59 protein-coding genes (1 of these 59 cut by a window edge) are annotated in these 54,363 nt (G+C 69.9%); 40 read left to right on the forward strand and 19 right to left on the reverse strand.

The annotated features are described in order from the left end of the window. The first annotated feature begins 107 nt into the window (after positions 1-107). Positions 108-944, forward strand: a complete 837-nt coding sequence (locus tag DAERI_RS02045; RefSeq protein ID WP_235610183.1) for an MFS transporter — start codon at positions 108-110, stop codon at positions 942-944. Then, on the forward strand, positions 944-1,375 hold the full coding sequence (locus DAERI_RS22675) for an MFS transporter (RefSeq protein ID WP_235610185.1): 432 nt from the start codon (positions 944-946) through the stop codon (positions 1,373-1,375). The genes DAERI_RS02045 and DAERI_RS22675 overlap by 1 nt, the downstream gene beginning before the upstream one ends. Positions 1,376-1,384: 9 nt before the next feature. Here DAERI_RS22675 and DAERI_RS02050 read toward each other — a convergent pair whose 3' ends face one another. Continuing rightward, positions 1,385-2,449: a lipid II:glycine glycyltransferase FemX gene (locus DAERI_RS02050; RefSeq protein ID WP_103127794.1), complete on the reverse strand. Its 1,065-nt coding sequence runs from the start codon at positions 2,447-2,449 to the stop codon at positions 1,385-1,387. Between the two features lie 120 nt (positions 2,450-2,569). Here DAERI_RS02050 and DAERI_RS02055 point away from each other — a divergent pair, with 120 nt between their 5' ends. Continuing rightward, the gene (locus DAERI_RS02055; protein WP_103127795.1) at positions 2,570-3,625 is read left to right on the forward strand and encodes a peptidylprolyl isomerase; all 1,056 of its coding nucleotides are present in this window, start codon (positions 2,570-2,572) and stop codon (positions 3,623-3,625) included. A 62-nt stretch (positions 3,626-3,687) separates the two neighbouring features. Here DAERI_RS02055 and DAERI_RS02060 read toward each other — a convergent pair whose 3' ends face one another. From DAERI_RS02060 to argJ, 3 genes are all read right to left on the reverse strand, one after another. Then, on the reverse strand, positions 3,688-4,467 hold the full coding sequence (locus DAERI_RS02060; RefSeq protein ID WP_103127796.1) for a hypothetical protein: 780 nt from the start codon (positions 4,465-4,467) through the stop codon (positions 3,688-3,690). Between the two features lie 13 nt (positions 4,468-4,480). After that, positions 4,481-5,233: a TspO-related membrane protein gene (locus DAERI_RS02065; RefSeq protein WP_103127797.1), complete on the reverse strand. Its 753-nt coding sequence runs from the start codon at positions 5,231-5,233 to the stop codon at positions 4,481-4,483. Positions 5,234-5,294: 61 nt separating this feature from the next. After that, positions 5,295-6,473 carry a bifunctional glutamate N-acetyltransferase/amino-acid acetyltransferase ArgJ gene (gene argJ / locus DAERI_RS02070; protein WP_165794034.1) on the reverse strand — a complete coding sequence of 393 codons (1,179 nt, stop codon included), beginning with the start codon at positions 6,471-6,473 and terminating at the stop codon, positions 5,295-5,297. A 111-nt stretch (positions 6,474-6,584) separates the two neighbouring features. On the opposite strand from argJ, the gene DAERI_RS02075 reads away from it, so the two are divergent. The 4 genes from DAERI_RS02075 (at position 6,585) to DAERI_RS02090 (ending at position 9,384) form a co-directional block, all read left to right on the forward strand. Then, positions 6,585-7,106, forward strand: a complete 522-nt coding sequence (locus tag DAERI_RS02075; protein WP_103127798.1) for a hypothetical protein — start codon at positions 6,585-6,587, stop codon at positions 7,104-7,106. 114 nt (positions 7,107-7,220) lie between these two features. Next, positions 7,221-8,015 carry a serine/threonine-protein kinase gene (locus DAERI_RS02080; protein ID WP_235610187.1) on the forward strand — a complete coding sequence of 265 codons (795 nt, stop codon included), beginning with the start codon at positions 7,221-7,223 and terminating at the stop codon, positions 8,013-8,015. Beyond that, entirely contained in the window at positions 8,006-8,908 is a 903-nt protein-coding gene (holA, locus tag DAERI_RS02085) for a DNA polymerase III subunit delta (RefSeq protein ID WP_103127799.1), read from the forward strand. Before DAERI_RS02080 ends, holA begins: the two co-directional genes overlap by 10 nt. 38 nt (positions 8,909-8,946) lie before the next feature. After that, positions 8,947-9,384 (forward strand): hypothetical protein, encoded by a 438-nt coding sequence (locus DAERI_RS02090; RefSeq protein WP_103127800.1) that lies wholly within the window; start codon positions 8,947-8,949, stop codon positions 9,382-9,384. 99 nt (positions 9,385-9,483) lie between these two features. Here the strand turns inward: DAERI_RS02090 and DAERI_RS02095 are convergent, their stop codons facing one another. Further along, complete coding sequence (locus tag DAERI_RS02095; protein ID WP_103127801.1) at positions 9,484-10,473, reverse strand: NADPH:quinone oxidoreductase family protein; 990 nt, start codon at positions 10,471-10,473, stop codon at positions 9,484-9,486. A 124-nt stretch (positions 10,474-10,597) separates the two neighbouring features. Between DAERI_RS02095 and DAERI_RS02100 the strand changes: the two genes are divergently transcribed. From DAERI_RS02100 to DAERI_RS23245, 8 genes are all read left to right on the forward strand, one after another. After that, positions 10,598-12,673, forward strand: a complete 2,076-nt coding sequence (locus DAERI_RS02100; protein WP_103127802.1) for a 3-hydroxyacyl-CoA dehydrogenase NAD-binding domain-containing protein — start codon at positions 10,598-10,600, stop codon at positions 12,671-12,673. 4 nt (positions 12,674-12,677) lie between these two features. Continuing rightward, positions 12,678-13,121 (forward strand): GNAT family N-acetyltransferase, encoded by a 444-nt coding sequence (locus tag DAERI_RS02105; RefSeq protein ID WP_103127803.1) that lies wholly within the window; start codon positions 12,678-12,680, stop codon positions 13,119-13,121. Between the two features lie 270 nt (positions 13,122-13,391). Next, positions 13,392-14,573 (forward strand): acetyl-CoA C-acyltransferase, encoded by a 1,182-nt coding sequence (locus tag DAERI_RS02115; protein ID WP_103127805.1) that lies wholly within the window; start codon positions 13,392-13,394, stop codon positions 14,571-14,573. 110 nt (positions 14,574-14,683) lie between these two features. Continuing rightward, positions 14,684-15,661, forward strand: a complete 978-nt coding sequence (locus DAERI_RS02120; RefSeq protein ID WP_103127806.1) for a ring-cleaving dioxygenase — start codon at positions 14,684-14,686, stop codon at positions 15,659-15,661. 299 nt (positions 15,662-15,960) lie between these two features. Continuing rightward, the gene (locus tag DAERI_RS02125; RefSeq protein ID WP_103127807.1) at positions 15,961-16,452 is read left to right on the forward strand and encodes a CAP domain-containing protein; all 492 of its coding nucleotides are present in this window, start codon (positions 15,961-15,963) and stop codon (positions 16,450-16,452) included. Positions 16,453-16,554: 102 nt separating this feature from the next. Continuing rightward, positions 16,555-17,091 carry a DUF5009 domain-containing protein gene (locus DAERI_RS22195; protein ID WP_165794008.1) on the forward strand — a complete coding sequence of 179 codons (537 nt, stop codon included), beginning with the start codon at positions 16,555-16,557 and terminating at the stop codon, positions 17,089-17,091. A 35-nt stretch (positions 17,092-17,126) separates the two neighbouring features. Beyond that, on the forward strand, positions 17,127-17,651 hold the full coding sequence (locus DAERI_RS23240; RefSeq protein ID WP_369689440.1) for a hypothetical protein: 525 nt from the start codon (positions 17,127-17,129) through the stop codon (positions 17,649-17,651). Beyond that, positions 17,588-18,106, forward strand: a complete 519-nt coding sequence (locus tag DAERI_RS23245) for a polysaccharide deacetylase family protein (protein WP_369689441.1) — start codon at positions 17,588-17,590, stop codon at positions 18,104-18,106. Before DAERI_RS23240 ends, DAERI_RS23245 begins: the two co-directional genes overlap by 64 nt. A gap of 123 nt (positions 18,107-18,229) precedes the next feature. Here the strand turns inward: DAERI_RS23245 and DAERI_RS02135 are convergent, their stop codons facing one another. Together DAERI_RS02135 and DAERI_RS02140 are read right to left on the reverse strand one after the other, a co-directional pair. Then, positions 18,230-18,745: a chromate transporter gene (locus tag DAERI_RS02135; protein ID WP_103127808.1), complete on the reverse strand. Its 516-nt coding sequence runs from the start codon at positions 18,743-18,745 to the stop codon at positions 18,230-18,232. Further along, complete coding sequence (locus DAERI_RS02140) at positions 18,742-19,338, reverse strand: chromate transporter (RefSeq protein ID WP_103127809.1); 597 nt, start codon at positions 19,336-19,338, stop codon at positions 18,742-18,744. The genes DAERI_RS02135 and DAERI_RS02140 overlap by 4 nt, the downstream gene beginning before the upstream one ends. A gap of 126 nt (positions 19,339-19,464) precedes the next feature. Between DAERI_RS02140 and DAERI_RS02145 the strand changes: the two genes are divergently transcribed. From DAERI_RS02145 to DAERI_RS02180, 8 genes are all read left to right on the forward strand, one after another. Continuing rightward, positions 19,465-19,668, forward strand: a complete 204-nt coding sequence (locus tag DAERI_RS02145) for a CopG family transcriptional regulator (RefSeq protein WP_103127810.1) — start codon at positions 19,465-19,467, stop codon at positions 19,666-19,668. Next, positions 19,665-20,018, forward strand: a complete 354-nt coding sequence (locus DAERI_RS02150) for a VOC family protein (protein ID WP_103127811.1) — start codon at positions 19,665-19,667, stop codon at positions 20,016-20,018. Before DAERI_RS02145 ends, DAERI_RS02150 begins: the two co-directional genes overlap by 4 nt. Then, positions 20,011-20,352 (forward strand): VOC family protein, encoded by a 342-nt coding sequence (locus DAERI_RS02155; protein WP_103127812.1) that lies wholly within the window; start codon positions 20,011-20,013, stop codon positions 20,350-20,352. Before DAERI_RS02150 ends, DAERI_RS02155 begins: the two co-directional genes overlap by 8 nt. Before the next feature lie 85 nt (positions 20,353-20,437). Further along, positions 20,438-21,445: an ABC transporter ATP-binding protein gene (locus DAERI_RS02160; RefSeq protein WP_103127813.1), complete on the forward strand. Its 1,008-nt coding sequence runs from the start codon at positions 20,438-20,440 to the stop codon at positions 21,443-21,445. Positions 21,446-21,526: 81 nt separating this feature from the next. Continuing rightward, complete coding sequence (locus DAERI_RS02165; RefSeq protein ID WP_103127814.1) at positions 21,527-22,330, forward strand: ABC transporter permease; 804 nt, start codon at positions 21,527-21,529, stop codon at positions 22,328-22,330. Between the two features lie 97 nt (positions 22,331-22,427). Continuing rightward, positions 22,428-23,216: an ABC transporter permease gene (locus DAERI_RS02170; RefSeq protein ID WP_103127815.1), complete on the forward strand. Its 789-nt coding sequence runs from the start codon at positions 22,428-22,430 to the stop codon at positions 23,214-23,216. A 481-nt stretch (positions 23,217-23,697) separates the two neighbouring features. Beyond that, a complete protein-coding gene (locus DAERI_RS02175) occupies positions 23,698-23,901 on the forward strand; it encodes a helix-turn-helix domain-containing protein (protein WP_019584866.1) in 204 nt (67 codons plus the stop codon). Positions 23,902-24,017: 116 nt separating this feature from the next. Further along, on the forward strand, positions 24,018-24,749 hold the full coding sequence (locus DAERI_RS02180) for a hypothetical protein (RefSeq protein WP_235610189.1): 732 nt from the start codon (positions 24,018-24,020) through the stop codon (positions 24,747-24,749). Here the strand turns inward: DAERI_RS02180 and DAERI_RS02185 are convergent. Genes DAERI_RS02185 through DAERI_RS02195 form a run of 3 tightly spaced genes read right to left on the reverse strand, consistent with a single transcriptional unit; the run spans position 24,707 to position 27,773 of the window. After that, the gene (locus tag DAERI_RS02185) at positions 24,707-25,540 is read right to left on the reverse strand and encodes an ion transporter (protein ID WP_103127816.1); all 834 of its coding nucleotides are present in this window, start codon (positions 25,538-25,540) and stop codon (positions 24,707-24,709) included. The genes DAERI_RS02180 and DAERI_RS02185 overlap by 43 nt on opposite strands. Positions 25,541-25,596: 56 nt before the next feature. Then, entirely contained in the window at positions 25,597-26,538 is a 942-nt protein-coding gene (locus DAERI_RS02190; RefSeq protein ID WP_103127817.1) for a phosphotransferase enzyme family protein, read from the reverse strand. Beyond that, positions 26,535-27,773 (reverse strand): cytochrome P450, encoded by a 1,239-nt coding sequence (locus DAERI_RS02195; protein WP_103127818.1) that lies wholly within the window; start codon positions 27,771-27,773, stop codon positions 26,535-26,537. Before DAERI_RS02195 ends, DAERI_RS02190 begins: the two co-directional genes overlap by 4 nt. An 82-nt stretch (positions 27,774-27,855) precedes the next feature. Here DAERI_RS02195 and DAERI_RS02200 point away from each other — a divergent pair, with 82 nt between their 5' ends. Then, a complete protein-coding gene (locus DAERI_RS02200) occupies positions 27,856-28,923 on the forward strand; it encodes a potassium channel family protein (protein WP_103127819.1) in 1,068 nt (355 codons plus the stop codon). Positions 28,924-28,931: 8 nt separating this feature from the next. Here the strand turns inward: DAERI_RS02200 and DAERI_RS02205 are convergent, their stop codons facing one another. Then, a complete protein-coding gene (locus DAERI_RS02205; RefSeq protein ID WP_103127820.1) occupies positions 28,932-29,711 on the reverse strand; it encodes a DivIVA domain-containing protein in 780 nt (259 codons plus the stop codon). Beyond that, positions 29,708-30,352, reverse strand: a complete 645-nt coding sequence (locus tag DAERI_RS02210; protein WP_103127821.1) for a YggS family pyridoxal phosphate enzyme — start codon at positions 30,350-30,352, stop codon at positions 29,708-29,710. Before DAERI_RS02210 ends, DAERI_RS02205 begins: the two co-directional genes overlap by 4 nt. A 207-nt stretch (positions 30,353-30,559) precedes the next feature. Between DAERI_RS02210 and bamA the strand changes: the two genes are divergently transcribed. From bamA to DAERI_RS02240, 6 genes are all read left to right on the forward strand, one after another. After that, positions 30,560-33,109, forward strand: coding sequence for an outer membrane protein assembly factor BamA (bamA, locus tag DAERI_RS02215; RefSeq protein ID WP_103127822.1), 2,550 nt, complete (start codon positions 30,560-30,562; stop codon positions 33,107-33,109). Between the two features lie 490 nt (positions 33,110-33,599). Then, the gene (locus DAERI_RS02220) at positions 33,600-35,150 is read left to right on the forward strand and encodes an Rqc2 family fibronectin-binding protein (RefSeq protein ID WP_103127823.1); all 1,551 of its coding nucleotides are present in this window, start codon (positions 33,600-33,602) and stop codon (positions 35,148-35,150) included. Between the two features lie 29 nt (positions 35,151-35,179). Next, positions 35,180-35,542, forward strand: a complete 363-nt coding sequence (gene panD, locus DAERI_RS02225; protein WP_103127824.1) for an aspartate 1-decarboxylase — start codon at positions 35,180-35,182, stop codon at positions 35,540-35,542. A gap of 234 nt (positions 35,543-35,776) precedes the next feature. Further along, the gene (locus tag DAERI_RS02230) at positions 35,777-36,127 is read left to right on the forward strand and encodes a roadblock/LC7 domain-containing protein (protein ID WP_103127825.1); all 351 of its coding nucleotides are present in this window, start codon (positions 35,777-35,779) and stop codon (positions 36,125-36,127) included. Continuing rightward, a complete protein-coding gene (locus DAERI_RS02235; RefSeq protein WP_103127826.1) occupies positions 36,124-36,465 on the forward strand; it encodes a roadblock/LC7 domain-containing protein in 342 nt (113 codons plus the stop codon). The genes DAERI_RS02230 and DAERI_RS02235 overlap by 4 nt, the downstream gene beginning before the upstream one ends. Further along, complete coding sequence (locus DAERI_RS02240; protein WP_103127827.1) at positions 36,462-36,761, forward strand: roadblock/LC7 domain-containing protein; 300 nt, start codon at positions 36,462-36,464, stop codon at positions 36,759-36,761. The genes DAERI_RS02235 and DAERI_RS02240 overlap by 4 nt, the downstream gene beginning before the upstream one ends. Before the next feature lie 335 nt (positions 36,762-37,096). On the opposite strand, the gene DAERI_RS02245 is transcribed toward DAERI_RS02240, so the two are convergent. After that, positions 37,097-38,065, reverse strand: a complete 969-nt coding sequence (locus DAERI_RS02245) for an ion channel (RefSeq protein ID WP_103127828.1) — start codon at positions 38,063-38,065, stop codon at positions 37,097-37,099. Between the two features lie 33 nt (positions 38,066-38,098). Further along, positions 38,099-38,926: a PIG-L deacetylase family protein gene (locus tag DAERI_RS02250; RefSeq protein ID WP_103127829.1), complete on the reverse strand. Its 828-nt coding sequence runs from the start codon at positions 38,924-38,926 to the stop codon at positions 38,099-38,101. A gap of 52 nt (positions 38,927-38,978) precedes the next feature. On the opposite strand from DAERI_RS02250, the gene DAERI_RS02255 reads away from it, so the two are divergent. Then, on the forward strand, positions 38,979-39,230 hold the full coding sequence (locus DAERI_RS02255; protein ID WP_133161944.1) for a hypothetical protein: 252 nt from the start codon (positions 38,979-38,981) through the stop codon (positions 39,228-39,230). On the opposite strand, the gene DAERI_RS02260 is transcribed toward DAERI_RS02255, so the two are convergent. Both DAERI_RS02260 and DAERI_RS02265 read right to left on the reverse strand, forming a co-directional pair. Continuing rightward, positions 39,182-39,403, reverse strand: a complete 222-nt coding sequence (locus tag DAERI_RS02260; RefSeq protein ID WP_103127831.1) for a hypothetical protein — start codon at positions 39,401-39,403, stop codon at positions 39,182-39,184. The two genes, DAERI_RS02255 and DAERI_RS02260, sit on opposite strands and share 49 nt — an antisense overlap. A gap of 44 nt (positions 39,404-39,447) precedes the next feature. Continuing rightward, positions 39,448-39,939, reverse strand: a complete 492-nt coding sequence (locus DAERI_RS02265; protein WP_103127832.1) for a cupin domain-containing protein — start codon at positions 39,937-39,939, stop codon at positions 39,448-39,450. A 102-nt stretch (positions 39,940-40,041) separates the two neighbouring features. On the opposite strand from DAERI_RS02265, the gene gluQRS reads away from it, so the two are divergent. Genes gluQRS through trpA form a run of 3 tightly spaced genes read left to right on the forward strand, consistent with a single transcriptional unit; the run spans position 40,042 to position 43,082 of the window. Further along, positions 40,042-40,950: a tRNA glutamyl-Q(34) synthetase GluQRS gene (gluQRS, locus tag DAERI_RS02270; protein WP_103127833.1), complete on the forward strand. Its 909-nt coding sequence runs from the start codon at positions 40,042-40,044 to the stop codon at positions 40,948-40,950. A gap of 57 nt (positions 40,951-41,007) precedes the next feature. Beyond that, positions 41,008-42,285, forward strand: a complete 1,278-nt coding sequence (trpB, locus tag DAERI_RS02275; protein WP_103127834.1) for a tryptophan synthase subunit beta — start codon at positions 41,008-41,010, stop codon at positions 42,283-42,285. Continuing rightward, a complete protein-coding gene (trpA, locus tag DAERI_RS02280) occupies positions 42,282-43,082 on the forward strand; it encodes a tryptophan synthase subunit alpha (RefSeq protein ID WP_103127835.1) in 801 nt (266 codons plus the stop codon). Before trpB ends, trpA begins: the two co-directional genes overlap by 4 nt. 60 nt (positions 43,083-43,142) lie before the next feature. Here the strand turns inward: trpA and DAERI_RS02285 are convergent, their stop codons facing one another. Then, entirely contained in the window at positions 43,143-43,625 is a 483-nt protein-coding gene (locus DAERI_RS02285) for a YciE/YciF ferroxidase family protein (protein WP_235610190.1), read from the reverse strand. Positions 43,626-43,754: 129 nt separating this feature from the next. Then, positions 43,755-44,993 carry a sugar efflux transporter gene (locus DAERI_RS02290; RefSeq protein WP_103127837.1) on the reverse strand — a complete coding sequence of 413 codons (1,239 nt, stop codon included), beginning with the start codon at positions 44,991-44,993 and terminating at the stop codon, positions 43,755-43,757. A 50-nt stretch (positions 44,994-45,043) separates the two neighbouring features. Here DAERI_RS02290 and DAERI_RS02295 point away from each other — a divergent pair, with 50 nt between their 5' ends. Further along, the gene (locus DAERI_RS02295) at positions 45,044-45,895 is read left to right on the forward strand and encodes an MBL fold metallo-hydrolase (protein WP_165794035.1); all 852 of its coding nucleotides are present in this window, start codon (positions 45,044-45,046) and stop codon (positions 45,893-45,895) included. Positions 45,896-45,943: 48 nt separating this feature from the next. Here DAERI_RS02295 and DAERI_RS02300 read toward each other — a convergent pair whose 3' ends face one another. After that, the gene (locus DAERI_RS02300) at positions 45,944-48,388 is read right to left on the reverse strand and encodes a hypothetical protein (RefSeq protein ID WP_103127838.1); all 2,445 of its coding nucleotides are present in this window, start codon (positions 48,386-48,388) and stop codon (positions 45,944-45,946) included. A gap of 331 nt (positions 48,389-48,719) precedes the next feature. Here DAERI_RS02300 and DAERI_RS02305 point away from each other — a divergent pair, with 331 nt between their 5' ends. The 5 genes from DAERI_RS02305 to DAERI_RS02325 all read left to right on the forward strand — a co-directional run. Continuing rightward, entirely contained in the window at positions 48,720-50,021 is a 1,302-nt protein-coding gene (locus DAERI_RS02305; RefSeq protein ID WP_103127839.1) for a 3-isopropylmalate dehydratase large subunit, read from the forward strand. Between the two features lie 52 nt (positions 50,022-50,073). Next, positions 50,074-51,333 (forward strand): hypothetical protein, encoded by a 1,260-nt coding sequence (locus DAERI_RS02310; RefSeq protein WP_165794036.1) that lies wholly within the window; start codon positions 50,074-50,076, stop codon positions 51,331-51,333. 28 nt (positions 51,334-51,361) lie between these two features. Then, entirely contained in the window at positions 51,362-51,871 is a 510-nt protein-coding gene (locus tag DAERI_RS02315) for a 3-isopropylmalate dehydratase small subunit (protein WP_103127840.1), read from the forward strand. Next, a complete protein-coding gene (leuB, locus tag DAERI_RS02320) occupies positions 51,864-52,919 on the forward strand; it encodes a 3-isopropylmalate dehydrogenase (protein WP_103127841.1) in 1,056 nt (351 codons plus the stop codon). The genes DAERI_RS02315 and leuB overlap by 8 nt, the downstream gene beginning before the upstream one ends. 118 nt (positions 52,920-53,037) lie before the next feature. Further along, positions 53,038-54,363, forward strand: partial view of an N-acetylmuramoyl-L-alanine amidase family protein gene (locus DAERI_RS02325; protein WP_103127842.1) — the 5' portion only. Its footprint extends 516 nt past the window's final position; only the first 1,326 of its 1,842 coding nucleotides appear in the window; its start codon is at positions 53,038-53,040; the stop codon falls past the right edge of the window.

A 54,363-nucleotide genomic window follows, 5' to 3' on the forward strand; every position in this document is an offset into this window, starting at 1 on the left:
GCTGAGGGATTGACCAGGACGAGCCCGCCAAAACCGCACGTTGCGGTGGCCCTGCACTCCAGACAGTGGCACCGCGACCCCACGCATGGAAGGCCTATCATCCCGGGATGAGCCAGCAAGCGCCCCCGCGCCCCGACATACCCAGATTCTTCTACGGCTGGGTCGTGGTGGGCGTGACCGTCCTGGCCCTGCTGCTGGCGGCTGGAGCCCGCAGCGCCCCTGGGGTGTTCCTGGTTCCCATGCAGGAGGCGCTGAGCCTGAGCCGCGGCACTCTCTCGCTCTCGGTCAGCCTGGGGCTGCTCGTCTTCGGGCTCAGCGCCCCGCTGTCGGGCCGCCTGATGGACCGCTTCGGGCCGCGCCGGGTGGCGACCGCCGGGCTGGCCCTCGTCGCCCTCAGCTTTTTCCTGAGTACCCTGGCGCACTCGGCCCTGAGCCTGCACCTGACCTGGGGCCTGCTGAGCGGGCTGGGCACCGGTCTGGTCGGCAGCGTCCTGGGCGCGACGGTGGCAACCCGCTGGTTCGTGCGGCAACGCGGTCTGGTCACCGGGCTCTTTGGGGCGGCGACGAGCGCGGGGCAACTGCTGTTCATCCCCCTGCTGACAGGCTGGGCCGGGGCGCGCGGCTGGACGGGCGGCGCCCTGCTGATCGCGGTAGCGGCGGCCCTGCTGGTCCCCCTGGTGTGGTGGTGGCTGCGCGACAGCCCGGCGCAGGTGGGGCTCAGGCCGGATGGGGACGCGCCCACGCAGGACCTGCCCGTGACCGCCGCGCCCCCACCCGACCCCCTCGCCATGCGGCGGGCGGTGCGGCACCGCGACTTCTGGCTGCTGGTGATCACCTTCTTCGTCTGCGGGGCGACGAGCAACGGCCTAGTCGGCACCCACTTCATGCGTTCTGCGGCGACCTGGGGCTCACGCCGGGCTTCGCCGCTGGGATGCTCGCCGTAATGGGCGTCTTCAACTTTGTCGGGACGCTCGCCAGCGGGTACTTCACGGACCGGGCCGACCCGCGCTTTCTGCTGGGGCTGTACTACGCCTTCCGGGGGGTCAGCCTGGCGCTCCTCCCCTTCGTGCCGCCGGGCTACAGCCTGACGCTGTTTGCCGTGCTGTTCGGCCTGGACTACATCGCCACGGTGCCGCCCACCATCGCGCTGACGGCGGACACCTTCGGGCGGGCCAACGTGGGCACGGTCTACGGCTGGATTTTCTGCTCGCATCAGGTGGGGGCCGCACTCGCCTCCTGGCTGGGTGGGGTCAGCCGGGACGCCCTGGGCAGCTACAGCGCGGCGATGATCGCGGCGGCCATTCTGGCGGGGGCGGCGGCGGTGCTGGCGCTGGGGGTCACGGCGCCTGCCCGGCGGGCTCAGCCCACGTCGTAGGTCTAGGGTTTACAGCACGTCCTCCGCGCTCCCCCGCTTCCTGAGGTTGTTCTGCGTCTTGCGCCAGCGCAGTGCCTTCACGATGGCGGGGGCGGCGGCGTTCAGGTTCAGGTCGTAGGCGGGATACCACACGCGCTGCTCGGAGAACTTCAGCTTCATCTTGAAGACCCCGAAGGAGTGCTTGTCCTCGTCCAACCTGCGGGGAATGCCCCAGAAGTCGAAGAGGGTGTAGCCCCGCCGTTTGGCGTCGAGCATCGCGTTCCAGTAGAAGGCGTCGGGGGCCTTGGCGTCCTTGTAGGGCGTGCCGTCGGCGTGGGTGCGTTCGTCGCGCACACTGCCGCCGAAGAGGTAGTACGTGCCCGTACCCATCGCCAGGAAAAAGCCCCCGGCGAGCGCCTTGCCCTCATACCGCGACAGCACGATGTACGCCTCGCCGCCGTGGGCATTGCCCTCCCGCAGCATCGTCTCGTAGTAGGCGCGGGGAAAGGCGCCGAGCTTGGCCCGCTCGTTCGTAGCGGTAAAGATCTCCCAGAACGCCTCGAAGTCGTCGTCCCGGCCCGCCACCACGCCCAGCTTCTGCGCGGCGCGCACGTTGCGGCGGGCCATGGAGTGCAGGCCGGAGAAGAGTTCGTCTTCGGAACGGGTGAGGTCCGCGAGGATCGTGTGTTCGGGCTGCTCGCTCTCGGCGCGGCGGAAGGGGCCGTACTCGCCGGGAACAGGCACGCTGTCGTCCGCCGGAATGGGGGAGGGGGGCTCGATCTTGAGCAGGGCGTCGGTGGGCCGGGCCACCTTCCGCACCGCCTCCGCCACCGCCGGGAGCAGGTCGAGCGACTCCAGCGCCGGGCCGCGCGGGGCGTAGAGGGTGGAAAAGCCGGGCACCAGCCGCTTGCGCAGCAGTTGCAGCGCCCCGACCGTCTTCCCATTCCTCTGAATCAGAAATCGAACGGGGACCTGACCCAGCACGCGCCTGGCCTCGCCGTAGCCCCAGCCCTGCAGGGCGCTGGTGATCGGGAGCGAACGCACCGCGTCGTCGTACACGCGGGCGTCGGTGGTGGGCACGAGGGTCAGGCGCATCGGGGGGGATTGTAGCAGGGGTGGGGGAAGCTGCCGGGGGCGGGCCAGCCTGCCCGGCGCGGCATCCACCCGTCTGTCAGCCGACAGTTCACCCACCCACCGGGACGCTACAGTGAATGGATGAAACAGAGCCTTCTGACGCTCGCGCTTCTCCTTGGCGGCGCGGCCTTTGCCCAGACCACGCCCGCCCCCGCCCCCACGGCGCCCGCTCAGACAGCTCCGGCCCAAACAGCTCCAGCCCAGACTGCCCCGGCACAGACGGCTCCGGCCACGACGACGCCTGCCCCGGCTCCCGCCAATGCCCAGGCCATCGTGGCCCGGGTGGGGGGCGAGAGCTACACGCTGGCGGACTACGAGCGGGCCTTCCGCATCGCGGTGGCGCGGGTGCTGAACTCGCAGGGGGTGCCGTACTCGCCCGACATGCTCGCCGAGTTCGCGGGCGCCCGCGCCGACTACCTGACCCAGTTCGCCCGCGACCGCGCCGTCTACCAGCTCGCCCGCCGCAGCACGTCGGTGCCCGCCGCACAGATCGACGCGCAGCTCGCCGATGCCCACAAGGGCTTTTCCAGCGACGCGGAGTTCGCCCAGGCGCTTCAGGCGACGGGCTACGAGAACGAGGCCGACCTGCGCGCCGACCTGGAGCGCCAGGCGGTCGTGCAGGCCTACTTGGACAACGTCAAGAAGCGCTTTACCTTTGGCGACGCGCTCGTGCAGAGCTTTTACAACCTCAACCGCTCGTCTTTTACCCGCCCGGCCCAGGCCTGCGTGAAGCACATCCTGGTGGGGACCCAGGCCGAGGGCCAGACGGTGCTGCGCGACGTGCAGGGCGGGGCGGACTTTGCCAAGATCGCCCAGGAGAAGAGCCAGGATCCCGGCAGCGCCCAGGAGGGCGGCGACCTGGGCTGCATCGCCCCCGGCGACACGGTCGAGGCCTTCGACAGGGCGGCCTTCGGCGGCCCCCTGAACCAGGCGCAGCTCGTGCAGACCGAGTACGGCTGGCACGTGCTGGTCGTGACGCAGCGCAATGAGGCGGGCCTGACCCCCCTCACGGAGGCCGCCCCCCTGATCCGCGAGCAGCTCGCCCGCGACGCCGCCCAGAAGTACCTCGACGCCCAGGTCGCCCGCCTGAACGTTGCGACGGACAAGAACCTGGTCGCGGCCCCGGCGGGCAGGTAAGGACAAAGAGGCTCGGACAGGGGGAGGGGCGAAGGGGCCGCTCCCCCTGTCTATTTACCCGGCTACGTCCCCCGCCTCGCCCGGCGCAGGCCCACAAGGAGGGCCGCCGAGCCGAGCGGGATGAGTGAGCGCGTCTGTCCACCCAATAGCCCTGCCCGCAGGCCCCCCACCGCGAGCCACCGCGCCAGCCTCACCCGTTCGGCGGGGATGGATAGGGGCGCGCGGTCGCATTGGCTCCGCACGATTTCCGGCGCCGTCAAGGCGCCCGCCAGCCCCAGGGCGGCGAGGGTCAGCGCGTCCGCCGCAAGGCTTCGCCCGCGCCCCACCCCCCCCGAAGGCAGCAGGCCCGCGGCCCCCACGAGCCCCGCCGCCCCGGCTGGCGCCCGAAAGGGGTCCGCCCGGGAGGCCGAGAGGGCCAGGGCCACTCCGGGGACGAGGGCCCCCACCCGCTCGCCCCGCCGGGCCGCCAGGGCCGCCTGCCCGGCGAGGGCGATCAGGTCGGGAAGCGTGGGCCGCTGCCCCACGGTTGCCGCCAGGACACGCAGGCCGCTGAGCACCGCGAGCCCGGCCAGCGGGTCGGGCGGCCCACCCGGCAGGGCGACGAGGGCCGCGACCGGAAGCGCCGCGTTCGCCGTTCCGGGGTGGTCGGGGTCGAGTTCCCGCGCCGTGGCCCAGGCCAGGAAGGCGGCCCCTCCCACCTCCAAGGCCTCCCGCCAGGACCGGCCCAGGAGCCGGGCGCCGAGCGTAGCCACCACGAATCCACCCGCGGCGAGGCGGTTCGACGGCAGCGAGGGCACCAGCGGGCGGGCCAGCGCTGAGGCAGCGGGGGAGGGGCGCGTCATGGTGTCACGGTCTTTACAGCAGGGGCCGGGGACGCCGGGCGGTCAGGACCGCGCCGACCAGCACCAGGGCCGCGGCGAGGGCCACCCCGATCACCACCGCCGTCACGTCCGGCCGGGCGACGTAGACGCCGTAAAAGGCCCAGAGCAGCACCGCCGCGAAGGCGTAGTCCCGAAAGCGCGCCAGGAAGAACACCCCGAGCAGCGCGGCGATCACGACCAGAAGTGCCGACCAGGCCGGGCCGCCCAGCCCCAGCAGGCCCGCCGTCACTCCCCGGCTCACCAGGAACGCGGTGATGTTGGCGATCGTCGCCACGCTGATCCAGCCCAGGTAGAGGCTGACCGGCAGGCCCAGGGTCAGCCCCTCGGCGCCCAGCGGCCTCATGCCGCGCACCCGCAGATACAGCACGGTCAGGCTTGCCAGCAGCGCCAGCATGATGACGACGCTGGTGCCGTAGTTCAGGCTCTGGAAGGCCAGCAGCCACGCGACGTTCAGGACGTTCGCCAGCAGGAAGGGCCAGGCCAGCCGGTCGTGCCGCGGGCCGCGCTGGGGGGGCAACGCCTGGTACACCGCGAACACCAGCAGGCCCAGGAAGATCGGCCCCCACACCGCGAAGGTCAGCCCGGCGGGGGTGAAGGCGTTGGGGAGGCTGTCACTGACCTCCTTGTTGCTGTTGCCGAAGAGCGGCAGCGCGTTGCTGAGGTAGTTCATCACCAGCGTCACGGCGGTGGCGACGAGCAGGATGATCTGGCGCCGAATTCCAGTCATACCCCCAGTATGAATCCCGCCCCACCGTCCGGCTGTCGCAAGGGTGACCGTCTGCGGGCGCTCAGGTCGTGTAGTCCGCGTTGATGCTCACGTACTCGGCGCTCAGGTCGCAGCCCCAGGCCTCGCCCGCCGCGACGCCCACACCCAGGTCGATCTCGAAGACGACTTCCTGGGCCCGCATGCTCTCGCTCACCGCCGCCGCGTCGTAGGGGAGGGGCCTCCCCGCAAAGACCGGGTGGCCCTGCACGGTCACGGTCATCCGCTCCAGGTCCACCGCCGCCCCGCTGCGGCCCACCGCCATGATGATCCGGCCCCAGTTGGGGTCATTGCCGTGGACCGCACTCTTCAGGAGGGGGCTGACGCAGCAGGTGCGGGCGGCGGTCAGGGCCTCGGCCTCCGTTCGCGCACCGCCCACCCGCACGGTGAGCAGCTTGGTTGCCCCCTCGCCGTCCGCTGCAATCATCCGGGCGAGGTCGCGCATCACGCCTTCCAATGCCGTCAAGAACTCGGCGGGGTCTACATCCCCCGCGAGCCCATTGGCCAGCACCACGGCCATGTCGTTCGTGCTCGTGTCGCCGTCCACCGTGACGGCGTTGAAGGTCCGGGCCACGATGGCGGGAAAGGCCGCCCGCAACACCTCCCCGTCCACCCGCGCGTCGGTGAAGGCGAAGGCGAACATCGTCGCCATGTCGGGGTGGATCATGCCGCTGCCCTTGGCCGTGCCCACGATGCGGGCGCCCGTGCTCAGGGCCACTTCCGCCAGCTTGGGCCGCGTGTCGGTCGTCATGATCGCCGCCGCGAAGGGGGCCGCGCCCGTGCCCAGTTCCTCCGGCAGGTGCTCCACGCCGCTCAGCACCCGGTCCATGGGCAGCGGGTGGCCGATGATGCCCGTGCTGGCGGTCAGCACCGCGTCCGGGTCCACGTTCAGCACGCTGCCCAGCGCGTCGGCCATCTCCGCGTTGTCGCGCACCCCCCGCGCCCCGGTCGCCGCGTTGGCGTTCCCGGCATTCACGAGGAGCGCCCGCACCGGCCTACCCTCGCGGTACAGCTCGCGGTTGCGCGTCACGCAGGCCGCCGCCGTGGTGCTGCGGGTGCCCGCGTAGGCCCAGGTGCAGTCGGCCTCGCTCACCACACACGAGAGGTCCGCCCTGCCGCTGGGCTTGATGCCCGCGCTCATCGCCGCCGCCCGGAAACCCTGGGGAAAGGTGGGACCCGGCCCGTTCACTCCCATCTCGGTCATGGGCGCATGGTAGCGGGAGAGCGGGCAGGCGGGAGTTCCCGGGAGTTCTCCCGCACATTCCTCACCGGGCGTTCACGGGCCGTCAGGGGCCGGGCGGGTAGGGTGAGAGCAATGAAGAATGTTCTGTTCACCCTCCTGGCGGCGGGTCTGCTCTCCGGCGCCGCCCTGGCCGCCCCCATCAAGCTTCAGACCATTCCCGTGACGCTCGAACCCAGCGCCCGGCTGCTGACCCTGAACGACGCGGGCATCGCCAAGGCCTTCCCGTCGGCGGCGGGCCGCCCGGACGCGGTGTTCCTGACCGAGGACCGCAAGGTCAGCGTGGCGTTCGAGTGGCGCGACGCCCGGCTGACGCCCGCGCAGGTGCCTGACCTCGTGACGCAGTTCCCGGCGGTGATCCGCGCCCAGGTGCCCAACATCAAGACCCTGCGGGCGAGCACCGTGCAGATCGGGGGCCAGCCGTGGGCGCAGTTTGTGTTCACCACTCCTGGACAGGGTGACGACCTGCGCCGCGAACTGCTCATGACGAGTGCCCAGGGCCGCCTCCTGGTGGTCACCATCGCCGGGAACGTGAAGGACTACAGCCGCAACGAGACGTTGATCCGCGGCCTGACGAACAGCGTGCGCGTGGGCTGAGGGCAGGCGGGGCGGCGGCCGGGGGACTCTTTCCCTCTGGCCGCCGCCCTTTCGTCGCCGGGAGAATGTGACCTGTAATAGGTCTGTTTGACCGGCGCCGCTACAATAGACCGCGTGCAGGAATTTCGTGAGACGCAGGCTATCGCTCGGCGCCGTGTGCTGGCGCGGCGCGGTGGCGTGCAGAGCGAGGCGGGCGAGTGGCGCGGCCTCCCGGTGTTCGTGAAAACCCTGCTGACGGGCGACCCCGAGGCCGCCCTGCGCTTTGACCACGAGGGGCGAATCGCGGGCAGCCTGACCCACCCGTTGATCGTGCCGCTGCTGGCCCGCAGCCCCAATCAACTGATCTTCCCCTTTGTGGAGGGCGGCACCCTGCGGGAACGGGTGGAAGGCGGTCCCCTGCCGCTCCCCGAGGCGCTGGAGGTCGCCTGCGGGGTGCTGGAGGCGGCCGAGTACCTGCACGCGCAGGGGGTCACCCACCACGACCTGAAGCCCGAGAACGTGCTGCTGGTGAAGGGCCGTGAGCGCAGCGAGTGCGTGCGGCTCATCGACTTCGGCATGAGCCACTCGCGCGCCCTGCCCCTGGACGTGCATGACGGCACCCGCATGGGCACCCCGCACTTCATGGCCCCCGAGCAGTTCCGCGGCGTGCGCGGCGACCCCCGCAGCGACCTGTACTCCGCCGCGGTGCTGCTTTTCGACTGCCTGTGCGGCTTTCCCCCCTACGAGGACGCCCTGGGCTGGCTCGTCGGGCTGCGCGGGGACCGCGCCCCGCTCCCCGGCCCGCCCGCCCTGCACCCCATCCTCTGCGCGGCCCTGAGCCGCGACCCGGAAGACCGCCCCGCCAGCGCCGCCGAGATGCGCGCGGCCCTGATGGAGGTGGCGCGGGAACTGGAGTGCCGTTGCCCCTGATCGCCTTCAGCGGGAACCGCTTCCTGGCCGAGGAGGCCCTGCGCGAAACCCTCGCCGCCCGGGGGCTCAGCGTCCGCGACCTGCCCCGGCTGGCGGGCGAGGACGTGACCGCCGAGGCCGCCGCGTCGCTCCTCGCCCCCAGCCTCTTCGGGGACGGGGGCCTGATCGTGGACCTCGCCGGGGTCAAGCCCGACAAGGCGCTCCTCGACCTCCTCGCGTCCGCCCCCGTCACGGTCGCGGTCCTCGACGAGTCGCCCCCCGCCACCCGTGTCAAGCTCTACGAGGGCCGCGGGGAACACGTCACCTCGCCCGCCCCCCAGAAGACGGGCGACGTGGCGGGCTGGGTGGGCCAGCGCGCCAGGAAGCTGGGCCTGAAGCTCGACCGCGACGCTGCCCTCTACCTCGCGGAGGTCTTCGGCCCCGACCTGACGGGGATCGCCGGGGAGCTAAACAAGCTCGAACTGCTCGACCCGCCCCTCACCGCCGACCTCGTGCGGCGGGTGGTGGGCCGCGAGCCGCCCGGGGATTCCTTCGCCATGCTGGGGGCGGCGACCACCGGGAAGCCCGGCGAGGCCGTCACCCAGCTCCGCCGCCTGCTCGCCAGCGGCGAGGACCCCTTCAAGCTGATGGGCGCGGTCGTGTGGCAGTACAGCCTCGTCGCCCGCTGCGTGGCCCTGACCCAGGAGGAGGGGCGCGTGACGGAGGGGGTCGCCGCCCAGCGCCTCGGCGTCAAGCCCTATCCCGCCAAAAAGGCCCTGGAGGTCGCCCGCCGCCTGAACGAGGCGAAGATCCGCGCCCACCTGGCCCGCATCCTCGACGCCGACCTCGCCATGAAGCGGGGGCTGGACCCGGGGGCGACGCTCGAACGCCTGATCGTGCAGCTCAGCGTGTAGGGCCGTTTCGCCCCCCGCCGTTGGTTAGGATGGCGGGCATGGCGACCCTCTACACGGTTCTCCTCACCCTGCACAACCTCACGCGCTGGCTGGTGCTGCTGGCGGGCGTGTGGGCGCTGCTGCGGGCCTTTCGGGGCGTGGGCGGCGCGCGGGCCTTCACCCCCACCGACCAACGCGCCGTCACGCTCTTCATGAGCAGCCTGCACCTCCAGGTCGTGCTGGGGCTGCTGCTCTTCGGCTTCCTGGGCTCGCAGGGGGCGCGGGCCTTCGCGGAGGGCCGCCCCAGCTTCCAGTGGGAACATGTGGGGCTGGGGATTGTCGCCGCCGTCCTCGCCACCCTGGGGAACCGGTTCACCAAGCGCGCCGAGAGCAACCAGGCGAAGTTCCGCGCGGCGAGCCTCTGGACGGTCCTCAGCCTGCTCGCCGTGCTGCTGGCGATTCCCTGGTGGCGCCCGCTGCTGCGGCTGTTCGCGTAGGAGCGGTCAGCTATCAGCCGTCAGCAGAAGAAGAAAGGGACGCCCCAGCGCAAGCCGGGGTGTTTCTCTTTCTGATCGCTGACGGCTGACCGCTTCCCCCTACCTCTGCGGCTCGATGACCACCTTCCCCGTCGTCTTGCGGTCCAGGATGTCCTGAAAGGCGCGGGCGCTCTCGGCCAGGGGATAGGTGGGGCCGACCTGGGGGACGACCTTCCCGCTTCCGACGAGGGCGGTGAGGGCCTGCGCGGCCTCGCGCGTCGCCTCCGCGTCCTGCATCAGGGGCATCAGCCACAGCCCCGTCACGGTCAGGTTGCGCTTCATGAGTTCGACGGGGCGCAGGGTCGCCTGCTCGCGGCTCGCGTTCCCGATCACGATGATGCGGCCACGAGGAGCAGCCATGTCCAGGCTCTCCTGGAACCGCTTGCCGCCCACGACCTCCAGGATGAGCGGCACGCCCTTTCCACCAGCCGCCTCGCGCACCTTCTGCACGCGCTCGGGGTCATCTTGCAGCAGGGTCACGTCGGCGCCGAGATTCCGGGCGAGCTCCAGTTTTTCCCCGGTGCTCGCCATAGCGATGACGTTCATCCCGAGCGCCTTGGCGAGCTGGATGGAGGCCGTGCCCAGCGCCCCTGCCGCCGCCTGCACCAGCACCCACTCGCCTTCCTGCCCGTGCCCCAGCGTCTTCAGGCCGTGGTAAGCCGTGAAGTACGACACTGGGAAGGCGGCGGCTTGTGCGGCGGTGAAACTCTGCGGCACCGGGACCAGCGCGGCGGCGGGGGAGACGGCGTACTCGGCCAGGCCCCCGCGACCGCCCAGGCTGGCGACCCGCTGGCCGACCTCCACCCCCGTCACGCCCTCACCCAGCGCGTCCACAGTCCCGGCGAACTCCATGCCCGGCGTGTACGGCACCCGCGTGCGCGTCAGGTACTCGCCCGCCACCGCGAGCACGTCCGCGAAGTTGATGCCCACCGCCTCCACCCGCAAGCGGACCTCGCCGGGGCCGGGCTGGGGGATGGGTACGTCGCGCAGTTCCATCACGTCGGGGGGCCCCAGGCGCTCGACGACGACGGCTCTCATGGTGTCGCTCATGGCCGGAGCATACCCGACTGTTCCCCGAAAAGTGAACGCGCACGTACATCCTGAACGCGCACGTATTTGACCCCACCCGCTTCCCGTGGAAGCATGGGGCGCACATCACCCCAGGAGGCAGCGCATGAGCATCGTCGACCAGACCCGCGAGGGGGACGTTCTCGTCCTCACCATCAACAACCCGCCCGTCAACGCCTTCTCGCCCGGCGTGCCCGAGGGCCTGCACGCGGGCCTGGACGCCGCCGAGGGCGACGGGGGCATTAAGGCCGTCGTCATCATCGGCGGCGGGCGGACCTTCATCGCGGGGGCAGACATCAAGACCTTCGACCTGCCGCGCGAGCAGGCGCCCGACCTGCGCGGCTTCATTCAGCGGCTGGACAGCTTTTCCAAGCCCACGGTCGCCGCGATCCACGGCACGGCGCTCGGCGGCGGACTGGAGGTTGCCCTCGCCTGCAATTACCGCGTCGCTACACGGGACGCCCAGATGGGCCTGCCCGAGGTCAAGCTCGGCGTTCTGCCCGGTGCGGGCGGCACCCAGCGGCTTCCCCGCGTGGTCGGCGTCGAGAAGGCGCTGGAGATGATGCTCTCCGGCAACCCCATCAAGGCGACGGAGGCGAAGCAACTCGGCCTGGTGGACGAGATCGTGGAGGGCGACCTGCGCGAAGGGGCGATCGCCTTCGCCCGGGCGCACGCCGACGCCCGCCCCCTGCCCCGCGTCAGCGAGCGCACCGTGGGGGCCGATCCCGCCGTCTTCGCCGCCGCCCGGGAAGGCATCAAGAAGACCCACCGCGGCCAGCTCTCGCCGTCGCTCATCATCGACCTCGCTGAGATGGCCGCCACCCGCCCCTTCGCGGAGGGCTGGGACGCCGAGGCCCGCCTCTTCATGCAGGCGAAGGACTCGCCCCAGTCGCGCGGCCTGCGCCACATCTTCTTCGCCGAGCGCGAGGCGGGCAAAATCCCGGGCATCACCAAGGACACTCCGACCACCGAGATCAAGTCCGCCGGGATCATCGGCGCGGGCACGATGGGCGGCGGCATAGCGATGAACTTCCTGAGCGTCGGGATTCCCGTCACCATCGTGGAGACGAGCCAGGAAGCCCTCGACCGCGGCCTCTCGGTCATCCGCCGCAACTACGAGAACAGCGCGAAAAAGGGCCGCCTGAGCATGGAGGACGTGGAGAAGAGGATGGGCCTCCTCACCCCCACCCTCAACATGGAGGACCTCGCTGACGCCGACATCATCATCGAGGCCGTGTTCGAGAACATGGACGTGAAGAAGGACATCTTCACGCGGCTCGACGCCATCGCCAAGCCCGGCGCCATCCTCGCCACGAACACCTCCACCCTCGACGTGAACGAGATCGCCTCCGTCACCTCGCGGCCCGAACAGGTGATCGGCCTGCACTTCTTCAGCCCCGCGAACGTGATGAAGTTGCTGGAGATCGTGCGGGCGGACAAGACCAGCGATTCCGTGCTGGCGACGAGCATGGCCCTCGCCAAGCGCATCGGGAAGGTCGGCGTGGTCGTCGGCGTGTGTGACGGCTTCGTGGGCAACCGCATGATCCACCGCTATGGCGACGAGGCCCGCAAGCTGGTGGAGGAGGGCGCGAAACCCGAGGACGTGGACGCCGCGATGAACGCGCTCGGCCTGCCGATGGGTCCCTTCCAGATGAGCGACATGGCCGGGCTGGACGTGGGCTACCTCATCCGCCAACATCAGGCGAAGGTGCGCGGCCTCCCCAAGCCCGACGGCTGGCTCGACCGCATCGTGGAGATGGGCCGCAAGGGCCAGAAGACGGGTGCGGGCGTCTACGACTACGACGAGAACCGCAGGCCGAAGCCCAACGCCGACATCCAGCGGCTCATCGAGGACTACCGCACCCAGAAGGGCATCCAGTCCCGCCAGATCGGGCAGGACGAGATCACGGGGCGCCTCGTCTACTCTCTTGTCAATGAAGGGGCGCAGATTCTCGACGAGGGCATCGCCCAGCGCGCGGGCGACATCGACGTGATCTACATCTACGGCTACGGCTTCCCCGCCTACCACGGCGGCCCCATGCAGTACGCCGACGAGGTGGGATTGAAGAACGTGGTGGCCGACCTGGAGAAGTACGGCCAGACGCCCGCGCCACTGCTTAAGAGGCTGGCGGAGGAGGGCGAGACCTTCGCCCAGTACGACCGGGAGAGGGCGGGAGCCTGAGCGTATGACCGTCCAGGTGCGCGTGCTGGGTGAAGGGGAGGCGGACGTGCTGCGAAACGTCGCCCCCGGCGTCTTCGACTACGACCTCCGGCCCGACTCGCTGGCTGCCTTCTTCTCGGACCCCCGGCACCATCTGGTTGTCGCAGTGGACGGCGAGACCGTGGTGGGCATGGCGGGCGGCTTCCACTACGTTCACCCGGACAAGGCGCCCGAGCTGTACATCAACGAGGTCGGCGTGGCCGACGGCTATCAGGGGCAGGGCCTGGGCCGCCGGATGCTCGACGCCCTGCTCGCGCACGCCCGGACGCTCGGCTGCGTGGCCGCCTGGGTCCTCACCGAGGAGGACAACATCGCCGCCCGCCGCCTCTACGCCTCCGCCGGGGGCGAGGAGCAAGCGGGCGTGGTGATGAGCCTGTTCGGCCTGAAAAGCAGGGCGCGACTTGAGTAGGCCTTGCGATTTGCGGCTCAATGCTATCTGGCACTTTTGCGGGCAGCATCGACTGTTGATGGAGCATGTGGATTCATGTGCGTGCTTCTACTGTTTCGCTCAATTCAAGGCCAGCGATATCAAGACGTGGATTGATGATGACGAAACAGCTCTGTGCCCGCATTGTGGAATGGATACCGTCCTTCCCGACGTGCCGCTCTATACCCTCGACAAAGACCTTCTGACCGAGATGCACCGCTACTTCTTCTCGTAACCTCAAGGAGTCTCCCCATGCCCGAAGCTGTCATCGTCTCCACCGCCCGCACCCCCATCGGCAAGGCCTACCGGGGCTACCTCAACGACACGCACGGCTCCGACATGGGGGCGCATGTCGTGACCCATGCCCTACAACGCGCCGGAGTGGACCCGTCCGAAGTTGAGGACGTGATCATGGGGGCCGGGAACCCCGAGGGCGCGACCGGTTCGAACATCGCCCGGCAGATCGCGCTGCGGGCGGGAATGCCCGTCACCGTCTCCGGCGTGACGGTCAACCGCTTTTGCTCCAGCGGCCTGAACACCATCGCGCTGGCAGCGAATCACATCATGGCCGGGCAGGGCGAGATCATCGTGGCGGGGGGGCTGGAGAGCATCAGCCTCACGCAGAACGAGCACGCGAACAAGTACCGCCTCAAGGGCGAGTGGCTGGTGGAGCACAAGCCCGCGATCTATATGCCCATGCTGGAGACGGCGGAGATCGTGGGCGCCCGCTACAAGATCAGCCGCCAGGCGCAGGACGAGTACGCCTACTCCTCGCAGATGCGGACCGCCGCCGCCCAGCAGGAGGGCCGCCTCGACCAGGAGATCGTGCCCTTCACGGCGACCATGAAGGTGCAGAACAAGGAGACGGGCGAGATCAGCACCCGCGAAGTCACCCTGACGAGGGACGAGGGCAACCGCCCCGACACCACGATGGAGGGCCTCGCGGGGCTCAAGCCCGTGATCGAGGGCGGCTGCGTGACGGCGGGCAATGCCTCACAGCTCAGCGACGGCGCCTCCGCCTGCGTGGTGATGAGTGACGAGGTGGCGCGTGACCGGGGCCTCACGCCGCTCGGCATCTTCCGGGGCTTCGCGGTGGCGGGCTGCGAGCCGGACGAGATGGGCATCGGCCCCGTCTTCGCGGTGCCCAAGCTGCTCAAGCGGCACGGCCTGAAGATTGGCGATATCGGCCTGTGGGAGTTGAACGAGGCCTTCGCCGTGCAGGGCATCTACTGCCGCGACCGACTGGGCATCGACCCCGAGATCTACAACGTGGACGGCGGCTCCATCTCGGTGGGCCACCCCTACGGCATGAGCGGCTCGCGCCTGACGGGTCACGCCCTGATCGAGGGCAAGCGCCGGGGCCTGAAGTACGTCGTGGTGACCATGTGCGTGGGCGGCGGCATGGGCGCGGCGGGGCTGTTCGAAATCGTGTGAGGAACGCTCCCGGCTCGCCCTGAGCAGGTGGGCAATCGGTGCCCCGGCCTCGCGTGGTCGGGGCCTTCTCCTCCCACAAACGTTTAACGTTAAGCGGTTACGATAGAGGCATGACGACCTCTCCTCTCATTCCCCACGGACTGCACCACGTTACCGCGGTAACGGCAAATGCCCAGGCGAACCTCGACTTCTACACCGGCGTGCTCGGCCTGCGCCTGGTCAAGAAGACGGTGAATCAGGACGACGTGACGGCGTACCACCTCTTCTTCGCGGATGGGGCGGGGAGTCCGGGGAGTGACCTGACCTTTTTCGAGTGGCCCGTGCCGCCCGAGGTGCCCGGGAACAACTCCATTACCCGGACGGGGCTGAGGGTGCCGATCGGCAGCCTGGACTGGTGGGCGAATCACCTGCGGGGGCATGGCTTGGAGATCACGCCCGTCACCCGCGCGGGCCGTGCCCACCTCGATTTTGCCGACCCGGAGGGCCAGCGCCTCAGCCTGGTGGAGGGCGGGCCGGGGGGCGTGCCCTGGGAGCGCAGCCCCATTCCTGCCGAACACCAGATCCTCGGGCTCGGCCCCGCCGAACTCACCCTGCCCGGCCTGTTCCCGACCGAGCGGGTGCTGACGCGGGCGTACAGCCTCCAGGCGGCGGGAACCTACCCCGACCCGGAGAACCCTGAGCGGACGGTCCACGTCTATGCGATGGGGGAGGGCGGCCCTCACGCCGAACTTCACCTGCGCCTTGCCCCCTCATTGCCCCCGGCTCGTCCCGGAGCAGGCGGCGTCCACCACCTCGCCCTGCGCGTGCGGGACGACGAGTACCACGCCTGGAACGCGCGGCTGAGCGGGCTGGGCCTGCGCACGAGCGGTGAGGTGGACCGCCACTGGTTCCATTCCATCTACTACCGCGAGCCGCAGGGCATCCTGATCGAACTCGCGACCGACGGCCCCGGCTTCGCGGTAGACGAGGACCCCGCCCATCTTGGCGAGACGCTGGTGCTCGCGCCCTTCCTGGAACCGCGCCGGGCAAGCATCGAGGCGGGGTTGAAACCGCTGGTGGTCGGGGCGGGGGCAGCCGCCGGGCGCTAGGCCAGTCCCTCCAGGGCAAGCGCGAGGTCGGGTTTTGGCAGGGCTGGCTGCGGTCAACCCCTCAGTCAGCTTCGCTGACAGCTCCCCTCAAGGGGAGCCGGGTACGCCCCTGACCCGCCAGGAACCCGAGTCTGTCGCCTCCCTGCAAACGCCCGATGTGCAATACGGAAAACACCGTTCGATACGGATTTTGTTCTCCCTATAGGGGCCTCGCGGAGCTGCACCGCGGGGGGGCTAAACGGGGCGGCGCCAACCCTATACCCACCCGCCCTCCCCCTTTCCGTTAAGCTGACCCCTACATGCTCTGTGCCAAACTCACCTTTCTGGCGGGTGTGCTGGCCGCGCTGACCTTCCTGAGCGCCCAGGCGCAGTCTGCCGCCGAGGCGCAACTGCTCGCGGGGCTCAACCAGGCCCGGGCGCGGGGGGTGACCTGCCCCGCCGTGGGCCGCCGCCCGGTGGGCGCGCCGCTCCTCGCCAGCGCCGCCCACGCCCTCGCCGCCCGGACTCAGGCGGGGTACATGGGCAGGAGCGGACGCATCAGCCACATCGGCACGGGGGGCAGCACGCCCCGCGTCCGGGCGGCGAGCACGGGCGTCACGGCGGCCAGCGTCACCGAGATCATCTACCTGGGCTCGGGCGTAAACCCCCAGGCGGCGGTGCGCTGGTGGCTGCATTCGCCGGTCCACTGCGTGGTCCTGACCGATCCCCGCTACACCCACGCGGGGGCGAGCGTGGTGCAGGGCTCGCGCGGCACGGCCTACGTGGTCGTGCTGAGCAGTCGCCCGCGCTGAGAAAGTAGCTTTCGTTGCTGGATCAGAAGGCGGTGAGGAGAGGGCCACGGCACCGTTTCGCCACCTCACCCGCGCGTCACGTGGCGGGAGGACCATCGGGACATGACAGACCTTTCCGCGGCCAGTTCTTCCCCCTCCACGCTGGCCGCGGACACTCCGGTCAGTGCCCAGCGAACCGCCCGCCTCACCGCGTTCGACGCCTGGAGGGGCCTGACCGTGCTGCTGATGCTGCTGGTGAACAACGTGGCGCTGGGGAGCCACATGCCCGCGCAACTCGTTCACGCGCCCTTCGGCGGGATGACGCTGACCGACCTGGTGTTTCCCTGGTTCCTGTTCTGCGCGGGGGCGGCGCTGCCCTTCTCGCTCGCCGCGATGCCCCGGGCCGGGGTGACAGGGTGGGCGCGGGTACGCCGGTCGCTGGAACGGGCCGTCCTGCTGTACCTGGTCGGCGCCTTCCTCACGAGCGTCACGCTGGGGGCCTTTGACCTGGGGCTGGGCGTGCTGCAACTCATCGCGCTCGCCACGCTGGGTGCGGCGCTGCTGGGGGACTGCGGGGCCGCTGGCAGGCGCCGATCGCTGCCGGGCTGCTCCTGGGGTACGGCGCCTTTCTGGCCTATGGGCGGCACCCCGCGGGAATAGGCATCGTCTCCGAGACGGCCAATCCCGTACAGGCGGTGAACCAGACGCTGCTCGCCCCGTGGGGCCTGCGCGGGCTGCTCTCGGTGATTCCCACGACCGCGCTCGTGCTGCTGGGCAGCCTGGCGGAGGTTGACCTGAGCGTGTACGACCGGGGGAGCTACGCGGGCTTCGGTGGCCCCCTGCCCCTGCTGACGGCGAGTGTGCCCCGGGGGCGGCTGAACGGCTTCCTGAATTGGACTGTCACGGGCGCCTTCTACGAGCGGGTCTGGGTCAACCCCGGGAACCTGCCCGCCTACCGGGCGCCGGACCGGGTGCGTGAGGTGGGACCCACCCTGCAACCCTCGCCCAATCCGGGGAGCCAGGTCGCCCAGAACCGCGCCGCGGTCCGTATTACTCCGCGCAGGTGGTCGGCGGGCTGCACGGCGGCCTGCTGTACCGGGGCAAGCGGGGCACGGCGCCTGTCGCGGCCCTCACCTTTGACGACGCGCCGCACCCGATGTACGAGCCGCTGCTCCTCGACCTGCTGCGGCGCAGCGGTGTGCGGGCCACTTTCTTCGTGATCGGGCGCAACGCGCAGGCCTACCCGTATTTTGTCCAGGACATGGTCGCCGGGGGCCATGAGGTCGGCAACCACACCTACCACCACGTCCGGCTGCCGCCCCTGCCCCTCGCCGACGCGATGGGGGAGATGCGGCTGGCGAGCGAGACCATCCGCGCGCTCACCGGCCAGCCCGTGCGCTATTTCCGCCCCCCCGGCGGCGAGTACACCCCCGAGACCCTGCACGCCGCCGAGAGCCTGGGCCTCACCACCGTCTTCTGGACCGACGACCCCGGCGACTTCACCAACCCGGGGGACGCGACGCTCGAAAGCCGCCTGAAGCGCCAACTGCGCCCCGGCGGCATCGTGCTCCTGCACGACAATGCCCCCGAGATGCTCGACGTGCTGCGCGGCTTCCTGCGGGTGGCCCGCGAGGAGGACGTGAGGCTGACCACGGTGGGCGGGCTGCCGAAGTAGGCGGGCTGGTATGGCCCAGCGCATTTGACGAAAAACTTCGTCATGCGGAGCGGAAATTCCCTGGGCGTGATGTGGGGACCCTTCGCCTCGCCCAGGGGGCCAGGCCTTCTTGGGTCGGGTGCGCTACAACCCCAGCAAGGCTCCAAGGACCGCCGCGCCCAACACGACCACCGCGCTGTTCACCCGCGTGCGCCACAGCAGCAGAAAGGCGGCCCCCGCGAGCAGCGCGGCGGGCAGGGACGTGACGGAGGTGCGCGCCAGCACCAGCGCCCCCGCCAGAATCACCCCACCCCCGAAGGGCAGCAGGGCGTTGCGAAAGGCGATCACCCACGGGTGGGCGCTGTGCCGCTGCCAGATGAGGACGGCGGCGGCGCTGACGAGGGCGGTCGGCCCGTAAAAGCCCAGCGTGGCGGTGAGCGCGCCCGGAAGTCCCGCCGCCGCGTACCCGTAGTGCGTGACTGCCAGCATGTTCGGCCCCGGCATGAGCTGCCCCAGCGCGAACCCGTTCGCCAGCGTCCGCGCGTCGATCCAGCCGTGGTGAAGCACCAGCACCCGCTCGATCTCCGCCACGTTGGTGCCGCCGAAACTGATCAGCCCCAGCCGGACAAAGGCCAGGAAGAATTCCCACAGGTCGGTCACGGCTTCCCCCCCGGACGGTGGATCAGCAGCCCGGCCCCCAGCCCCACGAGCAGGACGGGCAGCAGGTCCAGCCGCAGCACCCCCAGCGCGAGGAAGACCAGGACAGTGACCGCTGGACCGCCCCGAAGGCCCCACCCTACCCGCACGACGGGCAGCGCGGCGGTGAGCAGCACGGCCAGGGCGGCGCAGGCAGCCCCTTTCAGCGCACTTTGCAAGAGGGGAGGTAGCCCACCCGGTTGCCCGAGCGTCACCACGCTCACCACCAGCATGGCGAGCAATCCGGGCGTGAGCACCCCCAGGACGGAGGCCAGGGCCCCCATCCGCCCCGCCAGCCGCGCCCCCACCATCGCCGCCAGGTTCACCGCGTTCGGCCCCGGCGTCAGTTGCGCCAGGGTGAAGGTTTCCGCAAACGCCTCCTCCGTCATCCAGCCGCGCGAGAGCAGCGCCCGGCGGGTATGGGCGGGCAGGCCGCCACCGATGCCGGACAGGGCCACCCCGACGAACAGGCGGGCCAGGCTCAGGGGAGTGGGCGCAGCTTGGGCGGAGGTTATTGGCTCATCCTCCGGGGGTAGGGCGGCTTCGGCCTGGGTCATGCCTGGAGCCTAAGCCCACGCCTGGAGCGTTATCCGGTGACTGCCTGGGGAACAGCCGGGCACGGAAAGCACGAAAAAGGGCAGGCGGCTGTTGCTAGGATGCTAGTAAGCTAGTACCCTCGTCCTGTGGGTGACGACGACAAGCGGCAGTTCAACATCTACCTGCCCGAACCCCTGATCCGTGAGGTGAAGATCGCCAGCGTGGACGCCCGCCTGAGTCTCAGCGCCTATGTGGAACGCGCCCTGCGCCAGCATCTGCGGACCGAGGCCGAGGCGAAACAGGCCGGGGACGAGGCCGCCGCGCGGTACGCGGGGGAGGGGAAGGCATGAGACCCAACGTGCTGATCTACGCGACCGACGTGAACCGCAGCCGCGACTGGTACGAACGGCTGGGCTTCAGGCTGCGGCGGGTGAACCGGCATGGCGGCTGGGCGGAGCTGGAATGGGGCGACTTCCTGCTGTACCTGCACGGCACGGGAAAGCCCAGGCCCGCAGGCTTCGCCCTCCCCGGCTTCGAGGCGCAGGAACCCCTGGAAAGCCTGGCCGAGCGCCTCACCTCGGCAGGTGTCCTGCCCGATCCCGTCATCCTCGACGAGGGCTTCGGGCGGGTGCTGAAGCTCCGCGACCCCGACGGCTACGAACTCGACATCGTGGAACACGACCCGGAGCTGTATGCCTGAGCGAACCCGAATCGGCACGGTGATCGTCCTGACCCGCGACGTGCGGGCGTCCCGCGCCTTCTACGCCGACCTGCTGGGGCTGCCCGTGCTGAGTGACGAGGACGGCATGGTCACGCTCGACGCGGGCGTCCCGCTGCTGCTGCATCCGGCCGACTCGCCCCAGCCCAGCCGCGCCAGCATCAACCTCCAGTTCCTCGTCGCGGACGTGGACGGCCTGATCGAGGAGGCCGGGTTGACTGTCCTCACCCCGCCCCATGACACGGAGTACGGCGTGCGTGAGGCCGAGGTGCTCGACCCGGACGGGCACGCGGTCTTTCTCGCGCAGCCCCTCTGAACCGTCCTTCTGCCCGCTTGACCTTTACATCATCTGGCGTATTCGGATCCATAAATTTCAGCTTTGACGTACCCTGGGGCCAGCTATGACCACACCTTCCCCGGACGCCAGCGTGCGCGTCCGCGACCTTCGCAAGAGTTACACCGTCCACGAGAAGGAGCCGGGGTTCCTGGGCAGCCTGCGCTCCTTCGTGAAGCGCAAGAGCCGCGAGGTCGAGGCGGTGAAGGGGGTGTCCTTCGACCTCGCGCCCGGGGAGGTGGTGGGCTTCCTGGGGCCGAACGGGGCGGGGAAGACGACCACCCTCAAGATGCTCTCGGGCCTGCTGCACCCCTCGGGCGGCGAGGCGCGGGTGGCGGGCTTCGAGCCCCGGCGCCGCGAGGCCGCCTTCCTGAAGCGCATCACGCTCGTGATGGGGCAGAAGCAGCAGCTCATCTGGGACCTTCCCGCCCTCGACTCCTTCCTCGTCAACCAGGCGATCTACGAGATTCCCGACGCGCAGTACCGCGCCACGATGGCCGAGTTCACCGAGGTGCTGGGCCTGGAGGGCATCCTGAAAAAGCAGGTCCGCAAACTCAGCCTGGGCGAGCGGATGAAGTGCGAACTCGCCGCCGCGCTGCTCCACCGCCCGGGGGTGCTGTTTCTCGACGAGCCCACCATCGGCCTCGACGTGAACATGCAGGAGAGCGTGCGCGCCTTTATCCGCGACTACAACGAGCGGTACGGGGCGACCGTCATCCTCACGAGCCACTACATGGCCGACGTGACCGCCCTCGCCCGCCGCATCCTGGTCATCGATCAGGGGCAACTCGTCTTTGACGGGGACCTCGCCCGCCTGGCCGAGCGGGGGAGCGGGGGCAAGACGGTGCGGCTGCAACTGCGGCACCCTGTTAACGCCGCGCGCCTCGCCAATTACGGCAGTGACGTGCGGGTGGACGGCCTGAGCGCCGAACTCACCGTCCCCCGCGGGGAGGTGAGCGTGCGCGCCGCGCGGCTCCTCGCCGACCTCGACGTGGCCGACCTGACGGTGGAGGACCCGCCCATTGAGCAGGTGATGGGGGAGCTGTTCGGGAGGAAGGAGGCGGTCAGTGGTTAGTGGGCAGTGGTTAGTGGATCGTTCGCCGTTCTTTTCCCACTTCCCACTCCCCACCCCCCACTCCCGGCGCCGGAGGCGCCCATGACCTCCCTCTGGCGCAAGGCCCGTGTCCTCTTCATCACCCGTTTTGCGGAGATGACCGAGTACCGCGCGGAGGTCGTGATCTGGATGCTCTCGGGCACCCTCTCGCTGGTGATGATGCTGGTGTGGATGTCGCAGGCCGCGGCGGCGCCGGGTGGGGAGATTCGGGGCTACAACCCCTCCGAGTTCGCCACGTACTTCCTCTCGACCTGGGCGGTCGGCCAACTGATGGTCGTGTGGGTCGCGTGGGAACTCGACATGGAGATTCGGCAGGGGACCCTCTCGCCCAAGCTGCTGCGGCCGATGGACCCCATGTGGCTGCACTACGCCGCCCACTTCGCCGAGCGGGTGGTGCGCTTTCCCGCGCTGCTGGCGCTCGTCGCGCTGTTCGCCTGGGTCGCGGGTGCGCGCTTCTCCACCGACCCCGCCGCGTACCTGGCCGCCTTCGGGCTCGCCCTGCTGGGCTTCAGCGCCCGCTTCCTGTGGGAGTACACCATCGGCCTGCTCGCCTTCTGGACCGAATCGAGTACCTCTTTTCAGGAGGTCGTGTGGCTCGTGTACGCCGCGCTGGGGGGCATGTTCGCCCCACTTGCCTTCTACCCGGAGTGGGTGCAACGGGTCGCCGTCTGGACCCCCTTCCCGTACATGCTGGGCCTCCCCGCGCAACTCCTGGCGGGCAAGGCCACCCTGGCCGACGCCGGACGCGGCGCCCTCGTGCTGCTCTTCTGGTTGGTCGCCTTCTGGGTCCTACGCTTGACGGTGTGGCGGGTGGGGCTGCGGAAGTACGGGGCGGTGGGGGCGTGAAAGGGGAAGTGGCCCGTGGTCAGTGGTTAGTGGGTCGGCTGCCCGTCCTTTCCCACTTCCCACTTCCCACTCCCCACTTCCCGCGCCGGAGGCGCGCATGACCCGCTACCTCCGCCTCATCCGCCTCTTCACGGGGGCCACGCTCGCCGCGCAACTGGAGTACCGGGCGAACTTCCTGGGGGCCATCCTTGCCAGCCTGGCCGAGTCGGGGGTGGCGCTGCTGGGGATCGCGGTGCTGTTCGGGCAGCCGGGCACCACGGAGGTGGGGGGTTGGTCCTTTCACCAGGCGCTGCTCGTCGTGGGCCTCTTCACGCTGACCGAGGGCTTTATCAGCGTGTTCATCCAGCCCAACATGAGCAAGATCGCCGAGGCCGTCCGCACCGGCAGCATGGACTTCACGCTCCTCAAGCCCATCGACGCCCAGTTCAACATCAGCACGCGCAACCTCAACGTGCTGCGCGTGACCGACCTGCTCATCGGGGCGGGGCTGACGATCTACGCCGCCTCGCATCTGAGCGTCACGCCGGGCGGGGTGCTGGCCGCCGCGCTGCTCTACGTCTGCGCGCTCGTCATCGTGTACTGCATCTGGCTGGCGCTCTCCACGACCGCCTTCTGGTTCGTGAAGACGCAAAATGCCTCGGAGCTGTTCAACGGGGTGTTCGGCGCCGCCCGTTTCCCCGTCACGGCCTTTCCGGTGCCGGTGCGCGCGTTCCTGACCTTCGTTGTGCCCGTCGCCTTCATCACGACCGTGCCCGCGCAGGCGCTGACCGGGAGCCTCTCGCCCGGGCTGGTGGTCGCCTCGCCGCTCGTGGCCGCCGCGCTGTTTACCCTGACGCGCCTCTTCTGGCTGCGAGCCGTAGGGAGTTACACGAGCGCGAGCAGTTGAGGCCGGGCGAGGGGGGAGGATGGGAGGGCCGACTCACGTTAACACAGTTTTTGCGGTTGCAAGGCGAGAAACGTTCTCCTGGTGGGGTTTTTCTCCCTCCCCCTTGAGGGGGGAGGGTTGGGGAGGGGGTGAGAGCGGGGCGTCCAACACCCACCCAGCGAACGACGCCGGAGCCGTTTGGACGCGCCGGGAGGGCGTGCCCGCTCACCCCCTCTGCAAGCAGCTTTGCGAGTCGAGGAGGAGCAAAAAGCCCGGCGGGAGGAATGCCCCCTCCCTCCACCCCCAACGGGACCTTTAGGCTTGACCGCCCCGTGACGGGCGGCGTGGTACGCTTCTTGACAAGTTGACCGGCCTGATTGCTCGTCCGTTTTCCTTCCCGCTCCTGGGCGGTGGGGATCCGGGCGCGCCGCTCGCCCTCAACAATCCAGAATGTCGTCGGGGCTGCCGTGAGGTGGCCCCGCGCGCTTTTCGGAGGTTTGCCTTGACGCTCAACGAACAGTTCCAGACGCTTCCCAAGCTCCTGAAGGTCCGCGAGGTCGCCGATTTTACCGGCACCCACGAACGGACCGTCCGCCGCTGGATTCGAGACGGCCGCCTGGGCGCGGTCGAACATCCCAGTGGCCTGCGGGTGCCCCGGCGCTCGCTGTGGCGCTTTCTGGGACTGGACTACGGCCTGAGCGCCTGAGAAGGGAAACGGACGCCCGCGGCCCGGTATGCTGGCCCCATGCGGGCTTGTGGGAGCTGCGACGGGCGCACCTGGGCGGCTGGACGCGAGTTCGAGCCCCCGCCCCGGGGCCAATCGTGACCCTGGCGGACGTGCGGGCGGCCCTGGCGCGAGGTGTAGACTCGGCTGCCCTCTCTGCCCTGCGTGCGCTGACGCCTCCACCCAGCGAACGCGAGGAGGCCGCCGCGCTCGCCCTGCACCTGGGGCAACCGAGCCTCACTGTTGGTTGGGCGGCGGACCCGTTTCTGCTCGCCGCCGCGCAGCTCCGGCTGGGGGACGCGGCGGCTGCCTTGGCCGCCTTGCAGGGTCAGCCGGACACCGCCCGGCCTGCCCTGCTCCGTGCCCGCGCCGCCTGGCAGGGCTCCGGGGGGGACGCCTTCAACCTCGCCCGGCACGCCCGGACACTCGCCCGGACAGAAGGGGATGCCGGGGCGCTCGTGGCTGCCGTGACCCTGCTGGGCGAACTCCTGTTGCCGACCGATCCCCGCGCGGGCCTGCGCACACTCGCCGAGGGCCTCAAGGTCGCCGAACTCACCGGGCAGGAGGCCGACGCGCACCTGCTGGCCATCCTGGCGCATACCCAGGCCGCCCTGGGCAGCGCGGAGAAGGCGGGCCTCACGGCGACCAGGGCGCTGGGCCGCAGCCTGCCGCGCAGCCCCGCCCGCGTCGCCGCCCTGCTCGCCCTGGGCCGCCGTGAGGAAGCCCGGGTGGAAGCGGCGGCGGGCGAGCTGCCCGAGGTCTGGTGGCGGGGCCTCTCGTCCGCGGCTCAGGCGGGCGCGGGCAGAACTTCCCCGCAACGCTTGCAGTAGCGGGCGTCCGGGTCGTGCCGGTCGAGCCCGCAACGGGGGCAGATGCGCTGCGGTTGCCGGCGGTCCTGGGCGCGGGCCAGGTTGACCGTCACGATGCCCGTGGGAACGGCCAGAATGCCGTAGCCCAGGATCATGGCGAGCGAGGCGAGGGCCTTGCCCAGCGGCGTCTTGGGCGCGATGTCGCCGTAGCCCACCGTCGTGAGGGTCACGATGGCCCAGTAGATGCTTGTGGGGATGCTGGTGTAGCCGTTCTCCGGCCCCTCGATGAGGTACATCAGTGCGCCGATGACCGTGACGAGCGACAGGACCACCGCGAGAAAGACCGTGATCTTGGCGGCGCTCGCCCGGATCGCCTCCGTCAGCACGTTCGCCTCGCTGAGGTAGCGCGCGAGCTTGAGGATGCGGAAGATGCGGAGCAGCCGCAGCACGCGCACGATCAGGAGGGTTTCGGCCCCCGGCAGGAGCAGGGCCAGATACCCCGGCACGATGGACAGCAGGTCCACGACCCCGAAGAAGCTGCGGGCGTAGTGCGAGGCCCGGCGCGCCGAGATCAGCCGCAGCACGTACTCTGTGGTGAACAGCAGCGTGAGGACCCACTCCGCGCGGTTGAGCACGCTCCCGTACGCCGCCCGCATGGGGCGCACGCTGTCCAGCATCACGACCAGGATGCTGCCCAGGATCAGCACGATCAGCACGAGGTCAAAGGCCCGCCCCGCCGGGGTGTCGTTGTTGAAGATGACGTTGCCCAGGATGACCCGCCAGGGCGCCCGCCGGTCGCTGGGGGTCCTCATGCCGGAAGTCTACCCGTCCCCGTGGCCGCCAGGTCTTTCAGATGCGGAGGCCGCCGTCACCGCAGGCCGCTCGCCCCCCACCGTTCGTGAAAGGGGACATAGGGCGGCGGGCCGATGAACAGGCGCGGGCCGGGGTTCCCGTCCACGTACACGCTCTCGTACGTCCAGACGTTGCGCTCCTGCGCGAGCGCGTAGAAGGCCGAGCCGTCCGCCAGCTCCTCCTCGGGCAGGGGGAGCCGCTGCCGGTAGCCTGCCAGAAATGCGCCCGACAGCGCCGGGTCGAGCTTCAGGCTGAGGGACAGGCAGCGCACGACCTCCCACGCGCGGGGGGCGAGGCGGGTCTGCTCCCAGTCGATCAGCGCCGTGGGCCGCGAATTCTGGAAGAACACGTTGCCCTCGTGATAGTCGCCGTGCAGGAAACGAAAGGGGAAGGTCGGGGAGTGGTCGGGCAGCGGGGAGGCGCGGAGATGAGCCAGCCGTTGCCGTGTCCGGGTGAGCGCCCAGCCGTCCACCTCGTCCGGGGAGGGCAGGGAGAGGATGGCCGCCCCGATCCGCTCCAGCCTTTCCACCGTTCGCTCGACGCCGGATGGCCGCACCTCCGGCACCTCAAAGGGGACTTCAAGGGGCAGCCGCTCGTGCAATTCGGCGAGGAACGTTCCCAGTGCCGCCGCGTGGGCGGAGGTGAGCCTGGGGCGAGGCATTGTTGCCCCGGACGCGACCGGGAAGAGCGCCGCCAGCCCCGTTCCGAGTTCGGCAACGGTGCCGCCCGTGTGCGCGAGGAGAGGGGCGGGCGTGGGGACACCCGCCCGGACAGCCACCCCGATCGCCGCGTGTTCCCGCTCCACCCTCGCCCGGTCGGGACTTCGGTACACCCGCAGGTGGAACTGGCCCGTCCCGGTCACCACCCCAAAGGCCCCGTTGATGCTCCCGCCGCCTAGGGGCCGAACGGCCCGCACCTCTCCCACGTCCCAGGTGCCCGCGATCTCCTGCGGCCTCACCCCGGCATGACCTCCAGCCGCCGGAGGCCGCGAATCACGAAGCCGCCCACGTACTCGGGGTCGGCGTCCGGGTCCTTCAGCCTCAGCTCGGGGAAGGTCCGCACCAAGGCCCGCAGGCTCAATGCCAGTTCCAGCCGGGCGAGGGGCGCTCCCAGGCAGTAGTGGATGCCCAGGCCGAAGGTCAGGTGGGGGTTGGGGTCCCGGGTCAGGTTCAGGCGGTCGGGGTCCTCGAACCGGTGGGGGTCGCGGTTGCCGCTGGCATAGAGCAGCCCAACCTTCTCGCCGGGATGCAGGTCCTCGCCGTGCAGGGTCATGTCGTCCAGCACGTAGCGCTCGAAGAGGGGCAGCGGTGTGTCGAAGCGCAGCAACTCCTCAACCGCCGTGCGGAACAGGGGCAGGCTGTCCTCACGCGAGGCGGCCTCCACCAGCCGCTCCCACTGCTCCCGCCCCCGCAGCAGGGCCAGCACGCCCGCCGTGAGCCCGTTGACGGAAGCCTCGTGCCCGGCGTTCAGGAGCAGGATGCAGGTGTCGATGAGTTCCCGCTCGCTCAGGCGGTCGCCCTCCTGCTCGGCCCCTACAAGCGCCGTGATGAGGTCGTCCCGCGGCTCCGCGCGCCGCTTCTGGGCGAGGTCCCGCAGCAGGGCGCTGAAGTCGAGGACTGCCCGCTCGGCCTCGTCCTGCTCCGGCCCCGTGTACGTCGGCTCGTACAGGCGCACGATGGCCGCCGACCAGGGCCGGAGCATCGCCCGCTCCCCCGGTGGCACGCCGAGCAACTCCGCGATCACCGTCACGGGGAGCGGCTCGGCGTAGTCCGTCACGAGATCAAAGCCGTCACCGAGTCCGGCCAGTTGCGCCGCCAGGATCGCCTCGATACGCCCGGAAAGCGCCTCCACCCGCCGGGGAGTAAAGGCCAGGCCGACGAGCGAGCGCAGCCGGGTATGTTTCGGGGGCTCGGAGTCGAGGAGGTGGTTGCCGTTGAAGGCGTCGAAGTTCGCCTGCCGGGGGTCGGGCGGCGGCCAGCCGAGTTCGTCGCGCGAGTAGCGGTGCAGCACGCTGCGCCCGAAGCGGCGGTCGCGCAGCACGGCCGCGATGTCCGCGTGCCGCGTCAGGAAGACCCGGTTCAGCGCCGGGTCGCGGAAGGCGGGCGTCTCCCCCCGCAGCCGGGCGAGCAGGGGGTAGGGGTCCCGCACGAAGGCGGGGTCGCCCAGCGGCAGCGGGAACTCGGGCAGGGGCATGGGTACAGGCTACGGCACCTGCTGGGCAGTCTTGAAGCGAACGTACGGTCTACTCACGCCGCCGCCGCCAGAATGCCCGGCGATGCTGCGCTCGCTGCTGTGGCTGCCCGGGGCGGCCCTGATCCTGGCCGTGCTGCTGGACCTGCTGGCGAGTTCCATGCAGACCGGCGAGGGCCGCCTCCTGCGGCTGGTCCACCGCCCGCTGTACGCGGCCCTGACCTGGCTCGCCCGGCGAACCCGGCGCCGGGGGCTGCTGGCCTGGTCGGGGGGCATGCTCGTGGTGGGCACCATCGGGGTCTGGACGCTGCTGACGTGGCTGGGCTGGACCCTGGTGTTCTGGTCGGGGAAGGGTGCGCTCGTCGGCACCGCCAAGGAGACGCCCGCCGACCTCTGGGACGTGCTGTATTTCGTGGGCTACACCCTGGCGACGCTCGGCCTGGGCGACCTCAAGCCGCTGGGCAACGGCTGGCGGCTGCTGACGGACCTGGCGGCGTTCAACGGCTTTTTTCTGATCACCTTCGCCATCTCGTTCGTCGTGCCGGTCGCCCAGGCGCAGGCCGAGCGGCGCACCCTCGCCCTGTGGCTGCACCGGCTGGGCGGCAACGCGCAGGACCTCGTGATCCGGGCGTGGAACGACCACCCGGGCGGCCTTCAGGGCCTGGTGGGGGACGTGGCGACCACCCTGAATACCCTCGACGCGCAGTTCAAGAACAGCCCGGCCCTGCACCGCTTCCACGACCGCCGCGCCGACGAGTCCCTGGAACTCGCCCTCCCCGCCCTGGACGAGGCCCTCAGCCTGATCGAGCACGCGCTCGACGTGGCGCCCCCCCGGGGGCTGCGGACCGTGCGCGCCTCGATCTCCAGCCTGCTGGGCACCTACCGCCAGGTGCATCCCCGGTTGCGCGTGGACCCGCCGCCGCTCCCCGACCTCACGCCGCTGCGCGACGCGGGGCTGCCGCTGCGCCCCGAGGCCGAGGTGCGGGAGCGCTTCCTGGACCTGAATGACCGCCGCCGCGTCCTGCGCGCCATGACTGAGCAGGGCGGCTTCGCCTGGCCGGACGTGGAGGTCTGCTCAGCCGGGGTGCCTGACCCCGCCGTCTCTCTGGAGGAGGAGCTGGGGCTCAGCGGGCCGCCCAGCCGGGCGCGCTGAGCCCCAGCTCAGGCGAACTGCTCCTCCACCCGGGCGAGGTCGCGGGACGGCCCCGGCTCCCCCTCCTCGCCCCCCGGCTCGTCGAGGGTCAGGGCCGCCGGGGACCCGGGCAGCGGCGAGGCGGGCAGGGAGAGGTCCTCGGCGGCGGGGAGGTGGCGGGCGCTGAGTTCCGCGAAGGACTGGATCAGCGCCCGGTACTGGCCCACGAACTGGGTGTACTCGGTCCGCACGGCGCTGAGGCGCGCGGTGAGTTCCGCGTACCGCTCGTTGAAGGCGCGTTCCAGGTACACGGTGCGCTCGGCGTGGGCGCGGTCGCGCTCCAGCGTGAGCCCGTGGTGTTCGCGCTCCAGGTCGGCAAATCTGCCGCGGAAGGCCGCCTCCAGCTCCGCCATGCGGGCCTGGTGGGCGGCCTCCAGCTCGGCGAGGCGGGCGGCGGAGTCGCGGTCAATCGCCTCGCGTCGGGTCTGCGCCTGCTCGATCATCAGCTCGCACTGGCGGGTGGCGTTCTCGCGCAGGTCGTGCCCGATGCGCTCGGCGGCCACGACCGCGCGGCGAATCTCGTCCTCGGCCTGGCGGCGCTCCTCCAGTTCGCGCTCCAGCTCCTCGACCCGGCCCCGCAGGGCCTGGCGCTCGTGCAGCAGGGCCTCGACCTCGTTCGCCACCTGGCCCAGGAAGAGGCGGACCCCGGCGCGGTCGTACCCCCCCGGCCTTCTGGGAAAGGTGCGGTGGCTGATGTCCAGGGGGGTGAGGGGTTCGCTGTTCAGGAGATCACTGGAATGCTGGCTCATAGAAAAAGACTCCTTCCGACGCGCACCAGGGTGGCGCCCGCCCGCACGGCGTCCGGGTAGTCGCCGCTCATGCCCATGCTGAGTTCCGGCAGGCCGAGGTCGTGGGCCTGGGCGGCGGTGTCCGCGAACACCCGCCGGGCCGCCGCCGCGTCCCCCTCGGGGGCCATCACCATCAGGCCCCGCACGTTCAGTCCGGTCTGCACCACTCCAGCGTAGACGGCGGAAAGCTCATCCGGGTGAATGCCGTGCTTCTGCGCCTCGCCGTTGTGCCGCTGGAGCAGCACGTCGGGGGCGCGGCCCCACTTCTCCGCCGCGCGGGCGAGCGCCTCGGCCTGCCGCACGTTCTCCAGCGCGTGGATCAGCGAGACCGGGCGCATGTACTTGACCTTGTTGAGTTGCAGCGGCCCGATGTAGTGCCACTCGGCGTCCGGCAGCAGCGCCGCTTTGTCCCGCAACTCCTGCGCCCGCCCCTCGCCCAGCGGAAAGCCGCCCGGCTGGAGGTCCGCGTACGCCAGCACATGCGCGCGGACGGCCTCCAGGTCCTGTCCCTTCGTCACCGCGACGAGGCGCACGCTGCCGGGGGGACGGCCCGCCTCTTCCTCGGCGGCGCGGATGCCCGCCAGGACCTCGGGGAGGCTCAAGGCCTCCTCCTCCCTGTGTGTCTCACGGGGCGCATTGTGGCACTCCCACCCCCGCCGGGGGTAGCCGGGCCGGATAAGCCCCCGAGGTGGAGATCTCGTCAAGTTTCCTTCACTCTTCTCAGGGCGGAAACGAGAAAGGTTATGGGCAGCATTCGGAGCGGGCGTTTCCAGCGGAAAGCCAGGGCTCTGTGCCACACTAGGAGACGCATGCGACACCCTCATACACTCGCGCTGACCCTCCTGCTCGCTGCCCCGCCTGCCCTCGCGCAGCAGGCCGGAACGGTGCAGGACGTGGTCGTCAACGGCACCACCGACGTGCTTTCGAACTTCGTCAAGGCCACGCTGAACGTGCAGCCCGGCACCGCGCTTTCCAGCGTGAACCCGCGCCAGGTCGAGCAGGAGGTGCTGGCGACCGGCTACTTCCGCACGGCGAGCGCCGAGCTGCGGACGGTCGGCGGGCGCGACACGCTGGTGATCACGGTCACGCCGAACGCCACCATCAAGACGGTGGACGCCACCGGCCTGACCTTCCTGCCCGCCGAGGCGTTCAAGAAGAGCATCGCCGAACTCCTGAACATCGCCCCCGGCGCGACCCTGAACACCCAGCGGCTCGACCAGGCGAAGCAGGCCCTGGCGCAGAACTACCGCACGGAGGGCTTTCCCTTCACGCCCAGCATCAGCACCCAGACGAAGACGAACACCGACGGCACCGTGGGCGTGACCTTCGTGGTGGACGAGTCGGCGCCGATCAGCCGGGTGGAGGTCGAGGGCGTGACCCTGCTGCCCACCGCGACGGTCACCAACCTCTTCAAGCCGCTGTACGACGCCCGGAAGTTCACGACCGCCGCCTACTACGGTGCGGTCGAGGCTCTCCAGCAGGCCTACGACGAGGCCGGGTACGTCCAGAGCGGCGTGGACGTGCGCGGGACCACCCTGCAAAACGGCGTGCTGAAGGTGCGCGTGATCGAGGGCAAGGCGGCCAGCGTGAACTTCCAGGGCATCGAGGGCGCCGGGGTTCCCCTCCAGACGAAGGTGGGCCAGCCCCTCGCGCTGGAACGCCTGCGCGCCGACGTGCGGACGCTCTCCAACCGCACGGGCCAGCCGGTGGGCTTCGCGCTGCAGGCCGACCCGCAAAACCCCGCCCAGGTCGCCGTGTTCTTCGGCGTGGCGGACGTGGCGAGCGGGCCGGTGCGGACTATTGCCTTCGCGGGCAACACCCAGGTGCCCACCGCGACCCTCGCCTCCGTCGTCCGCACCAAGGTGGGCGACGTGTACTCGCCCCAGCTCGCGCAGGAGGACTTCCTCGCCATCCGCGACGCCTACCGCAAAGCCGGGTACGAGATCAGCACCCGCGACGCGGTGAACTTCAACAACGGCACCCTGACCTTCAACATCCGCGAGGTGCGCCTCGCCGGGTACGAACTCCAGTGGCAGGGCAAGCACCGCACCCAGGACCGGGTCATTCTGCGCGAGCTGCCCGCCGCCGGGGGCCTCTTTAACCTCAACGAGCTGCGCGCCGGGCTCTCGCGGGTGAGCCGCCTGGGCTTCGTGCAGGTCGTCGGCGAGAATGTCCGCAGCGATCCCCAGAATCCCGAGAACGTGACCTACGTGCTCACGGTGGCCGAGAGCAGCCAGGGGATCCCGGTGAGCCTGGGCCTGGAGTACGACACCCTCAAGGGCTTCGCGGGCGACGTGCAGTACTCCAATCCCAACCTCTTCGGGCTGGGCCAAAACCTCAGCGTCAGCGTGGGCGCGCAGCAGAACGACGCGCGGCAGAACTTCGTGGGGAACGTGTCGTACACGATTCCCTGGCTGGACCTGAACTTCCTGGACTTCCGCACCAACCGCACGAGCTTCAGCACGAACATCGGCACCTCGGTCTCGGGCAACCTGCCCCTGACCACCGGCAGCGGCGCGGCGACGCAGGATACCGGGCGCCAGTACACCGTCCGCACCACCGGCTTCAGCGTCAGCGCCGGGCGCAACATCACCGCCAACCTGGCGGCCTCGGTCGGCCTGGGCTACTCCTACCGCACGTACTACCTCGAACCCCTCAAGGGCGACGAGAAGAGCGCGAGTTACCCCGACACGGAGGCAGGCAACACGGCCGCAGCCGCGCTCCTGACCCCCACCACCCGCACGACCAGCGTGCGCGGCAGCCTGAACTACGACACGACCGACAACGCCGAGTTCCCCAGCCGGGGCGTGCGCGCCAATACCGAGTTGTCCTACAACTTCGGCGCCTCGGGCAACACGCCGGTCGCCTGGACGGACACGCAGGCGGGGGCGAGTACCTACTTCGGCCTGGGGCGCACGCTCGACAAGGGGCAGGGTGTGCAGACCCGCCAGCAGGTCTTCGCGGTGCGCGCCAACATCGGGACGATCGCGGGCAGCCCGCCCTCCGGCACCGGCTACACCATCGGCGGCGGCTCCACGCCCATCGCGGCCTACCAGCTTCGCGGCCTGGACAACAACCAGCTCTTCGGCACGAAGTACCTCACCGCCAGCGCGGAGTACCGCTACGACTTCAACCTCAGCAACTCCTTCACCCAGGGCCTGTACGGCGTCGCGTTCATCGACGCGGGCGACGCCTGGAACGATGGCAAGGACTTCGGCCTCAATTACGGCGTCGGCGCGGGCCTCCAGCTCAACCTGGGCTTCGGTGGGGCGCGGCTCCCCAGCCTGCGCTTCGACTACGGCTACAGCCCCCAGAACGGCAACGGCAAGTTCTACTTCCGCATCGGGAACTTCTTCTAAGCGGAGTGGAAAGGGGAGGGGTGGGTCTCGTCAGGGGCCTGCCTCTCCTTTTGTTCGTCGGCCATTTCTGCCACTTGTGGTGCAGAGGATGCGGGAGAGTTCTGGAGTCCCCTTGTGGGACGGGGTGCATGACAACCGGGAGGGGAGGCGCAACACGGGTCCAAGCGAAAGCACCCGGAGCTGCAGTCCGGGTGCGGAAAGGAGGTGTGCCTTATGCGCAGACGCCGTAAGGGTAACCGAAGCGCCCGCGCAGGCAATGGAAGCCTGCTGAGATCGCCGTGATCATCACGGCCCTCGGCACCTTCCTGACTGGCCTGGCGGCGTTCCTGCACGCCCTGAACTAAGCCTCTTTCCCCCGGTTGCCCCCTTTCCTGAAGAGCCGCCTTTCGCCCGACGATGGGCGGTTTTTGTTGCTTCCCCTGTGGGCGGTCCACACCCGCTACCATGCCCCGATGAACCGCCGCCAACTTCTCCTCAATGAGGCCCCCACATGGAAGGGCTGATGCTCGCGCGGGTGCTGCGGGACCTCTCGGGGCACCTGCCCGCCCGCACCCTGGGCTGGGCCTTTCCCGACGAGACGACCGCCGCCCTGCTGCTCGACGGGGTGGGCAACCTCGTCCTGTCGTACCGCCCGCCGCAGCCCGTGGTGTTCGTGTCGCGCGAGCGGCTGCGGGGCGATCCACACAACCCCTTCCAGCGCTACCTGGCGAACCGGGTGCGCGGCGACCTCGTGAAAGCCGAGCAACTCAAGCTCGACCGGGTCTTCGCCCTGCATTTCTCGGGCGAAACGGGCTTCGTGGATCAGCCGCCCACGCGACTCCTCTTCGAGGTGACGGGCCGCAACGCGAACCTCCTCGTGCTGGAGGCGGGGGAGGGCTTCACGGGCCGCATCCTCCAGGCCGCCCGCGAGATCACCGGCAGCCGCAACCGCTTCCGCACCGTGCGGACGGGGGGCGTGTACACCCCGCCGCCGCCCTACGAGAAGCTCGACCCCCGTACCCTGACGGAGGAGGAGGCCCGGACCCTCGCCGCCCTCCCCATCGGCAAGTGGCGCGAGCGGGTGGATGGGATTGGCCTGCTGCTGGGGGCGGAACTCGCCCGCCGCGCGGGTCTGGCCCCCGACGAGGCCCCGGGCGACCGCTGGCCGCAGGCCCTCGCCGCCCTGCGTTCGTTGGTGGACGATCCCACCGTCTCCGAGGGCGTGATGCAGGAGGGGGCGCGTGAGGCGGCCCGGGCGGAAAAGGCCGCCCAGCTTCGCAAGGCGCTGCGCGAGCCGCTGGAAAAACGCCTCACCCTCGTCACCAACCAGCTTGCCGACGTGGCCCGCGCCGAGGCCGGTCTGGACGCCGCCGCCCAGGACCGCGCGGAGGCCGACCTCCTGATGGCGTACGCGCACACGGTCGAGCCCGGTGCCGCCTCCGCCCGGCTGCCCGCCTTCGACGGCAGCGGGGAGGTCCCGGTTAGTCTCGACCCGCAGCTTTCCGCCGTGCAGAACGCCGAGAAGCGCTACGCCCGCGCCCGCCGCCGCGAGGAGGTCTACGAGCGGCTGGCGGAGCGCGAGCCCGCCCTGCGTGCCGAGCTGGCGGAGGCGCGGGAACGCCTGGCCCAGCTCGACGCCGCGAGCCTGGAGGAGCTTGAAGCCCTCTCGGAAACCCTCCAGGCCGAGCGGCCCGAGAAGAGCCCGTATGGCACGCGCTTCACCACCCCGAGCGGCTTCGAGGTCCTGGTGGGCCGCAACAACAAGGAGAACGCGACCCTGACGCACCGCATCGGGCGCAGCCTGGACTACTGGTTCCACGCGCAGGGGTACCCCGGCAGCCATGTCCTCGTACGCTCGGGGGGGCGCGACCTGGCCCTGCCGGACATCCTGTACGCCGCGCGGCTGGCGGCGGCCCACTCGCGGGCGCGCGGCAGCAGCAACGTGCCCGTGGATTACACCCGCATCAAGCACGTCTGGCGGCCCCGGGGCGCCCCCGCCGGGCAGGTCCACTACACCGACCAGAAGACGGTGTTCGTGGACGGGACGTTGCCGGAGGGGTAACGTCCTCCTCCCGGGTACAATTCCCGCTTGTGGAACGCATCATGTTCAGGGCCAAGATTCACCGCGCGACCGTCACCCAGGCGGACCTCGACTACGTGGGGAGCGTTACCATCGACGCGGACCTGCTGGACGCCGCCGACATCCTGCCCCACGAGCGGGTGGACATCTACGACATCACCAACGGCCACCGCCTCAGCACCTACGCGCTCACGGGGCCGCGCGGCAGCGGCGTCATCGGCATCAACGGGGCGGCGGCCCACCTCGTGCAGCCGGGCGACCTCGTGATCATCGCGGCCTACGGCCACTTCACCGAGGAGGAGGCCCGCGCCCTGGAGCCGCGCGTGGTGCTGGTGGACGCGAACAACCGGGTGCTCGACCTGCAACCCGCCTGAGGCATGGAACGAAAGAACGGTGCCATGCTGAGCGCCGCTAAGCATCCCATACCGTCAACTGGGGGCCCCTTCGCTCAGGGCGGCAATTCTTCTCTTCTCTGTTCCAAAGGCCGGGCCACCTGCCGCCCCTTCCCGTCCCCGGATGGGGGTGTCCTGCCGCGGGCAGGTGAACGGCCCCTTGGCCCGCCATCCTGTGAGAATTTTGCGTGAGCTCGCCGCCTATGATCGGCCCTGATGTTGCCTCATCTCACACAACTGGTGGCCGATGTGGACGGCGCGTGGGCCGCGGCCATCGGCGGGCTCGACGGCCTGCTGGTCGAGGGCCACACCGCCACCGCGACCGATCTGAACCTTCTCGTCGCCGAACATGCGGGCCTGCTGCGCGGGGCCAACGCTGCCTACGGCGACACGCTGGGCGGCGGCCAGACGCGCGAGGTGTACCTGCGCGGCGAGCGCCTCAGCGTGTACCTGCATCCCATCACCCCCGAATTCTTCCTGCTGCTGGCCCTGGACGGCCGCAGCAACCTGGGGCAGGCCCGGCTGTATGGCCGCGAGACTGCCCGCAAACTGGAGAGCTACCTGTGAGGCTCGCCCCCCTGCGCGCCATGCCCGGTGTCGTCGCCAGCGCCCTGGTGGGTCCCGACGGCCTGCCCATCGAACTGATCGGCGACGCGGGTGACGCCCTGGCCGCCGAACTCACCTCGCTGCGCGTGGTCCTGGACCGCGTGGGCCGCCGCTTGGGCGCGGGCAACGTCACCCGCGTCGCCTTTACCAGCGAGCGCGTCGAGGTGGTCGCCGTGACGAGCGGGGACTTCGTCCTCGGCGTGGCCATGACACGTGGGCACGACACCCGGGCCGCCCAGCAGCTCCTCGCCCGCCTCGCGCTGGATATCACCGACCTGCCCCGGCCGGAGGTCGCATGATCGTGCAATTGCTGGAGGTGCGCGGCATCCGCCACGTCGCCCTCATTGACGCGGCGGGCGGCATCGTGTCGAGCGCCGGGGCTGGCTCGGACATCAGCGTGGTGCAGGCGGGCCGCGCGGTGATCGGGAGCCTCCAGGCCGCGCTGGGCCAGACTGGGTGGCAGGACCTGCTGCTCGACGTGGGGGACGGCCCCATCCTGCTCACCCCCCACGGCGACCAGGTGCTGCTCACCGCCTTCGACGACGTGGCGAGCCTGGGCCGGATTCGCTTCGCGGTGCGGCGCCTGCTGAGTTAGCGCGTTCGTTGCGGGGGCCGGGGTGGGGTGCCGGAAGGGCACTCCTCACCCCGGCTTCTTGACGAGGGACGGAAACCCCCCATTGGGAGGACCTGCTGAAAGGGCCTGGGGAATGCACCATCTCGCCCTGTGGGAGAGGGCCGGGGTGAGGGGGCGTGTGACCAGCTCGGATGACGCCAACACAGCCTGTCTTCTCTTCTGGTCGCGCCGGGGGCCGTGCCCGCTCACCCCCTCTGCAAGCAGCTCTGCGAGTCCCCTCCTCCTTCCTCAAAGGGAAGGAGCTTTTTTGTCGTTCCACACGCCTTTGTCCTCCGTGAAAGACCCCCATGCATCGCTCAGGTGGCGGGCACGGGCTCGATCTGGCTCAGGCGCCGGACATCCACGGTGACCGGGCGGCCTGGGCGCCGCACGAACATGTCGGTGAAGCGGGCGTGCCAGCGGATGTCGTCCGCCTGGTAGCTCGTCCGCGCCCGCACCGCGCCGTACACGGCGTCGTCCAGCCCGCGAAGGTTGACCATGATCTCGCTCTCGGCGGCCCGCATCCGCTCGGGCGTGACGCCCCACAGCGGGCTGTCCTGGGTGATGGGGTGAACCACCGTCCAGGCCAGGGGAAAAAAGGCCACGCTGTCGCGCTCCAGCCCCAGCCGGGTGAACTGGCGCACGGGCCGCCCCCCCACATCCCGGAAGTAGGCCAGGGTGACCTCGGCCTCCAGCTCGATGAGTTGGGTACGCTGCCCGTTGACGAGCCGGAACATCAGCCCCCAGCCGCCCCGGTAGGGTGCCACCACCGCGCACTCGCTGAACAGCACCCGGGGCTTGGGCCGGGAGAAGCGGGCAAAGATCATGCCCGTCGCCAGCGCCACCCCCAGCAGCCCGACGAAGGCCTCCAGCGTGACGATCACGTCGGCCGCGAAACTCTTGGGGTACACGTGCCCGAAACCGATGGTGCCGAAGGTCTGCACGCTGAAGAAAAAGCAGGCCCAGAAGCGCCCGGTGGGGTCGGCGGGCATATCGGAGAGGGCACCCGGCCCCACCGCCAGGTAGGCCAGGGCGAAGGCGGCGTTGAGCAGCAGGTAGGCCACCCCCAGCAGCCCGACGAACAGCGGCCACGAAATGCCAATCAGGTCGTAATACAGATTCAACGAGTGCCAGAACCCCAGCCCGCTGCGCTGGAGGTTGAAGCTCCCGTCCGGGTTCACCATCCGCTGGTGGCTTTCCTGCGACACCACCCGCCCCAGCCCCAGGTCGTTGCCCAGCGGCTCGACCGGCCCCGGGGCCTGCTCGCTGCCGGGAGGAGCGGCCATGGGGAGAAGTCTAGCAGCGGGCCGGGCTCTCCCTCAGTCCAGGTCCCCGAACCCCGGCACCCCGTCGAAGAGGCCGCGCAGGGGATACCGTTCCAGGGCCGTGCGCGTACCGCCGATGCTGAAGTTTTCCGTGCCCAGCAGCCGGGTCTCCATGGCCTCGCGCTCCTCGGGGGTCATGCGGCCCAGCAGGCTCTGTTCGCCCGTCTGGGTGCCGTGGGCCTTCAAGGCCGCCTTCTTGTTTTCCGCGTAGGCGGTGACGTTCATGCGGACCGCCACCGTCCCCTCGCTCACCCCGTACACCAGCGGGTCGAGGTTCTGACCCATCCGGGAGATGCCCTCGGCGGCCTCGTGTGTCAGGGCGGTGTAGTACAGCCGTTGAGGGCCACCGCCCGGCAGGTGCCCCATGCTGAAAAACGCCGCCACCGTCGCCCGGTGGATCTGGAGGTGGTCGATGTGCCCGTAGGCGCCGTGCGGGTCGAAGGTGATCATCACCTGCGGCTGCACGTCCGCGATCAAGGCACACAGTTTGACCTCCACGTCGAGTGGGTTCACGTTCATCAGCGCGAGGGGATCGTCATAGCGCGTGCGCTCGAAGCGGCCGGAGTCGTGGTAGTCCAGAAAGATGGGCTCGGAAATCTCCAGGGCGCGGCAGGCGGCCCGCAGTTCGGCCTCGCGCTGCTGCCCCAGGTCGTCCACCGTCATGCCCGGCACGGTGATCTTGCCCGCCTCGCCGCGGGTGGCGCAGGCCAGCAGCACCCGTACGCCCTTGCGCGCGTAGTGCGTCAGGGTGCCGCCGACGCCGAACGCCTCGTCGTCGGGGTGGGCGAACACGGCCAGGAGGGTGGGTTGCGGTGAGGTCATGCGCGGCAGTGTACGCCGGGAACCCAGCGGGGTTGGCGGACGTAACGCCAGCATGAAAGTGGTGCTGGGGGCGCTCTGGACCCTGCTCGTCCAACTGTTCCTGGGGTTGATCGGCCAGCCCGTGCCGGGACAGACGGCAGAGGACCAGGTCCGCAACCTCCGGCAGGGGGAGCGGATTCGGGCCGGAACCGAACGGGCCGGAGCCCTCGCCACCCTGCGGACAGTGACGCGCGAGGTGTTCCTCGCCCTGATCGCTCAGCCCTTGCCCCGCTCGGCCTCCTCCAAACGAAGACCGCGCTCGTAGAAGTCCCAGAGTTCGTCCGTCCACGCCCCGTAGATGCGGCGGCGGTTGGCGAGGTCGGCGGCTTCCAGCGCGTCCCCCAGCGCCCGGTAGAAGCGGCTCCCCTGCTCGCGCATCGCCCGGACGGTCCAGTACGGCTCGGAGTGGAGGAGGGTTTGCAAGCGGGGGTCGGTCATGGGCAGAGGATGCCCCAACCCGGCCGGCCCCCTGTGGCCGGGGCTCAGGGTTCCGCAGGGAACTCGGCGAACTCGTAGCCGTAGCGCGCCGTGAATGCCTGCAAGTCGGCCTGCACGGCGGGGTCTTGCGGAAGCGCCTGAAGAGGGTGCCGTCCCCGGGCCGCCTCCAGGAAGAAGTCATCCATGCCGCCCGGCGAGAAGAGCAGCAGCACGTGTGCCGGGTGCGGCCCGGGGTTGGAAGGCTGGTGGACCGTTCCCCGCGGAATGACCACGAAGGAGCCCGCCGGGGCCCGGATGGTCTGCGGCCCCACCCGGACGGTCAGTTCGCCCTCCAGCACGTAAAAGACCTCCTCGTGCGAGCGGTGAAGGTGGGGGCGGGGTCCCGGGGAGCCGGGGGGCAGCCTGTTGTCATGGACGGAGTAGGCCCGGGCAGTCCTGGCGTCCCCGAGTTTGAGCACCATCTGGCCCCCGATGGGGTTGATCAGGGCCGTCCCGTCCTGCGGGGCGATGAAGAACTCTCCGCTGTCCGTCCCCATGCCTTCCCTCCTCGGCAGGGTGAATGTCCCCACTCGATGTACTTCCATCATGCGGCATGAGACAAGGGCCCGGGCGGATTCTCTGGGCTCTAACCTGGGGAAATGCCTGCTCCAGTGACCGGCCGCTTCGCCCCCAGCCCGACGGGAGCGATGCACCTGGGCAACGCGCGGACGGCCCTGCTCGCGTGGCTGCACTCGCGGGCGCCCGGCGGGCGGCACCTCCTGCGCTTCGAGGACCTCGATACCGGGCGCGTCCGCCCCTGGGCCTTCGACACCATCCGGCGCGACCTGGAATGGCTGGGCCTGGACTGGGACGCCGAGTACACGCAGTCGGAGAGGCTTCCCGTGTACGCCGCCGCCCTCGCCCGGCTGACGGCGGCGGGGGAGACGTACCCCTGCACCTGCACCCGCCGGGAGATCGTGCGGGCCATCCAGGACAGCGCGGGGGCGCCGCACGGGGCCGAGCCGGTCTACCCCGGTACTTGCCGCACATGTCCAGCCCACCCCAGCCGTCCCGCCGCCATTCGCTGGCGCGTGCCCGACCGCACCGTCTGCGCCCACGACGCGCTGACGGGGGAGACGCTCTGTCAGGACCTCCCCGCCGAGGTGGGCGACTTCGTGCTGCGGCGCAATGACGGCGTGTTCGCCTACCATCTGGCGGTTGTGGTGGACGACGCGCTGATGGAGGTAACGGACGTGCTGCGCGGCGCCGACCTCTGGCCCGCCACGCCCCGCCAGGTCGCCTTGCAGGAGGCGCTGGGTTACCCCACTCCCCGGTATCTTCACGTGCCGCTGATGACCGACTACCGGGGCGAACGCCTCGCCAAGCGGGGAGGGGCGCCGCCCGTGCAGGCGCTCCGCGAAGGGGGAGAGGAGGCGGGCCGGGTCCTTGCCGCCCTCGCCCGCTCCCTGGGCTGGGACGTGCCCGACGTTGTTTCCGCCGCCGAATTGCTCCCGCTGTGGCAGGGTCATCTGGCTCGGGCCGGATTCCCGAAAACCTCACAAACTTAGACCAGTTGTCTAAGTTTCCCTAACGGGTGTTCGGGCGGGCGCTCTACCCTGGGGATCATGTCCCTCAACCTCCCCAGCTACCCGCAGCCGGACGGGCGCGGGCGATACGGGCGCTTCGGCGGGCGGTACGTCCCCGAGACGCTCATCCCCGCGCTGGATGAACTCGAACGGGCGTATCACGCCGCGAAGGCTGACCCCGAGTTCCTGAACGAACTGGACCGGCTGTTCAAGGACTTCGTGGGTCGCCCCAGCCCCCTCTATTTCGCGGCGCGGCTCACTGAACACGCGGGGGGCGCCAAGATTTACCTCAAGCGCGAGGACTTCAACTACACGGGCGCGCACAAGATCAATAACTGCCTCGCCCAGGCCCTGCTCGCCAAGCGGATGGGCAAACGCCGGGTGATCGCCGAGACGGGTGCCGGGCAGCACGGGGTCGCCTCGGCCACCGCCGCCGCCCTGCTGGGCCTGGACTGCATCGTGTACATGGGCGCGGAGGACATCCGCCGCCAGGCCATGAACGTCTTCCGCATGAAGCTGCTGGGCGCCGAGGTCCGCGAGGTCACCTCCGGCACGAGCACCCTCAAGGACGCCACGAACGAGGCCATCCGCGACTGGGTCACCAACGTGCGCGACACCTTCTACATCCTGGGCAGCGTGGTCGGCCCGCACCCCTACCCCGCGATGGTCCGGGACTTCCAGAGCGTGATCGGCGAGGAGGTGAAGGTGCAGCTTCAGGCCCTGGAGGGCCGCGAGGCGCCCGACGCCATCGTCGCCTGCGTGGGCGGCGGCTCCAACGCCATCGGCATCTTCGCCCCCTACGCCTACCTGCCGGGGGATCAGCGCCCCCGCCTGATCGGCACCGAGGCCGCCGGGGAGGGCGTGGAGAGCGGCAAGCACGCGGCGAGCGTGGCGGGGGGCCGAATCGGCGTCCTCCACGGCTCGATGATGTACCTCCTGAACGACGACGAGGGCCAGATCGTCCCCCCGCACTCCATCTCCGCGGGCCTGGACTACCCCGGCATCGGCCCCGAGCACTGCCACTACAGCGAGACGGGCGTGGCCGAGTACGTGCCCGTGACCGACGCCCAGGCGCTCGAAGCCCTGCAACTCCTCACGCGTCTGGAGGGCATCATCCCCGCCCTGGAGAGTGCGCACGCCGTCTACCACGCGGTGGGGCTGGCGAGGGAACTCGGGCCGGAGGGGATCATCGTCGTGAACCTCTCCGGGCGCGGCGACAAGGACGTGGCCGAAGTCATGCGGTTGCTGGAGATGGAGCGGGATGAGGGCCTGCTCGACAAGGACGTGGAGCGGGTCGTCGGGGAGGTGGTGGCATGACCGCGACGCTGACGAGGGGAGCCGAGCGCATCCAGGCCGCTTTCGAGCAGGCAAACGCCCAGGGCCGCGCTGCCTTCATCCCCTTCATGACCGCCGGGTATCCGACCGCCGGGGCCTTTCCCGCCGTGGCCGACGCGCTGCTGGAGCACGCCGACCTGCTCGAAGTCGGCATCCCCTACTCCGATCCCCTGGGCGACGGCCCCACCATCCAGCGGGCCTCGGAACAGGCGCTGGCGGGTGGCACGAGCACGCGGCGCACCCTGGCGCTCGTGAAGGAGCTGCGGGCGCGGCACGATAAGCCCATCGCGGTGATGACCTACGTGAACCCCATCTACGCCGTCGGCCCGCGCGAGTTCATGCGTCTGGCTGCCGATGCCGGGGTGGACGGCCTGATCCTCCCCGACCTGCCGCCCGACCAGGACATCGAGATCGCGGACCTGGCCGCCGAGTACGGGCTGGCCGTCACCTTCCTGATCGCGCCGACAAGTACCCCGGAGCGGGTGCGGCTCGTGGCGGAGGCCTGCACGGGCTTTCTCTACGCGGTCAGCGTGACGGGCGTGACGGGCGCCCGCGAGGGCTCGGCGCTCGGCGAGGTGCCCGCGATGCTCGCCCTGGCCCGCGAGTACGCGCGGGTACCGGTCGCGGTCGGTTTTGGGGTAAAGGACGCGGCCACTGCGGCCCAGGTCGCGCAGGTGGCGGACGGCGTGGTCGTCGGCAGCGCCTTTATCAACGCCATCCGCGAGGGGCAGGACGTGGGGGCGCTCGCCGCCGAGATTGCGCGGGGCTGCCAGAGGTAGGAACTGCGAAGGAGAGGGGCCGTGGGTGACATGCCCACGGCCCCTCCTCCTTTCACTGCCTCAGCCCAGCGCCTCCATGTTGATGGAGCGGGCCAGGCCCGTCAGCTTCAGGTCGTTGGCCTTCTCCTCGTCCTCGCTCATGCGGAGAAGGTCCATGTCCTGCGAGCGGCCCAGGATTTCCGCGTAGGTCCGCAGGGTGCCGTAGGCGGAAATCTCGTAGTGCTCGGTGCGCTGGGCCGCCGCGAGCAGGCTGGCGTCGCGCACGGCGGGCTCGCCCCCCTTCCCGATGATCTCCTGCCCCTCGGCGACGAGGCCCTGCATCCCCTTGCAGGGCTTGCCGCCCGGCCCCGCGCCCAGGTCACCCAGCATCTGCTCCAGACGGGCGAGCTGCCCCGCCGTCTGCTCCCGGTGCTGTTCGAAGCCCTGGCGCAGGTCGGGGTTGCTGGCCGCCCCCGCCATCTGCGTCAGGGCCTCCATCTGCTGCTCCTCGGCGGAGTACATGTACTGGAGCCCCTCCAGGTAGAGGTCTTGCAGGTCCGTCATCCTCATGCTCATGCCGCCTGATGTCATCGGTCCCCTCCTTCGCCCGCCCCGGTTCGGTGGGATGCTCCGTCAGTGTTCGCCCCCACCTATCCGCCGGGATGGGGCGCCCGTGAACCCCGCTTCATCCGCTCAGGCGGTCGCGGGGGCCGGGCGCCGCCGCGCGAAACTCTGCATCACCAGCCAGGCCGCCAGGGTCAGCAGCCCGCACAGCAGGAACACCGCCCGGTAGCCGAAAACCTGCGCGCACGCCCCCGACACAATCCCCGCCAGCATCGCCCCGACGTTCGTGGTGTTCGAGAAGAGGGTGGTCGCCGCCCCGATCCGCCCCGGCATCAACTCCTGAAAGTACGCCATCCCCAGCCCCGCCGTTACGGCCAGCACGGCGGCCCGCACCGCCTGCGTCACCACCAGGAGCCCCATTCCCTGCGAGAGATAGACCAGCGCGAAGTGCAGCGCGAACAGGGCGAGGGCGTACTTCACCATCCGCCCCAGGGGGGGCAGGCGCCGGGCGACCGCGAAGGCCAGCATGCACGGGATTTCCAGCAGGGCGCACAGGCCCACCAGGAAGCCGACCTGCCCGTCCGTTCCGTGCAGCACCTTGGTGATGAACAGCGGGAACATGCTCATCCCCATGCTCATGCTCATGCCGTAGAGCACGAAGGCGAGGGCCGGGCGGAAGAGGGGCGGCCGGGGCGCAGGTTGATCGGGGGCGTGGGGTCCGGCGGGTGGGGGCGCGGCCGATTCTTCCCCTGACCCGGCGCGCGACACGCGCAGGACCGGCAGCATCGCCAGCACGAAGCATCCTGCCGTGAGCAGGAACAGCCCCCGGAAGTCCAGCCGCGTGAGGACGAGCGCCCCCACCCCCGGCCCGACCACCCAGGCGAGCGCGAACACTGACCTGAGGACCGTGATCGTCCGGTCGGGCGGCGGCCCTGCTGCCCCCGCGACCTGGGCGCGGGCGAACGCGAAGAGCTGGGGAAAGGCGGCGGCCCCGGTGCCCAGGAACACGGCGCCGACGAGCAGGAGGGCCGGGTAGCTCCGGGTCACGCTGAGCAGCCCGTACCCGAGGGTGGCCGCCGTCAGCGTCAGGAGGACCAGCGGCTTGCGGTCGGGCAGGCGGTCCGACAGGCGGGCCAGCCGGGTGCTGACCAGCACGCCGCTCACGGCGTTCACCGTCAGGAAAATCCCCAGCTCCAGCGGCGTCATGTGAACCCGGTTCACCCCGAACAGCGCCATGTAGGGAAAGGCCAGCGACGTGGCGAGGCCCAGGAACAGCACGGAGACGGCCAGCCCCAGCACGTGCGGCAGCCGCCAGACATCCGCCAGGCTGACGGAAGGGGGATTGGAGGTGGGGGCGAGTTCCGTCACCGCGCCACCCTACCGCTCCGCGCCCCCGAAGTATGGGTATTCTCCCCTTTATGTCCTGGACCCGGCACCTTCAAGTCGGCGAGGCCGACGTGTATTCCCTCACCGACGGCCAGTTTCGCCTCGACGGCGGCGCGATGTTCGGCTCCGTCCCCAAAGTCCTGTGGGAACGGGTCGCGCCCGCCGACGACCTCAACCGCATCCACCTGCGCATCAATCCCCTCCTGATTCGCCTGAGTGGTCAGAACATCCTCGTCGAGACCGGCTTCTGGGATCAGGGCGGCGAGAAGTTCGAGGGCATGTACGCCCTGAACCGCGACGAGACGGTGTTCCGGGGCCTCTCGGACCTGGGCCTCTCGCCCGAGGACATCCACCTTGTCATCAACACCCACCTGCACTTCGACCACGCGGGGCGGAACGTGACCGCGCTGGGCGAGCCGACCTTTCCCAACGCCCGCTACGTCGTGCAGAAACAGGAACTCCACGACACCCTCCACACCCACGAGCGCAGCCGGGCGAGCTACGTCCCCGGTTATATCGACCCCATCCAGAGCGCGGGTCTCTTCGAGGTCGTGGACGGCGAACACGAGCTGCTGCCCGGCCTGAGCGTGCTGCCCCTGCCCGGCCACAACCTCGGGCAGCAGGGGGTGGTGCTGCGGAGTGGGGGAGGGGTCCTGGTCTACGCCGCCGACCTGCTCCCCACGCTGGCCCACACGCCCTACCCGTACATCATGGCTTATGACCTCTACCCGGTGACCACGCTGGAGACGCGCAAGCGCTACTTCCCCCAGTGGTTCGAGGAGCGGGCGGTGATCTGCACGCCCCACGACCCGGACACGGCCTTCGCCCGGCTGGAGGAGGGGAAGAAGGGGGGCTTTGTGGGGGTGGCGCTACCAGGAGCGTAAGAGGGGCCGCCCCCAACGGCTGAGGTCGCGGCCCCTCTTGGGATCAAGTCACCTCTGAAGGCCGAGGTACTCCTGACTGGGATTGTAGGACGGCCCGCCAAAGGTGTAGGCCACTCCGCTCGTCGGACCCAGACTCAGGCTGTGCAGCTCCGTCTCATGAGGCTGGCCGGGCAACGAAAAGACCGTGGATGCTCCAGTGGTCAGTTCCCGGCGGATCAGCGTCTGTGCCGTACCGAACCAGGCCGTCTGCCCATTCTCGACCACGACGAAGTCGCTGTGGCTCTCGTTGCTCTGAGCGTCAATGTTGACCTGCTGCTCGAACGCCAGGGTTTCCGGGTCCAGACGGGTCAGTGAGGTGGCCGGCCCGTTGTACCAGGCCCAGAGGTTGCCTTCCCTGTCCAGCATGTAGGCGCGCACGCCGCCCATTCCCGCTGTGCCGAGGCGTGCCGCGGACGCTGCGCTCTGGCCCGTGGTGGTATCCACATGGACGAGAGACGTGTCGCTCGCCATGAACATCACATACCGGCCGCTGCGGTCATTGGTGACCGGAACTACTCGCTCGGCCTGTTTCACCGTGGGAACGGTGATACTCTGTCCCGTGCGCGGGTCGAGCCGACGCAGTTCGGGGGTATGAACGCCGTCGGACCAGATGTACCAGGCCCGGCCGAGGGCATCCAGGCCGAACTGCTCTGCCCCGGGCGCGAGGTACCCCCCACCCGCCACGAAGAACTTTTGCACCACGCCGTTCTGAATCCTGAAGAGATGGCCCATGTGGACGCCGCTCACCCAGACACTGCCGTCCTGGGCGAACTGGGTTCGCGTCAGAGAGCCTGCGCCTTCAAGGGGGAACCGCTCGGCGACTTGCCCTCCCGAACTGTGGAGCAGGGTGCTGCCTCCCTGCCCCTGTTGCACGCCCCAGAGGTCCCCGTTCCCCGCCAGGGCCAGCCCCTCAACGGCACCGAGACCAAGCGTAAGACGGCGCGGGTTGATCCTGAGGTGAAGGGGAAGCCGGTGGACTCTGGTTCTGGATGTCCCCACGATGGTTACGTCGTACGTCCCGGGCTGAGCGTCGGCGGCAACATTCAAGTTCACGTTGACCTGGCCGGATTGGACACTTGTGGGTGTCAGGCTGACGCCCGCCGGTGCCCCTTCCAGCGTCAAGCTCACCGCGTCGTTGAATCCCTCGACTGGATTGAGGACCACGGGAAGGGTGAGTTGTTCACCGGCAAAACCTTGGGCAGTGCCAACCCCGGAGGGGAAGAACAGGAAGAAATCCGGGGCGGTGAGACTGAAGGTGTACAGCGTCCCACGCCCGACCTCGTTGCCCCCCTTCTTGACGATCACATTCAGGGAACCGCTGTAGCTGGCCGCGCTCTCGTCCGCTTTGAAGGTGAGGGACGTGCCCACGGCCTGCGGCTGTACAGCTCTACCAGGTGTCCCCAGTCCACTCCTTGCCAGGCTCGCGCCGCTCACGCCGGGAAGATTGATGGTAGACGGCTCTACTGTGACGCCAGGAACGTCGGTTTCCAGCGTCACCTGACCACTGATGCCGCCGATCTGGGCCAGAGCGACCTCGCGCGTGACCTGCTGACCAGCCTGCATGGTCAACGCGGAAGTATCGCGGAAGGACACGTCAACGCGCTCTGGGGCACGCTTAAAGCTGAGCGTCGTGCGGGCATTTGCCTCTATGTTGCGAATACGGTAGTCCGACCGGTACTCCCCACTGTTGATTTCGGTTGTGCTGAGGGCATTCCACCCCGGCACGACACGAATATCGAGGTCGAGGCGTTGGGAATCCGAGCAGATCGCCGTACCCCTGAGCTGCGCGGCGGTGTCCGAGTACACGCGGGTGACCTGTCGCCCGTCGGCTGTGCGTTCGTCCACCTCCCCAAGGGAGTCCCCCTGAGCCGTACGAGCTTCGAGGAAGGCGAATTCGGCCCCGAAGTTGACCGCTCCCTGCTGTCCGGTGAAATCGCAGCCGTAGAGGAAAGGGAAGGTGGCCCGAGGTGTGGGGAGTCCGGCGTCCACGTTGCCTGAAACCGTGATGGTGGGTGTGCTGGCATCCACGGTGGTCCTGCTATTGGCAAGCGTCACCCCCAGTTTCCCCGTCCCAAAGGCCCACCCACTAAGGGTGCCGCGGACCCGGGCGGGGTCCAGAGCCACACCGGGAAGAGCGGTGTAATTCAGCGTCACCGTCTTGTCCCCGTTCAGCGTGACCGTCTGCGCGGTGGGGGAGGTCTGGCCGTTCACCGCGCCTCCCTCCACCTTGAACACGGCTCCCGCCTTCAGGTCCGCGAATGTCTTGCTGCCCTCCAGCGTGCCGCTGAAGACCTGAGTGTTGGTGCTGGTGTTCGTGACTGTGACAGGTGCGGCGGGAACACCCTCAAGCTTGACCGTCAGGCTATGGGTTATGGCGGGCGTGTCGCCCCCACCGCAGGCTGTCAGAAGGGCCGTGAGGCCGAGGATGGCGCTAGATACATAAAGCTTCTTCATGTCCGCTCAGGATTCTAATAGTCTTTTTCTCGGGTCGTATGCCGATTTGTCGGCCTCCCCCCTTCATGAAGGTGGCGTCAGATTAAGGCCAGCGCGGATGGGCGCTCACTTCCGCACCCCGCCCGTCTACACGTCTGCCCTTTCCGCATGGCCCACGCGCTAGACTCCCTCCGATGTTCACCCTTCCCCACGACCATGAGGATGCCCGCGTGGTGCTTCTTCTTCGTTGGGGGCGGTGAGCGCAGCCCGGCGTTCGCTCATCCGCCCCCGAAGCCGTCAGAAGCTTCGGGGGTCTTATTTTGAGACGCGACCTTGGAAAGGGGACAGGCAGATGGGAATGACGATTGCGGAGAAGATCCTGGCGGCCCACTCGGGGCACGAATCGGTGGTGGCCGGCCAGCTCATCGAGTGCGAGACCGACTGGGTGCTGTGCCACGAGATCACCACGCCCGCCGCGCTGCGGATGCTGGAGGAGCGCGGCATGGACCGGGTGTTCGACCCCTCGCGCATCGTGGCGGTGCCCGACCACTCCGTCCCGGCCATGAACATCAAGGCCGCGAAGATGTACCAGAAGCTCAAGTCCTGGGTGCAGGAGAAAGGAATTCAGCACTTCTACGATGTGGGGCGCGGCGGCATCGCCCACGTGGTGCTGGAGAACACGGGCCTGATCAAGCCGGGTCAGACGCTCGTGAGCGGCGACTCGCACACCTGCAACGCGGGCGCGCTGGGGTGCTTCGCCACGGGAGTGGGCAGCACCGACCTCGCGGGGGCGATCTATGCGGGCAAGGTGTGGTTCAAGGTGCCCGAGACCATGCTCATCCGCGTGACGGGCGAGATGCAGCCCGGCGTCACCCCCAAGGACCTCGTGCTGGAGGTTATCCGGCGCATCGGGGCGGATGGGGCGAACTACCTGGCGATGGAGTGGGTGGGCGACACCATCGACCGGATGGACATGGAGGGCCGCTTCACGCTGACGAACATGGCGATCGAGGCGGGCGGCAAGACGGGCATCGTGGCGGTGGACGACACGACGCGGGCCTACCTGGCGCAGAGAGGGGTGACGCCCGACCAGTACACCGAGTACACCTCGGACCCGGACGCGAACTACAAGGTCGTGATTGACCTCGACGCCTCCGCCGTGGAGCCGACCGTCGCCTACCCCCACATTCCCAGCAACGGGCGGGTGGCGGGGAGTGACCGCATCGCCGTCACGCACGCCTATGTCGGGAGCTGCACGAACGGGCGGATCGGCGACCTGCGCGACGTGGCGCGGATTTTGAAGGGCCGCAAGGTCGCGGACGGCGTGCAGATGATCGTCGTTCCGGCCACCCAGGCGATCTGGAAGCAGGCCGCGCAGGAGGGCCTCCTCGAAATCTTCGTCGAGGCGGGCGCGAGCGTCAGCTACCCCAGTTGCGGCGCCTGCCTGGGGATGCACTCGGGCGTGTTGGGGCCGGACGACGTGTGCATTTCCAGCAGCAACCGCAACTTCGTGGGCCGGATGGGCGACCCGACCGCGCAGATTTACCTCGCCAGCCCCGCGACGGTGGCGGCAAGTGCGGTGGCCGGGTACATCTCCGACCCGCGCGAGTACAACGCGGAGAGCGCGGGTGGTGGGACGGAAGCGGCGGACTGAGGTGGATCGGCTGGACCTCCTCCCGCCACTTCCATGATTGACTGGGAGTCCTATGGGTGAAGCCAAACGGCGCAAACAACTCGGGCTGATGCCCACGGTCCACTCCTTCGAGGCGCAAATGGACGCGGATGGCAACGTGACGCTGACGCACGGGCCGGAGGAACCCGCACTGCGCGAGCGCATCGAGGCAGCGCTGGAAGCCTCGCAGCCTTCCGGGGCGGGGTGGGACAGCGCCTACCGCACGGCCTACGTGATGGCGGGGCGGTCCGAGCGCCGCTTGCAGACGGTGGAGGACGTGCAGGCTATCCCGGTGCCCCCCTACCGGCGCTTTACCGGCGACCTCGTGCTGGGGCAGGCGAGCGGGACAGACCTCAACATTCCGGCGGGAGAGGGCGGCAGCCTGCGCCTGCGGGAACAGCTTCACTCCTTCGACGGCTCGCGCTGGGGGGGCTTTTCTACCAACCGCGACCCGCAGGAGGTGCTGAGGGACCTGCTGTCCCACCCCGCCGCCCGGCTGCGGGGCGAGGAACTGGGCGCCTTCCGGGTCGAACACTGGCAGGAAGGCCGCATGGACATCGAGCCCGAGCCGCCCGAGGAACTGCTGGAACCCATCGAGGCCGTCACGCGGGAGTGGCACGGCGAGACGCCTGAGGAGTGGGCACAGACTCACCACGACCTGCTGGAGGAGGGGGACGACGGCCCCGTGCCCGTCGCCCGCCGCCTGCTGCTCGAACTGCGGCGGCCCGCGCCCCTGCAATCGCCCCTCAACCCCGCCTTCGCCATCGTGGGCGACGTGGAGTTCTATCCCGACCCCGACGGCTCCAGCTACACGCTCGACGGCGAGACCTGGCTCCCCTACGGCGACCCGGACGCCGCGCCGGAGGGCGGGGACGGGGGCGACCTGAGCGAACTGATCTCCCAGATGCTCGACGTGCAGACCGTGCCCGTGACCGTCTGGGCCGATGGGCGGGTGGAGTGGGAGGAGGGCAGCGTGCCGGACGAGCACGCGCAGCGCCTGCGCTCGGAATTGCTGGCCGCGACCGGGGCGGGCGACCCGCAGGAGTGGGCGGAATGGACCCGCGCCCTCCTGGCCGAGACCTTCGCGGACGAGGCGCCCTATCTGGCGGAGGTGCCGAACCTGCCCGCCGTGCAGGCTGTGCGCCTCGACATCCCGACCGATGCCCTGACCGACCCCGACGACCCCGCCCAGTACTTCATGGAATCGGAATTCACCCTCGACGGCGAGCACTGGCACGACCTCTACGGTGAGGAAGTGCCCGAGGAACTGGAGCGGCTGCGGCCCTCGAACTGACGCTCACGCCCCAACCCCAGGAGGACCCATGCCCAAAGTTCATGTCTTCGCCCGCGACCACATCAACACCGACGAGATCATCCCCGCCCGGCACCTCACGACCGACGTGGAGGCCGAGCTGGCGAAGTACGCGATGGAGGACTACGACAAGGACTTCGTGCGCCGGGTCAAACCGGGCGACATCATCGTGGCGGGGGCGGACTTCGGCTGCGGCTCCAGCCGCGAGCACGCCGTCTGGGCGCTGCGCGGGGCGGGGGTGGCCGCCGTGATCGCCCCCAACTTCGCCCGCATCTACTACCGCAACTCGATCAACAACGGCTTCCTCGCGCTGGAGTGCGAGAACATCGTCGAAACCTGCATGGACGGCGACGAGGCCGATCTCGACCTGGGGGGCGGCACGATCACCAACAAGCGCACCGGGCAGACCCTGACCTTCGTACCCGTGCCGCAATTCGCGCTCGACATCCAGAAGGCCGGGGGCTGGCTGGAGTACATGAAGGCCCGCGAAGAGGCCGCGGGGGAGGAGCAACATGCCTAAAGTCGTCAGCCTGCCCGGAGACGGGATCGGCCCGGAGGTCACCGCCGCCGCGGTGGAAGTGTTGCGTGAGGTTGCGCCGGACGTGACCATCGAGGAGCACCCCATCGGGGGTATCGCGTACGACAACTACGGCGACCCTTTGCCCCAGGTCACCCGCGACGCTGTGAAGGACGCCGACGCGGTGCTGCTCGGCACCGTGGGTGGCCCGCAGAACAGCCCCTGGAACCGCCTCCCGCGTCACCTGCGCCCCGAGAGTGGCCTGCTCGCCCTGCGAAAGGCCCTCGGCTGCTACGCGAACCTCCGGCCCGTGCGGGTTCAGCCCGGCCTGGAACACCTCTCGCCCCTCAAGCCGGAACTCGCCCGCGGGGTGGACATTCTGATTGTGCGTGAGCTGCTGGGCGGCGTCTACTTTGACGGCGACCGCCAGATCGAGGGGAACACCGCGTACAACACCATGCGCTACACGACCCCCGAGGTCGAGCGGGTGGCGCGCGTAGCTTTCTGGGCCGCTGAGCAGCGCCGGGGCCGAGTGACGAGCGTGGACAAGGCGAACGTGCTGGAGGTCTCGGAACTCTGGCGCCGCGACGTGCAGGCCCTGCGCGACCGCGAGTACCGCAACGTGCACCTCAACCACGAGTACGTGGATTCGGTCGCCATGCTGATCGTTGCCAACCCCAGCCGCTACGACGTGATCGTCACGGAAAACCTCTTCGGCGACATCCTCTCCGATCTCGCCGCCGTGATTCCGGGCAGCCTGGGCCTGATGCCGAGCGCCAGCCTGGGGGATGGCCCCGGCCTCTTCGAGCCCATCCACGGGAGCGCTCCCGACATCGCCGGGCAGGGAATCGCCAACCCCGCCGCCGCCATCATGAGCGCCGCCATGCTGCTCCGGCACGGCCTGGACCGCCCCCAGGTCGCCAACGGGGTGGACCGCGCGGTGGCCCTGGCCCTGCGCGAACACCCCACCCGCGACCTGGGGGGCAAGGCCGATACAAAGACCTTTACGCAGGCAGTCCTGAACGCGATGGGCAGCCCGAGCGTGGGGTAAGGGAGCGCAGGGGAGGGGCCGGGGCCGTGATGGGCTTCGGCCCTTCTCGCTTGGGGAGGGCTGAGGCTTGTGCCCTGTCCCTCATCCCCCCTCCCGGCCCCCCGTGCTAGACCTCGCTATGCCGCCCCGCCGCGCTGTCCTCGCGCTCACCCTGCTCACTCTTCCCGCACTCGCCGGGGCACGGGCCGCCCCCCAGGTATTCGTCGCCTACCCGCCCGAGGGGCACCGAGTCGCCTTCGACCATGTGCTGCTGGAGGGCAGCGTGCCGCCCGGCGCGGGGCTGAGAATTGGGGGGCAGGCGGTGCAGGTCGGCCCGGACGGCCTCTTCATCCTGTGGTGGCCGCTGAGGGTGGGCACGAACGACCTGCGCCTGAGCGCCACGCTGGGTGGGCAGACGGGCACGCGGACACTGCGCGTGACTCGCACGGTGGCGGCCCCCCTCCCCGCCACGCCCACCCGGATTGACCGCGAAAGCCTGACACCGGGGGAACCGCTCGAATTCTGGGACGTGGCGGGGGACACGCCTGCTGAGCGGACGGTCGCCCTCTCGTTTCGGGGATCGCCCGGCGGACGGGCCGCCTTCCGGGTGGCGGGCGGGCCGCCCCAACCCATGCGGGAGGTGGGCGCGGGGAGGTACGAGGCGGCCTACGAGGTGCCGGTCTCGTCCCGACTTGCGGCGGCTCCCATCACCGTCACCCTCACCGGACGGGATGGCCGGACCGTCTCGGCGACTGCACGGGGAACCCTCTCCAGCATGGCCGGGGGCCAGCAGGCGGGCATTCAGCGCCCCGGCACCGTGCCCGGACTCGGCCTGAACGACTCGGGCAACGTGACCACGACGCTGGACGGTGCCCCCTTCCTGCATCCCCGGGGCGGCATGACCTTCACGCTGGTGGGGCGACAGGGGAGGGATGTTCGTGCCCGCCTCGCGCCGGGGGTCAGCGTGCTGATCTCGGAGGCGCAACTCGACGTGCTGCCTGGAGTGCCCCTTCCGGGCGTGGGCGGGGTGGTCCATCTGGACAGCCCAGTCGCCGCCCTGTCGCCCCTCACGGCGGCCCTGGTGGCGCGGCCCACCGCCCTTCTCACGGACGATCTGCGGATCAGGGTGCCGCTGGGCGGGGCGCGGGTGCCCTTCACGGTGGCCCAGGACCAGGAGGGTCGCCGCCTCACGCTCACCCTGTATGGGCTGGAGGCGGCGCCCACCCTGCCCGTCCCCCTCGCCGACCCGCTGATCGCCGGGGCCGAGGTGCAGCCGGTCGGGCTGGGCGTGACCCGGCTGACCCTGGACCTCACCGCCGCGCAGGCCTGGGGGTTCACCGCAAACTACGACGGGGACGACCTGCTCCTCACGGTGCGCCGCCCGCCAGTCCTCGACCCGGCACGGCCCCTGACCGGACGGGTGATCGTACTCGACGCAGGGCACGGGGGAACGCAACTCGGGGGG

It is taken from the genome of Deinococcus aerius, from assembly GCF_002897375.1.
Lineage (GTDB): Bacteria > Deinococcota > Deinococci > Deinococcales > Deinococcaceae > Deinococcus > Deinococcus aerius.

Bases quoted from the DNA above. Each gene is read 5' to 3' on its own strand.
- DAERI_RS02045 (WP_235610183.1), top strand. From the start codon at position 108: ATGAGCCAGCAAGCGCCCCCGCGCCCCGACATACCCAGATTCTTCTAC.
- DAERI_RS22675 (WP_235610185.1), top strand. From the start codon at position 944: ATGGGCGTCTTCAACTTTGTCGGGACGCTCGCCAGCGGGTACTTCACG.
- DAERI_RS02050 (WP_103127794.1), bottom strand. From the start codon at position 2,449: ATGCGCCTGACCCTCGTGCCCACCACCGACGCCCGCGTGTACGACGAC.
- DAERI_RS02055 (WP_103127795.1), top strand. From the start codon at position 2,570: ATGAAACAGAGCCTTCTGACGCTCGCGCTTCTCCTTGGCGGCGCGGCC.
- DAERI_RS02060 (WP_103127796.1), bottom strand. From the start codon at position 4,467: ATGACGCGCCCCTCCCCCGCTGCCTCAGCGCTGGCCCGCCCGCTGGTG.
- DAERI_RS02065 (WP_103127797.1), bottom strand. From the start codon at position 5,233: ATGACTGGAATTCGGCGCCAGATCATCCTGCTCGTCGCCACCGCCGTG.
- argJ (WP_165794034.1), bottom strand. From the start codon at position 6,473: ATGACCGAGATGGGAGTGAACGGGCCGGGTCCCACCTTTCCCCAGGGT.
- DAERI_RS02075 (WP_103127798.1), top strand. From the start codon at position 6,585: ATGAAGAATGTTCTGTTCACCCTCCTGGCGGCGGGTCTGCTCTCCGGC.
- DAERI_RS02090 (WP_103127800.1), top strand. From the start codon at position 8,947: ATGGCGACCCTCTACACGGTTCTCCTCACCCTGCACAACCTCACGCGC.
- DAERI_RS02095 (WP_103127801.1), bottom strand. From the start codon at position 10,473: ATGAGCGACACCATGAGAGCCGTCGTCGTCGAGCGCCTGGGGCCCCCC.
- DAERI_RS02100 (WP_103127802.1), top strand. From the start codon at position 10,598: ATGAGCATCGTCGACCAGACCCGCGAGGGGGACGTTCTCGTCCTCACC.
- DAERI_RS02105 (WP_103127803.1), top strand. From the start codon at position 12,678: ATGACCGTCCAGGTGCGCGTGCTGGGTGAAGGGGAGGCGGACGTGCTG.
- DAERI_RS02115 (WP_103127805.1), top strand. From the start codon at position 13,392: ATGCCCGAAGCTGTCATCGTCTCCACCGCCCGCACCCCCATCGGCAAG.
- DAERI_RS02120 (WP_103127806.1), top strand. From the start codon at position 14,684: ATGACGACCTCTCCTCTCATTCCCCACGGACTGCACCACGTTACCGCG.
- DAERI_RS02125 (WP_103127807.1), top strand. From the start codon at position 15,961: ATGCTCTGTGCCAAACTCACCTTTCTGGCGGGTGTGCTGGCCGCGCTG.
- DAERI_RS22195 (WP_165794008.1), top strand. From the start codon at position 16,555: ATGACAGACCTTTCCGCGGCCAGTTCTTCCCCCTCCACGCTGGCCGCG.
- DAERI_RS23245 (WP_369689441.1), top strand. From the start codon at position 17,588: ATGTACGAGCCGCTGCTCCTCGACCTGCTGCGGCGCAGCGGTGTGCGG.
- DAERI_RS02140 (WP_103127809.1), bottom strand. From the start codon at position 19,338: ATGACCCAGGCCGAAGCCGCCCTACCCCCGGAGGATGAGCCAATAACC.
- DAERI_RS02150 (WP_103127811.1), top strand. From the start codon at position 19,665: ATGAGACCCAACGTGCTGATCTACGCGACCGACGTGAACCGCAGCCGC.
- DAERI_RS02155 (WP_103127812.1), top strand. From the start codon at position 20,011: ATGCCTGAGCGAACCCGAATCGGCACGGTGATCGTCCTGACCCGCGAC.
- DAERI_RS02160 (WP_103127813.1), top strand. From the start codon at position 20,438: ATGACCACACCTTCCCCGGACGCCAGCGTGCGCGTCCGCGACCTTCGC.
- DAERI_RS02165 (WP_103127814.1), top strand. From the start codon at position 21,527: ATGACCTCCCTCTGGCGCAAGGCCCGTGTCCTCTTCATCACCCGTTTT.
- DAERI_RS02170 (WP_103127815.1), top strand. From the start codon at position 22,428: ATGACCCGCTACCTCCGCCTCATCCGCCTCTTCACGGGGGCCACGCTC.
- DAERI_RS02185 (WP_103127816.1), bottom strand. From the start codon at position 25,540: ATGAGGACCCCCAGCGACCGGCGGGCGCCCTGGCGGGTCATCCTGGGC.
- DAERI_RS02195 (WP_103127818.1), bottom strand. From the start codon at position 27,773: ATGCCCCTGCCCGAGTTCCCGCTGCCGCTGGGCGACCCCGCCTTCGTG.
- DAERI_RS02200 (WP_103127819.1), top strand. From the start codon at position 27,856: ATGCTGCGCTCGCTGCTGTGGCTGCCCGGGGCGGCCCTGATCCTGGCC.
- DAERI_RS02205 (WP_103127820.1), bottom strand. From the start codon at position 29,711: ATGAGCCAGCATTCCAGTGATCTCCTGAACAGCGAACCCCTCACCCCC.
- bamA (WP_103127822.1), top strand. From the start codon at position 30,560: ATGCGACACCCTCATACACTCGCGCTGACCCTCCTGCTCGCTGCCCCG.
- DAERI_RS02220 (WP_103127823.1), top strand. From the start codon at position 33,600: ATGGAAGGGCTGATGCTCGCGCGGGTGCTGCGGGACCTCTCGGGGCAC.
- DAERI_RS02230 (WP_103127825.1), top strand. From the start codon at position 35,777: ATGTTGCCTCATCTCACACAACTGGTGGCCGATGTGGACGGCGCGTGG.
- DAERI_RS02240 (WP_103127827.1), top strand. From the start codon at position 36,462: ATGATCGTGCAATTGCTGGAGGTGCGCGGCATCCGCCACGTCGCCCTC.
- DAERI_RS02245 (WP_103127828.1), bottom strand. From the start codon at position 38,065: ATGGCCGCTCCTCCCGGCAGCGAGCAGGCCCCGGGGCCGGTCGAGCCG.
- DAERI_RS02250 (WP_103127829.1), bottom strand. From the start codon at position 38,926: ATGACCTCACCGCAACCCACCCTCCTGGCCGTGTTCGCCCACCCCGAC.
- DAERI_RS02255 (WP_133161944.1), top strand. From the start codon at position 38,979: ATGAAAGTGGTGCTGGGGGCGCTCTGGACCCTGCTCGTCCAACTGTTC.
- DAERI_RS02260 (WP_103127831.1), bottom strand. From the start codon at position 39,403: ATGACCGACCCCCGCTTGCAAACCCTCCTCCACTCCGAGCCGTACTGG.
- DAERI_RS02265 (WP_103127832.1), bottom strand. From the start codon at position 39,939: ATGGGGACGGACAGCGGAGAGTTCTTCATCGCCCCGCAGGACGGGACG.
- gluQRS (WP_103127833.1), top strand. From the start codon at position 40,042: ATGCCTGCTCCAGTGACCGGCCGCTTCGCCCCCAGCCCGACGGGAGCG.
- trpB (WP_103127834.1), top strand. From the start codon at position 41,008: ATGTCCCTCAACCTCCCCAGCTACCCGCAGCCGGACGGGCGCGGGCGA.
- trpA (WP_103127835.1), top strand. From the start codon at position 42,282: ATGACCGCGACGCTGACGAGGGGAGCCGAGCGCATCCAGGCCGCTTTC.
- DAERI_RS02285 (WP_235610190.1), bottom strand. From the start codon at position 43,625: ATGACGGACCTGCAAGACCTCTACCTGGAGGGGCTCCAGTACATGTAC.
- DAERI_RS02295 (WP_165794035.1), top strand. From the start codon at position 45,044: ATGTCCTGGACCCGGCACCTTCAAGTCGGCGAGGCCGACGTGTATTCC.
- DAERI_RS02300 (WP_103127838.1), bottom strand. From the start codon at position 48,388: ATGAAGAAGCTTTATGTATCTAGCGCCATCCTCGGCCTCACGGCCCTT.
- DAERI_RS02305 (WP_103127839.1), top strand. From the start codon at position 48,720: ATGGGAATGACGATTGCGGAGAAGATCCTGGCGGCCCACTCGGGGCAC.
- DAERI_RS02310 (WP_165794036.1), top strand. From the start codon at position 50,074: ATGGGTGAAGCCAAACGGCGCAAACAACTCGGGCTGATGCCCACGGTC.
- DAERI_RS02315 (WP_103127840.1), top strand. From the start codon at position 51,362: ATGCCCAAAGTTCATGTCTTCGCCCGCGACCACATCAACACCGACGAG.
- leuB (WP_103127841.1), top strand. From the start codon at position 51,864: ATGCCTAAAGTCGTCAGCCTGCCCGGAGACGGGATCGGCCCGGAGGTC.